A 56503-nucleotide genomic window follows, 5' to 3' on the forward strand; every position below is an offset into this window, starting at 1 on the left:
TGCACAACCACCCCACTCATTGATTTCGATCCCACAGGATCACGCTCAATCCCGTTAAAACACTGGGTAAATCAGCGTTTTTTGGCATTGCGTAGTGGGGACGGCTTTGGCAAATTGGGGGCGGTTGAAGGGATAGAAAACGGCTTTCCGCTCCCAGCAAACGATCCCCGTTTCTCCTCGACCGATCCCAGTTGCGGACAAGGAGGAACGCATGCCAGCCCTGACCGACACCACGATCCGACATGCGCTGAAGCGCGTCGATATCAGCCGCAAGCAGGAAAATCTGGCCGATGGCGAGGGGCGCGGCACCGGCCGACTCGTCCTCGTCCTCAAGCCAATGCCGAAGCGCGTCACCGCCGACTGGATGGCGCAGCAATGGCGTGACGGCAAACGCACCAAGAAGAAGATCGGCGCCTACCCCTCGATGTCGCTCGCGCAGGCTCGCGAGATTTTCAAGCGCGACTATGCCGACGTCATCCAGAAGGGCCGGAGCATCAAGATCGCATCCGACACTCGCCCCGGCACCGTCGCTGACCTCTTCGAGGGTTACGTTGCTTCGCTCAAAGCCGCTGGCAAGCCCTCCTGGAAGGAGACGGAGAAGGGCCTCAACAAGATCGCCAACACCCTCGGGCGCAACCGCCTCGCCCGCGAGATCGAGGCCGAGGAAATCGTCGAGCTGATCCGCCCGATCTATGAGCGCGGCGCCAAGTCGATGGCCGACCATGTGCGTTCCTATATGCACGCGGCCTTTGGCTGGGGCATGAAGTCGGACAACGACTATCGGCAGCAGTCGGCTCGCCGCTTTCGCATCCCCTTCAATCCGGCGACAGGCATTCCGACCGAACCGAAGGTCAAGGGCACCCGCTGGCTCGATGAAGACGAGTTCGTGCAGCTCTATCGTTGGCTGGAATGCCCCGACACGCCGGTTCACCCGCCCTATACCCGCGCCGTCAGGATCATCATGCTGACCGGCCAGCGCGTCCAGGAGATCGCGAGCCTTCACATCGACCAGTGGGACGCGAAGGAAAAGATCATCGACTGGTCCAAGACCAAGAACAATCAGCCCCATGCCGTTCCGGTGCCTGAGTTGGCCGCAGAGCTACTCGCGTCCATCAACGTCAACGAATATGGCTGGTTCTTCCCTTCGGCCACAGACCCGTCCAAGCCTGTTAGCCACGGCACGCTTTACTCGTTCATGTGGCGCCAGCGGGACCGCGGCGTGATCCCCTATGTGACGAACCGCGACCTGCGCCGAACCTTCAAGACGCTGACCGGCAAGGCGGGGATCTCGAAGGAAATCCGCGACCGCCTTCAGAACCATGCGTTGCAGGACGTCAGCTCCAAGCACTATGACCGCTGGCACTACATGGTGGAAAAGCGCGCGGGCATGGCGAAATGGGACAAGTTCGTCCGTGCCATGCTCGCCAAGAAGCGCCTGAAAGCGGCGGCATAAGCCTCCGGCGCACCATAAAAGGCGGAAGTGAAAAACGACTATGCGTATCGTAATAGGGCTGGCCGTGCTGGCGGCACTGACCACAGCGACGGCGGCCAAGGCCGATCCCTGCAAGGCCATTCCCGACCGCGGCCCGATGCCGTCCTATCTCCATCGCGGCGCGCACTTCTCCGGTCCCGTGGTCTATGTCGGTGACGGCGACTCCTTGTGCGTGGCCGTCGGTCAAGGGCCGGCCAACTGGGTGGAGATCCGGCTGGAGGATTTCTACGCGCCCGAACTTCACTCTCCCACCGGCCCCGCCGCCAAGGCCGCGCTGGAGAAGATCGCGATGGGTCGGAATGCGGAGTGCGTCGCCAACCACCAGTCCTACGACCGCGTGGTGGCCACCTGCCGGATCGGCGGGCGCTCCATCGGGGACTTGCTGAAGGCCGCCGGGAGCATCGAGGGCGGCAATGGATACGGCCAGGGCAAGCAATAGCCCGGCCCTCGACGGCGTTCAGATCCGGTCTGAAAACCGATCATACGCATCGATCCGCCGAACCGGGGGATCGACCTCATACCGATAGATTTCCGTTCTCAAGAACCGCAGCTCGGCCTCGCGTTGAGCTTCGGGAACGTCGATATACCATGCGCGCGGCTGCGGGCCGGGATCGCCGTTCCAACGGTATCCCCGTGCTTTGAGGACATCCTTGAGGTCGAAGGGCGAGTTCTCCGCCCAGATGCGCCAAGAAACGGCACGAGCGCCGTCCAGGAGGCGGCTAAGACCCGTAACGCCTGATCGGGGCAGCCCAATTGCCAGCAACTCGACCGTAGCAAGACAGTCGTGCATCGCGCGGTGGCGGTCGTAGAAGAAGTTGGCGGCTTGAGCGAGATAGGCGAGTTTCGTGCCCTCGAACCCCTCCGCTGCCCAATCGATCTGGCTGAGCGAGCAAGCCCACGGCTTCGTCGAAAACACGTCGCTGAATCGTTCAAGAAAGCGGCGGTCGAACGTCGCGTTGTGCGCGATGACGAGAGAAGCCGGCGCCGCGAATGTGGCGACCGCTGCGGGATCGATGATCTGGCCGGCCACCATCTCATTCGTGATGCCCGTGATCGCGGTGATTTCCGGGGCGATAGGTTCGCTCGGCTGACGCAGCCCTTGGAAGCTGTCGCCCACGCTGAAAACGGTGCCATCCAAGCCGTAGTTGAATGGCGTCATGGCGAGTTCGATGATCTCGTCTCGCTGAGGATCGAGCCCTGTCGTCTCCACATCGACTACCAGCCCAAGGCGCAACGGCGTGCCGGGAGGCGGAATGATGCGAGGGCGTGGCTTGAGACGCCGGATGACCCGGTAATCCCCCGTGGCCTCCAGTGTCTGCGCCAGGGTCTCCAGATGTTCAGAAGATGTCATCGCCCGGCGCTTCGTTTACCGCCATCGGCTCCCCTCCAGCCGCCGCAGCAGCGGCGTCGGCCGGCCGGGGCGCGAGGCGAATGTCAGCGGCTCGACCTTCTTCGTGGAACCACAGATCGACGACGGCGGTATCGTCGCTCCGCGGCCGCGGGAATGCCTCCCTGACCTTGAAGGTCGTCGGCAGATTCACCGACGTTCCAAACACCAGCGCGTGCTGCCGAGGCAATGACGGCAACCGCTTCAGGACCGACTCCGAGATGAACGGAGTCATCTGGCGAATCTGGGAGAGATCGTCGGGATTCTGGATGCGGTGAACCAGGAAGTTGGAGCACTGGCTGAGAACCGTCTTGGACAGCTCGCTCGGGCGCTGAGACGCCAGCAGCACGAACATTCCGTATTTGCGTCCTTCCTTGGCGATGCGCTCGAAAATCTTGGTGGCGTCGATGGAAAAGCGGGACGGCGTAGAGGCGACATATCTATGAGCCTCTTCGAGCAGTAGGTGTATCGGGAAGCGGTTTCTCGGTTCCGCATGGCGAAGAAACCGAAAAAGCATGCGTGCGATGACCGCACTGACCAGCTCAACGATTTCATCTTCGACGGAATTGAGATCAATAATAATGATCTGATTGCGTTTGGCGAACGATTCTCCGGCCGCCCTTTGCAGACCGACGATGTTGGTCAAAAACTCCAGATCGCTTACGGCCGCGTCAACGTCAGCTCCTTCGTGACGCAGAAAGGCATATTCTGTTCTCTCCTGGAGGGATCTGAGCCGCGTGACCATGGACGAGCAGTAGTCTCGGATTTGGCGATTGCCGTGAGCCTCCTCGTAGAGGATCGCGAAGTCGAGACACTCGTGCAGCTCATCAAAAGAGAATGGTGTCCGATTATAGGCTGGTAAGGGCGCGTCCTCCCGAAGCCTTTTTCTCACTTCGTCCAGAAACGCCGATTGGTTGTTTCCCGAAAAATTTCCATACTGAAAATTAGGATTAAAGCGGTTCAGAAGCGCCATATTCAGGTCGTTTGTCGGATACTTCTGGAGAAGGGAGACGACGCGCTGAAATTTCGATACGGGGGAGTCGCCATCTGCCCCTCGAAAACACTCGATGATGCAGGTGGCGACAAAGTGCTCGCGCAGCGCCAGAGCTTCTGGCGTATTGGCATGAAAGAGACTTGTCAGACCTAACGCCGTCCGAAGAACCGGCAGTTGTGTTCGCTCGCTGGCCTGCAAGAGCAGTTCCCATTCTGCCATCTCCAGGAACCAATGCGGCATACGGAAGCCAGCCGCCGTGCCGTCGAGGACGACGCGCTCGACCCCGATGGCTCCCTCCTTCGCGGAAGCGGCCAGAGCGGCGTGATACTCGCCATTGACGTCGAAGACAACGAAGGTCGCGCCGCGGGCGTGATGCTCCTCCGGCTTGCTGAAAAGGGACTGCAAGACCGAGGCGACCGTGCAGGACTTGCCGCTGCCGGTATTGCCCAGGACGGCGACATGACCGCCGAAGAACTCGTTCAGCCGGACCTTGATGTCGTAGTTCTCGAACACCACCGACTTGCCGATGGGCAGAACCCGATAGCGCGTGGCTCCTTCGGGTTCGCAGGCGCCACCATCCGGGCCGACTGACGGCTCGACGGCCGCCTCGGTCTCGAAGATGCGATCGAGTTCGCCGTCCAGTGCATAGAGTGCGTCCGCATACAGAGACGGGAAAACGGACACACCGAAACGGAACGCGCCGCCACGCATCGGCAACATGCCGACCGGCACCACGTCCAGATATTTTGATGAGCCAGCCCGATCGAAGTCGCCTCGCTCGGATGGAGTGCTCGCGTCGCGCTCTCGCAGACCGACAACCTCGACCACGACATATTCCGACTGCGATGGAATCATCAGGAACGATCCCAGCCGCGCCACATAATGCACGCCGTCGAAGCCAACGACCGTGAAGTTGTCGGTGCCGACGTGCATCTCCACGACAAAGCGGTCGGCCGCGACCGAGACCACCTTGCCGATCGCGCGTTTGCGATCGTCGTGGCTCATGCCTCGCCATCCTTCGTCTCGTCGTCCCTTTTCGGCGCCAGTTCGGACAACACCTTGCGAACGGCGTCATCGATCCTGTCGCTGGGACGCTGCGGCATGAAATGCTCGACGATCATGTCGAAGTAGTGCGCCCTCGTCCCCTCGGCAGGACCGTCGCCTCCAATGATCCAAATGCGCGGGTCGCGCAGCGCCCGCAGCTTGGCGATCTCGCCGGCCGTATCCGGCGCCGCGAAGATCACCAGACGGAACGTCGGGATCGTCAGCGCCTGGTAGATGATGTTGTTCAGGTGCTCATCGCCGAAGGCGTAGCCGGCCGTGATGAGAACGCTCTGCTCGCGCACGATCCGGGACTGAAATTCCCGGAACAGGTCCGCGTAGGGCGAGCCGAGTGAAGAGTTCTGCTTCGCCGGCGTCGGATAGATCAGCATCTGGTTCGTGGATTCCGGCGGCCAGACCTCCTTGATCGGGAACAGGCCGTGATCGTCCTCGGTCCAAGTGACCGAACCATGCAATTTGCAGAGATAGACGAAGGCGTCGACGGCGGTCCACTTGCGGCTGGCGACGTCGAGCTGCTCGGCCAAGGCATAGCGGAAGATCGCCGGGTTGAAGCGACGTTCCACCACGCCGGAAAAGCCGTTGGCATAGGGAATGCCCAGGCGATCCATCGCCAATTCGCTGAAATGATCGTAGTTGGTCGTGAACACCCACGGCCGGGGCAAGGACCGATCTCGCAGGACCAGCTTCTTGTAGAACCGCTCGTAGAGGTCGCGCACGGTGGTGTCGCCCTGCGTGGCGAAGGCCCCTTGGGTGACACGGGTCCATAGGAAGTCCTGGACCTTCTTGATGATGCCGTCGAGAACACCGCGGTAGGGGTGAAGATCGGGATTCTCGCTCTGGCGCAGCACGAACTGCTGCGCGAACAGCACCTCCATCAAGCGTTCCAGGTTCCGGCTGTAGTCCTTCGCCAGGTCGATCCCGAGCGCATCGAGATAGTCGAGTTCGCCCTTGGTCAGCCGCCACGGCGCCGGGGCAGCGCCGACGACCGGCGGATCACCGTAAAATCCCGCCGCCCGCGCCTCGAGGGTTTCCCCACAGAACTCCTTGGCCAGGGGCGCCATGGTCGCAATGCCGAGTTCCTTTTTGTCCCTCATCAGGGAGGAACATCCAGCGCCGAGCAAAAACGCGATATTCTTGGCGTTCATGGCCTCGGAAATCGCCTGGCGGGCGCTCTCGATCCCCTTGTTCCAGTCGAGTTCCGATGGATCGGCATCGCCGTTCCGCAGAAACTGGAATTTTCGTTCGTCTCCGACTTCGCTCATATACCCCCGATCCCCCCAGTTTCTTATTTGACCGCGCTGTTCGCGCGCGCGGCTATATCGGCGCACCGCGCCATGAGCGCCTCGAACGGCTCCGCGTCATCGAAGAGCAGTCCATCCTCGACCATGCGGGCATAGTCGTCCTCCAGCGCCTTCGCGCCATCGCCGGCCGGCACGAGCTGCAAGCCGCCGTTGACGGCCGCTGCATAGTCGATCGGCGTGCGGTCGGCGGCCTTCTCCGCGAAGAACATCGACTTGTGGCGGGCGACTGCGTTGGCCAGTTCGCGATCGGCGAAAGCGGCTTCCGCGAAGCCGGCTTCATCCAGCCGGACAACATCGTGCCAGTGTCGTGCGAAGCGGTCGCCGCGCAGCCGTTCCTGGAGGCAGAAAACATGGATGGCGGTCGCCTTCTCCCAGAAGGTCCGCTCCGCGTGCATGACGCGCGGCCGCGCCGTCGGGAATATCAGCCCGTCGATCAGGCCGGCCGCTTCGCATACGACGTCGCGCAGGCTCGCCGGTTCGCCCGTCGAGCGGGCGCCGAACTCCAGCATGACGCTGGGCGCGACATAGCCGGAGCCGGCCGCGGTCGCCTCATAGTCGATAAAGAGCTTGTCATCCTCGACGCGAATGGCCGCGGCCAGACCTTCGGCGGCCAGCGCGGTCGCGATCACGGGCTGCACGGCCTCCGCGACCCAGACCGGCAATCGCCGGCGGACCTCGCTGGACCAGCGCTTTTCCTCGCTCCGGGTTTTCGGCAGGCCCTCGCCATTGTCCCCGACCAGATCGGGCGCGATCGCCCGAATGTCGTAGGTCAGATCCACATCCTCCGAAAACCGGCGGATGACCTGATAGGCTTTCGACAGCGACGTGCCGCCCTTGAACACCAGATGTTCACCGAGCGGCGCGGCGTAGAGGGTCGCCAGCGCCCACACCACCCACACATCCTTTTCGAGAAGATGGGTAGGACGGCCCGAGCGGTCGGCAGCGACACCCAACACATCGCGCCGATCCTCGGCCGAAAGCTGGAGGAAGACGTCAGCCATACGCCGCCTTTCCGACGCTCTGTGCGAGCCATGTCGGAAGCTGCGGCGCGGCGGCGACCAGTTCGCCGAACACGCCGGGCGGCATCTTCCGCTTCAATGTCGTGAGCGCGGCCTCCACCCTTTCCGGGCCGAGCCAGGCAAGCGCCCGCACGGCCTCCCCCGCCGGGCGGTTGGCCAGGGCCAGTTGCCAGCGCGGCGCGTGCCGCAATTCCACGACCTGCTTGCCAAGGTACATCTTTCGACTGCGCCCGGAGGTCAGATAGACCGAGCGGACGGGCACCTGCGTCGTCAAGCCAAGGGCGTTCGCCGCGGCGGCGCCGTTCGAGACGATGATCTCCCCCTTTTGGGTCGCAAGGGCCTCGACAGCCTGCTCGACCGAAGGTGCGCGCGTGCCGAACCGGCTGGCGATGGGACGCAGATAGACGCCACGACCGGCGCGGATGAGCTGCCCGCGCTCCGACAGGCGCGACAATGCCTGATCCACGGCCGCCCGGTTTCCGAGGTGGAGCAGGCCCTTGGCGGACACGGGGGCGCCTTCGGGCAATCCCGCCGCATGGGCCAGAATCTGTTCGGTCAGCCGTGTCATCGTCTTTCTCCTGTCGGAAATATACGCGAGTTTCTGACAGTTTTCAAGGAAGCCCGGATAGGGGAAAGCCTTCCCCTGCGGCCGAGCCAGGGTCTCGGCCGACCCCTTCTGCGGGGAGACCCCCGCAACGCCCCCTGGAGAGTGAGAGTGCGGACGGGGTTTCCGTGACGGGTTGAGGGCTGGAGAAGAGGTCTCCGGCGCCCGTCGCGGAGAACCGCGATGTTCAGGAACGACCGCAACGGGCGTGCCGGCTCCGGCCGGACGAACCTTTACGACGACATCACTAGCAAGATCATCGCCGAGCTGGAGGCGGGCCGCTTCCCCTGGGTCCAGCCCTGGGGATCGGCCTCGGTCAAGGCGCCCCTCGCCATGCCGAGAAACGCCGCGACCGGGCGGCACTATTCGGGGATCAACGTGCTGATCCTCTGGGGCGCGGTGATCCAGCACGGCTTTCCCGGCCAGAGCTGGCTCACCTTCCGCCAGGCCCTGTCGCTTGGCGGCAATGTCCGCCGCGGCGAACACGGCACCACCGTCGTCTATGCCGACCGTTTCACGCCGGAGGACGAGAAGCGCCGCGCCCGCGAGACCGGCGAGGAAGCCGCCGCGATCCCGTTCCTCAAGCGCTTCACGGTGTTCAACGCGGCGCAATGCGACGAGCTGCCGGAGGATGTCGCCATTGTGGCCCCACCGCCTCCGCCCGGACTCATCGAACCGCAGGTCGAGGCCCTGATCCGGGCGACCGGCATCGACTTCCGCATCGGCGGCGACCGCGCTTTCTATGTCCCGTCGCATGACTATGTGCAGGTGCCGCCGCCGCAGGCGTATTTCGAGCCAATCAACTGGCACCGTACGGCCCTGCACGAGCTCGGGCACGCCACGGGCCACCCCTCGCGCCTGAACCGCGATTTCTCGGGTTCCTTCGGCTCGAAGAAATACGCCTTCGAGGAGCTGGTCGCCGAGATCAACGCGGCTTTCTGCTGCGCCTCGCTCGGCATCACGCCCACCGTCCGCCATGCCGACTATATCGGCTCCTGGCTCGAGGTGCTGCGCGAGGACAATCGCGCCATCGTCCGCGCCGCTTCCCAGGCTAGCAAGGCTGCCGATTGGCTGCTCGGCTTCTTGCCCGACACTCACGTCGGCATCGTCGAGGACGAACGACAGGCGGCGTGACGAACGCACATGGCAAGATCCCCCCTAAGGCTTAACAGTACATTGCTGATCTTGCTGTAGACTTCCCCTAGATTTTGCAGGCAACAGGACGCAGCAGGATTCAAATCGTGATGGAGAACACCTTGGGGCCAGACAATGCCATATGGGATGATGGCGAATGGGTGAGTTGGGACGAAATCAACCAGCAAATTCAATATAAAGAATGGCGTGCGCGTTATCCTAATGCTGACCTGTCGCTAGTGCCGGTCTTTGAATCCCTGATCGGCACCGCCGAGGAATATTACCTCCTGACCGGCAGGCACCTGCAAGTGTATGGGGACATTGGCGAACTGTATGGCGCAATCACCCACGGCATCAAGCTGCACCGCAACTACGCCAAGGGATCCGATGGCCGTCTCGGCAACGACTTTGTGGAAGTGAAAACCATCACGCCGTTCAAGAACTGCGATGTTGTCGAGATCAATCTTGAGCGCAATTTCAGCAAAGTCCTGATCGTGAAGATCAACGCGGATTTTGAGGTGCGGGGCAAGCTGGTCGACCGCAAGGCCCTCCCCAAAGGTAAGGTTCGGGGCCACCGGCTACGCATCGACTGGTCGGTTGTGGAAGCGTAGCCAGCAACAGCAAGCGGCAATTCCAACATAATGGATCGTGTGTGGCCCAACGAATGTGAGGGCCTCCACGGGACGTGACGATCCTGAAAACCGGAAAGGCGGAGAAGCGGGCTGCCGGCTTTACGCCTTTCCGCCCGCCTGGCGCTGCCCTCCGAGAGTGAGAGGGCGGCGCTTCGCTTCGTGACGGGTTGGAGGTCGAGAGAGAGGCTCCCGGCTGCCCGTCGCGGAGTAACGAACATGGCGACTGCCATTCAGAAGATCACCCTGTCGTCGGCGCGCGACATCCCCTTCAACAAGCTGGTGCTGAGCCAGTCCAATGTTCGGCGCGTCAAGGCCGGCGTCTCGATCGAGGAGCTGGCCGAGTCCATCGCCCGGCGCGGTCTCATCCAGAGCCTCCATGTCCGTCCCGTCCTCGACGCCGATGGCGCCGAGAGCGGCATGTTCGAGGTGCCCGCCGGTGGCCGCCGCTATCGTGCCCTCGAACTGCTCGCGAAGCAGAAGCGCCTGGCCAAGACTGCGCCGGTGCCCTGCGTCGTCGGCGACGCCAACAGCGACATCCTGGTCGACGAGGTCTCGCTGGTCGAGAACATGGAGCGCGCGCCGCTGCATCCACTCGACCAGTTCCGTGCCTTCCGGGCCATGCGCGACAAGGGTATGACCGAGGAAGCCATCGCCGCCGCCTTCTTCGTCGGCGTCAATGTCGTGAAGCAGCGCCTGCGCCTCGCCTCCGTCTCGCCGACTTTGCTCGAGATCTATGCCGAGGATGGCATGACGCTCGAACAGCTCATGGCCTTCACCGTCAGCTCCGACCATGCCCGTCAGGAACAGGTCTGGGAGGCAGTCAAGGATAGCTGGCAGAAGGAGCCCTATCAGATCCGTCGGATGCTGACCGAGACCTCAGTACGCGCCTCCGACAAAAGGGCCGTATTCATCGGCGTCGAGGCTTATGAGGCGGCCGGCGGTATCGTGCTGCGCGACCTGTTCCAGTCGGACGATGGTGGCTGGCTGCAAGATCCGGCCCTGCTCGACCGCATGGTGGCCGACAAGCTGAAGACCACCGCCGACGAGATCGCGAGCGAAGGCTGGAAATGGGTCGAGGCCGCCTTGAGCTTTCCCTACGGCCACCAGCATGGGCTTCGCGAACTGGCTGGTGTCACGGTCGACCTGACCGAGGAGGAGAGCGCCACCCGCGAAGCGCTGCGCGACGAATACGACCGACTCGAAGCCGAATATGCCGAAGCCGACGAGCTGCCGGACGAGATCGACGCACGTCTCGGCGAGATCGAACAGGCCCTCGACGCCTTCGAGCAGCGCCCGACGATATACGATCCGGCCGACATCGCCGTCGCCGGCGTCTTCATCAGCCTCGACGCCGACGGCTCGCTGTCGGTGGATCGCGGCTATGTCCGTCCCGAGGATGAACGTCCCGTCGAGACCGAAGGCAGCGATGTGCAGGAGGTTGACGGTGAAGCTGGCCAGCAGGCCGCGCCCGCCGTTCAACGCGCCGTCATCACCATCGGCGGCCAGCCCGCGGAGCCGGAGGACGATGAGGAGGACGGCGTCAAGCCGTTGCCCGAGCGCCTCGTCATCGAGCTGACCGCGCATCGCACCCTCGCTCTGCGCAACGCGGTTGCGGAACATCCCGACGTCGCCATGACCATGCTGCTGCACAAGCTGGTCAGCGACACCTTCCGGCGCACCGCGCCGGCCGGCTGCCTAGAGGCCCGCGTCAATCATATCTTCTTCTCGGCACAGTCCGAGGAGTTGAAGGACAGCACGCCCGCGCGCGCGGTCGCCGAGCGGCACGAGCGCTGGGGCGATCACGTTCCCGCCGACGATCAGGCGCTCTGGGACTGGCTCTCCCTGCTCGATCCCGGCACACGGCTCGATCTGCTCGCCCATTGCGTCAGCTTCGGCGTGAATGCTTTGTTCGAGCGGCCCAATCCCTACAGCGGATCGGGCGTCAGCCAGCATGGGCTGGACGTGCGGCTGTCACAGGCCGACCGGCTGGCGCGGGCCACCGGCCTCGACATGGTTGCGGCGGGCTGGAGGCCGACCGTCGGCAACTATCTCGGCCGCGTCACCAAGCCTCGCATCCTCGAAGCCGTGCGGGAGGGCGCGGGCGAACGGGCCGCCCAGCTCATCGACCATATGAAGAAAGGCGACATGGCCAAGGAGGCCGAGCGCCTTTTGGCCGACACCGGCTGGCTGCCGGAGCCGCTGCGCCTGGTCGACCTCGATGATGGGCAGACCATCGAACCTGGCACGAAGGCAGACGCCGGAGACGATGCCGCCTTGCCGGACTTCCTCAGCGAGGATGGCGACGACGAGGAAGCCGACGGGATCGAGGACGAGCACGCCCTGACGATCGCGGCCGAATGACCCTCACCGCGGGGGAGCGCCGAGAGTTCGCTTCCCCGCATCGTCGCAAGGAGACCCTCCATGATCGAACCCGACCCGTCCGCCACGCGCCGCGTCGTCTTCCAGTATCTCGTGCCCGTTCACGTCGAGGTCGAAGACGGTCTCGTCGTTTGCGTCACCGTCATCGACGAAACGCCGGTGCGCGACCCAACCCTGGTCGAAGGCGATACCGACTACCTGCCGGAAGCCGTCGCCGCCGCCGACGACGGCCAGCCCTGGCCATCCTGGCGGTTCGGCTACTGACCGCCTTCGCCCCCCAACTCAGCCCGGCCATCGCGCCGGGCTTTCTCGTTTCAGGAGCCTGTCATGGCCAACTATTTCACCCATTTCTCGTGCCTGCTCGATGTCGGCACGCCCGAGAACGCCGCCCGCGCGCTCGATCTCTACAACACGTTGTCCGCGGAAGGCGCGTCGGAGGAACCACCCTCCGAGGGCTTCCTTCTGTCGATCGAGCCGCAATACGGCGGCACCGAACTCTGGATGCGCGACGACGTGACCGGCGATCCCGAGCGCCTCATCCAGTTCGTGAAGCGTTGCGCCGCCGAGTTCGGCCTCACCGGCAGATGGGGCTTCCAATACGCCAACACCTGCTCGCGGCCGCGTCTCGACGGGTTCGGCGGCGGCGCCCATGTCCTCGACCTCGCCACCGGCGAGACCGTGGACTGGATCTACACCGATGGCTGGCTTGCCCAGACCCTCTCCGACGAGGGAGGTCCGCTATGAGCATCCCCTCCCATGCCCGGAGCAATTTCCAGACCCTGCTGCGGGCGGCGGGCGACGGCAATCTCGCCCTCATGGAGTGCCTCGACGCGGTGACGGGCAGCTCGCGCTACGTCATCTGCGCTGTCGGGCGGGACAACGGCGACTATGTCTTCACGCCCTTCGGCCATCTCGCCGACGGCAATCCCTACGATGCCTATCTGCCGCCCGATCCCGACGATCCCGAGGGCTTCGTGCGGCCCGATACGGGAGAGGCGCCATGACCGACATCGACGCCATCTTCGCGGCGGATCGCCAGCATCCGCCGCATGAACGGTCTCTACCCTGGCCGGAGACCAGAGGCGGCCTCACCGTCGTCGTCGAGCCCAAGCCTCACTGGGCCAGCGACATGCGGGCGTTTCGATCCGATGCTCGGGAATATTGCGCCTATGCCGACTGGACCGCGAACGGCGCTCGCGCGCGGTTCTTCGGCCATGTCGATACCTGCGGCGATGATCTGATCCGCAAGGCCCGCACGCTCGTCGCCTACGAGATCGCGGACGGGCTCTGGAACTGATCCCCTCGAAAAGCGCCCCACCTCACGGTCGGGCGCTTTTTCCGTTCGGGCGCCTTGAGAGTGAAAGGGCCGCCGGGACGGGTTTGAGCCGGTGCGGTCGAGAGAGAGCGCCGCGCGGGCTCGCCCTTTCCCGCTCTCCAAGAGGTTCCCACCATGACCATGATTTCCGCATCGGCGGCGGCGACCGCCGCCGCGCCGCTTCCGCTCGGCTCCAATCCCGAACCCGCCGCCGCCATCCTCGCGGCCGCCGGCCAGCTCCTGCCTCATCTCGAACGCGGCGAGCGCGTCGACGCCGCCGCCCTGCGTGCGGCGATGGAGACCGCCTTCGGCGCATCGGACGCCACCGGCGCCTGGGGCTGGAAGACGGCCTATGACGCCTGCGAGGCGGCGACCGTCCTGTTCCTCCGTAAATACGGACGTGCGCTTTTCCGTAAAGCCGGGTCTCCGGCGGCTCGCCTTTCCGCGCTGTCGAAAATCGCCAACCTGCTGCCGACGCATACGCGGCGTTCGGCGGAGAGCCAGACCTTCCAGCAGTTCTCGACGCCGATCCCGCTCGGCCTGGTCGCCGCCCACGCCGCCGCCATCACTCCGGCCGACCGGTTGCTCGAGCCGTCGGCGGGCACCGGCCTGCTCGCCATCCTCGCCGAGATCACGGGCGGCGCGCTCGTTCTCAACGAGCTGGCCGACACCCGCGCCAATCTGCTGTCGCTTCTCTTCCCGGCCATTTCCGTCACCCGTTTCGACGCGGCGCAGATCGACGATCATCTCGATCCCGCCGTGATGCCCAGCGTTGTGCTGATGAATCCGCCCTTTTCGGTCATGGCCAATGTCGAGGGCCGCATGGCGGACGCCGCTTACCGCCATGTCGCCTCGGCCCTGGCGCGTCTGGCCCCCGGCGGCCGGCTCGTGGCGATCACCAGCGCCAGCTTCGCACCTGACAATCCGGCCTGGCGGGACGCCTTCGTCCGGTTGCAGGCGCGCGGGCGCGTCGTCTTCTCCGCCGTCATCGACGGCTCCGTCTATGCCAAACACGGCACCACCATCGAGACGCGCCTGACTGTCATCGACAAGCGGCCGGCCGACGATCCCGCCGTGTTTCCGGCAGCGCCCGGCGTCGCGCCGGACGTCGCCACGCTGCTGGGCTGGATCGACGAGCAGGCGCCGAAACGGCTCGCCGTCGATCCCTCCGTCGTGGTCCCGGCCATCGCGCCTGCCACCCCTCGCAGCGTGCGCGGCTATATCAACCGCGCCGCCAAGGCAGTCCCGGCGACTGCACCGATGGCCGAACCGGAGGGCCTGCCGCTCGCCTACGAGACCCAGGACTGGCTCGCCGGCGAAGGCGGCCGTCTATCCGAGAGCATCTACGAGGAATACGGATTGCAGGCGATCCGTATCGCCGGCGCCCAGGCCCATCCGACCCGGCTGGTGCAGTCGGCCGCAATGGCTTCGGTCGCTCCGCCCAAGCCGAGCTATCAGCCAAGCCTGCCGCCCAACATCCATGAGCTGCTGTCGGACGCCCAGCTTGAGACCGTGATCTATGCGGGCGAAGCGCACGCGGACCATCTCGCCGGGTCGTGGACAGTGGACGCCACCTTCGACATCGTCACCGCCGCGCGCGAAGATGCGGAGAACGCCGCTCGCTTTCGGCGCGGCTTCATGATCGGCGACGGCACCGGCGTCGGCAAAGGCCGTCAGTCCGCGGCGATCATTCTCGACAACTGGCTCCAGGGCCGCCGCAAGGCGGTGTGGATCAGCAAGTCCGACAAGCTGATCGAGGACGCGCAGCGCGACTGGTCGGCGCTCGGCATGGAACGCCTGCTGGTCACGCCCCTGTCGCGCTTCCCGCAGGGGCGGCCGATCACGCTGCTGGAAGGCGTCCTGTTTACGACCTATGCCACGCTACGCTCCGATGACCGCGGCGAGAAGGTTTCGCGCGTCCGGCAGATCGTCGAATGGTTGGGCTCCGACTTCGACGGAGTCCTCATTTTCGACGAGGCGCACGCGATGCAGAATGCCGGTGGCGGCAAGGGAGAACGCGGCGACGTCGCCGCCTCGCAGCAGGGCCGCGCCGGCCTGCGCCTCCAGCACGCGCTGCCGAACGCCCGCGTCGTCTATGTCTCCGCGACCGGCGCCACCACGGTCCACAACCTCGCCTACGCCCAGCGGCTCGGCTTGTGGGGCGGCGAGGATTTTCCGTTCTCGACGAGGGCCGAGTTCATCGAGGCGATCGAGGCCGGCGGCGTCGCGGCGATGGAGGTGCTGGCCCGCGACCTGCGCGCTCTCGGCCTCTACACCGCCCGTTCGCTCTCGTTCGACGGCGTGGAATACGAGCTGGTCGAACACGCGCTCAGCCCTGAGCAGACCCGCATCTACGACGCCTATGCCGGGGCCTTCGCCGTCATCCATAACAATCTGGATGCGGCGATGGAGGCCGCCAACATCACCGGCGCGTCCGGCACGCTGAACCGGCAGGCCAAGTCCGCCGCCCGCTCGGCCTTCGAGAGCGCCAAGCAGCGCTTCTTCGGCCATCTGCTCACCAGCATGAAGACGCCGACCCTGATCCGGTCGATCAGCGGCGACCTGGAAGCCGGCCATGCCGCTGTCATCCAGATCGTCTCGACTGGCGAGGCGCTGATGGAACGCCGCCTGGCCGACCTGCCGACCGAGGAATGGAACGACGTTCGCGTCGACATCACGCCGAGGGAATATGTTCTCGACTACCTCGCCCATTCCTTCCCGGTGCAGCTCTACGAGCCCTTCACCGACAGCGAGGGCAACCTCTCGTCGCGGCCGGTCTATCGCGACGGCCAGCCCGTCGAAAGCCGCGAAGCCGTCGCGCGCCGCGACGAACTGATCGCGCAGCTCGCCTCGCTGCCGCCCGTGCCCGGCGCGCTCGACCAGATCGTCCAGCATTTCGGCACGGATCTGGTGGCCGAGGTGACGGGCCGCTCGCGGCGCATCGTCCGCAAGAGCACGCCTTCGGGCGGCGACCGACTCGTCGTCGAGAACCGCGCCGCAGCCGCCAATCTCGCCGAAACCCAGGCGTTCATGGACGACAGCAAGCGCATCCTGATCTTCTCGGACGCCGGCGGCACCGGCCGCAGCTATCATGCCGAGCTTTCGGCGCGGAACGCCCGGCTGCGCGTCCACTATCTGCTCGAACCCGGCTGGAAAGCGGACGCCGCCATCCAGGGACTCGGCCGCACGCACCGGACCAACCAGGCGCAGCCACCGCTGTTCCGGCCCGTCGCCACGGACGTCAAGGCGGAGAAGCGCTTCCTCTCCACCATCGCCCGGCGGCTCGACACGCTGGGCGCCATCACCCGCGGCCAGCGCCAGACCGGCGGCCAGGGCCTGTTCCGCCCCGAGGACAATCTGGAAAGCCCCTACGCCCGCGATGCGCTCCGCCAGCTCTATCTCCTGCTGGTGCGCGGCAAGGTCGAAGGCTGCTCGCTCGAACGCTTCGAGTCCGCCACCGGCCTGAAGCTGATGGACGCGAACGGCATCAAGGACGAACTGCCCCCGATCACCACCTTCCTCAATCGGCTGCTGGCCCTGACCATCGAGCTTCAGGGCATCCTGTTCACCGCCTTTGAGCAGCTTCTCACCGCCAAGATCGAGGGGGCCATAGCCGCGGGCATCTACGATGTCGGGCTGGAGACGCTGACGGCGGAGGGCTTCACCGTCACCGGCCGCCAGACCATCTATACGCATCCGGGCACGGGCGCCGAGACCCGGCTCCTCACCATCGCGCAGCGGACCCGAAACCGCCCGGTCACGCTGGACGACGCGCTCGCCCATCTCGGCGAGCCCGGCGCCCGGCTGCTGGTCAACGAACGGTCGGGCCGCGCCGCGGTGCAGATCCCCGCCACCTCGGTCATGCTCGACGATGGCGAGATCGAACGCCGCGTCCGGCTGATCCGGCCGATGGAATCACACACCGTTCCGGTGAAGATGATGGGCGAGACCCATTGGACCGAGGCGGAACGGAACGACTTCGCCTCGGCCTGGAACGCCGAGGTCGCGGACGTGCCGGCTTTCTCCGACAGCACGATCCATATCGTCGCCGGCCTGTTGCTGCCGATCTGGAAGCGGCTGCCGAACGAGTCCACCCGCGTCTATCGGCTCCAGACCGACGAGGGCGAGCGGATCGTCGGCCGCAAGGTCTCGCCCGCCTGGGCGGCCAATGCGACCACGACCGGCGCAGCCACGCTCGCGCCCGCCGACGCCTTCATGGCGCTGGTGGATGGCCACACCATCCTCGACCTCGCCGAGGGGCTTCAGCTTCGCCGCGTCCGTGTGATGGGCGCCAACCGCATCGAACTGTCGGGCTTCACCGACACGATGCGCGAGCGGCTCACCGCCTACGGACTGTTCCACGAGATCATCTCCTGGAAGCTCAGGATGTTCGTGCCGACCGATAGCGCCGGTCCCGCAGTGCTGGAGCGCGTGCTGGGCCGCTATCCGGTCCAGCGCATCGGCGAACGCGAGGCGGCGTGATGACCCGTCTCGACGCTTCGGATCTGGCGCAGCGTCTCGGCCGGGAAGCCGAGGCGGTGTGCCGCCATTATCTCGACGCCGGCCATCGTCAGGGCAATTACTGGCAGGTCGGCGATGCGCGCAACACGCCCGGCCGCTCGATGTTCGTCCGGCTCAAGGAGACGGCGAAGGGGCCGGCAGGCAAATGGACCGACGCCGCCACCGGAGAGCATGGCGATCTGCTCGACGTGATCCGGGAGAGTTGCGGCCTCGCCGACTTCGCCGATGTCGTCGAGGAAGCCCGCAGCTTTCTCAGCCTGCCGCGTCCGAAACCCGCGCCGGCGACGAAGAAGCGACCGGGCACGCCTGCCCCGTCGGGCTCGGCCGAAGCGGCAAGGCGATTGTTCGCCATGGCGCAGCCGATCAGCGGCACCCCCGTAGAGACATATCTTCGCCATCGCGGCATTACGGCTTTGCACGGAACCGGAAACCTTCGCTTCCATCCACGCTGCTATTATCGGCCCGATGACCACGGCCCGACCGAAACCTGGCCGGCGATGATCGCCGCCGTCACCGATCTCAGGGGCGCGATCACCGGCGCGCATCGCACTTGGCTCGCCCCTGACGGCTCCGACAAGGCGCCGATCGAAACGCAGCGCAAGGCGATGGGCGACTTGCTCGGCCATGCCGTTCGCTTCGGGATCGCCGGCGAGGCGATGGCGGCGGGCGAAGGCATCGAAAGCGTCCTGTCGGCGCGTCAAACGATACCACACATGGCGATGGCGGCGGCGCTGTCCGCAGCCCATCTGGCCGCCATCCTGTTCCCCGAGACGCTGCGCCGACTCTATATACTGCGCGACAACGACCCGGCAGGCGACGGCGCGCGGGACAACCTGGTCGAACGGGCGAACGCGGCCGGAATCGAGGCCATCGTGCTCTCGCCGGTGCTTGAGGACTTCAACGAAGATCTCCGGCGCCTCGGGCTCGATGCGCTCCGCGCCAGCCTGCGGGTGCAGCTCGCGCCGCAGGACGTCGCCCGCTTCATGGCTCAGGCGGCTTAGCCGCCCGCGACGGACGTCACGGCTGCCGTCATCATGCCCGCCGGCATGCGTCAACCATCGGAGAGGACCGCGCCTCGGCCTTCGAGAGGGCGATCGGCCCACAAACGGGCTAGGCCGGCAATGGCGGCGGCCGACTATTTTCCGGCGCGGCCCTGCGGGCCGCTTTCCATCGCGAGACAAAATAGCCGGCCTTGGCCATCAAGGCCCTCGCTTCGCTCGGACTGCCAGCCCGCCCCGCCCGTGGGCTTCGTCGCCATGAAGGCCGCGACGGTCGCGGTCCAACCGACGGAGCATCCCATGAGCGAGCACGACGACTACGAACCCGAACACGCCGCATCGCCGACCGACCAGATTGCGCAGGAGCTTCAGCTCTACGGCTACCGGCCCTCCGAAGACGAAGCCGATCCCAGGCCCGTGCCGGAAGACCGCATCATCGAAGGCGCCGTCGCCGACATCTTCGACGCCCTGATCTCCACCGTGGCGGATACGAGCCTCGATCCCGACCTCGACGATCTCCTCTGGTCCACCGTCAATACGTTCCACCGCGCCGTCGAGCGGGCCGACCGCAAACTCGACGATAACGAGCAGGCGCAAAAGCGCCTCCAGCGCGAACAGGATGGCTCGGAGGTCAAATCCGTCCAGCTCGAACGCCTGATCGACCTTGGGCAATCGCTGATCGAACGGCGCGACAGCCTGGAAGTCTTCCGCGACAGCGCCGCCGACCACTATCTTCGCACCACCGGCTCACCCTGGTCTCAGCGCACCGGCTCGCGCGTCAACCATCGCCGCCTCACCGCCGCGATGATCGACAGCCGCGACTTCCTTGCCGCCAAGCGCCGCAGTGAAACCGAAGTGCTCGTGCCCGCAGGCCCGAAGATCGCCTTCTCCGGCGGCGACACCACCGATCACAAGCCGATCTGGGCCAAGCTCGACCAGGTCCACGCCAAGCACCCCGACATGGTGCTGATGCACGGCGGCTCCCCGAAAGGCGCCGAGAAGATCGCCGCGCGTTGGGCGGAAACCCGCAAGGTGCCGCAGGTCGCCTTCAGACCCGACTGGACGAAACACGCCAAGGCCGCACCGTTCAAGCGCAACGACGCCATGCTGGCGGTCATGCCGATCGGCATCCTCATCTTCCCCGGCACCGGCATCCAGGACAATCTCGCCGATAAGGCCCGCAAGCTCGGCATCCCGGTCTATCGGTTCGGAACCGGCGGCGCGTGAGCGCCGCCGTCTCCACGGCAGAACACCGGCTCCTGCCGCAGAGCACTACCCCCGCTTCTTTGCGCTGATCCTTGGTCAGACTGATCGCCTGACGCCATCAACCCGTGAAGGGTCGGCTACGCCTGCGTGCCGCCGCTCCGGCTCCGCCTGCGCGGTGATTGCAGCTCTCAGTCCGACACGTCGGGCGCCTGTCAGCGGGGGGTGGTCCTCCGCTCGAAACAGGAGCCGGATCGATGTCCTTCAACGACGCCCACGCCTTCGCCTTCAGCCTCGCCACCAGCCTGATGGCGGTCATCGTCATCTTCCGCGCCGGCGACGGCACGCTCTCGGTCACGCCCGCCAGCGAATATGACGGCGACCTCTCGCAGATCGTCCGCGAAATCGACCCCTTCGCTCCATGAAGGGGCGAAGATCATCGCCCACGGGGCTGAAACCTTGTCGGTTTCGGCTCCCGTCCGCGTCGATATTTTGCTATGATCCCCGACGCGCCGTGGTGGTGGTGGAAGGCGCGACCGTCAGAATCATTCTTTCGGAGACACCGCCATGATCCTTCTCGGCATCATCCTTTCCATCGCTGCCATCGGCTTCTTCTGCTGGCTTCTGTTCACGCTCGCCGTCTTCGCGCTGCCCTTCTTCGCTGGCCTCACCACCGGCGGTTGGGCCTATCACACGGGCGCGGGCTGGATGGGCGCGATCCTGATCGGCGTGGTCGCGGCCGGGCTCACGCTCGGCCTTGGCCAGATCCTGCTCGGGATTGTTCGCCCGCTCTGGGCTCGGCTGCTGATCGCGCTCGCCTTTGTCGCGCCCGCCGCCCTCACCGGCTACCACGCCACGCACGGCATCGTGAAGCACACCATGCCGTCGGAAACCTGGCAGTTGGTGTTTTCCGTCATCGGTGCGGTCGCAGTCGGCGTCACCGCGTTCGCGCGCGTTACGGGCATGGCGGCCGCTGGCCCGGTCGGCCGGAGCCCCGCCGGAGCCTGACCATTCCGCAGCCGGCATCGGCGGGACAATAGGGGCGACACCACGCCGTCCGCGTCGGCTTGATGGGGCGGCGATGCGGGCGACGAACCCGGATCACGCTGATGGCCGCAGCGCGGTCATCCCATCGGAAGCGCCCGAACCGAACGCCGGTCGCGGCGCAGCCGACCAACACGGAAGGGCGGAGGGTTTCCGCCCGCGGCAGGCCCGGACAACGCAGGACCGCAAGGCCCGTCGGCAAGAGGGGCGATGCGGCGGCGAACATCCGGCAGGTCTTGGCGCCGGTTTCGAGAGGGCCGCCATCCTCTCCGCTTCTTCCCGTCACCAGCCCGCTCCAAACGGCCTCTTCAATGGCTTGATCTGGCCGAAGGCCGGCTGCACCTCGATCGCCTATGGCGCAACAGCGGCGTCACAACTTTCTTCCCCTGCCGGCTTCGCCGTCATTCCTCGCGAGACAAGAAAGCTCCTCCTTTGCTGTCAGGCCCCTGCGGGGTGCGCCGTCGATCGCCTCCGGCCTGTCGATCGCCATCGAGGCCGCAATGGTGCGGGCTCGATAACGGAAACGGAGATTTGAAATGGCGACCATCGGCACCTTCAAGAAGACCGGCAACGAGTTCACCGGCGAAATCGTCACCCTCAGCGTCCAGGCCAAGGGCGTGCGCATCGTCCCCGACCAGCGCGCCACCGGCGAAAACGCCCCCAGCCACCGGGTTCTGGTCGGCCGCGTCGAGATCGGCGCCGCCTGGTCCAAGCGCTCCAACGAGGGCCGCGACTATCTGGGCCTCAAGCTCGACGATCCGAGCTTCAACGCCCCCATCTACGCCAATCTCTTCGACGACGAGGACGGCGATGGCTACTCGCTGATCTGGTCCCGCCCGAACCGCCGGGCGGATTGACCCACCAAGGCCCCGGCCAACAAGCCGGGGCCTTTGCCACGCCCACACGCGAATCAGTGAAGCTGCCGAAGACCGGAACGAACAGGCGATCGGTCCTTCATCGGTCCTTACGGCACCAAGAACGACTAAAATAGTCGTAGTTCTGGCAAGTAGTTATTGGCCGGTGGGAGGTGGTCGTTCATGATCACCGCCCGACAATCACGGGCCGCACGCGCGTTGCTGGGATGGACACAGGAGACGCTCGCTGACGAGGCCCGGACATCGCTGACCGCGCTCAAGCGTCTCGAATCCGAAAACGACCTCGAGGTGTATGAGTCGACGCGCGATCTCGTTCGCCGGGCGCTGGAGGCGGCGGGGATTGTCCTTCTCTCGACCGATAAGGGCGAAGGCGTGCTGCTGCTTCACGACCGGAAAGACATGTCCACGAAGCGTTAAGCGCCGCCCTACGTCTGGCTTGGCCACGGAATTTCGCGCGATGCTGTTAACGAACCTCCATTGAACGATTATAGTCGCCCCATGGGACAGCAAACGCCGTCATTTCTCGACGAGCCACCGACCAGCCAGACGCTCACGGCCTACGATCGCGAGCATATGGTCCTTTATCTCCGCCTGCTCGACTCGGCACGCGACGGAGCAGATTGGCGCGAGGCCTTCCAGATCCTGTTCGGACTCGATCCCGCGCGCGAGCCGCAGCGTTGCCGGCAAATCCATGACACGCATCTCGCACGGGCGCGCTGGATGACCGAACACGGATATCGCGATCTGGTTCGCTCAGCCCAATAGTCACCGCGATGCCGTTTTGGCACCGCCCTCTGCCAGGGACCAAGCTTCCATCGAACAACCCAGCCGGGAATCCTGACCCTCCCACAAGCTCAAGAACGAAGGGAGGATCGCGATGACACCGGATGCTTCCGGCTGGCGCTCCGCGGCACGCTATGCGCATGTCGCTGACATGACCGCGTCCGACATCGCGTGGGAATGGCTGCGTCGCAACGAATCTTACGACCGCGATTTCCAGGCACTGAACAACAGCAAGGTCGATCCCCGCCCGCTGACCGACAACATCCGGCAGCGATGGGGATTGCGATTTCCCGGTGAACCCGTTGGTGCCCCCTCCCGATGCGCAGGTCTTTTGGCTCCCGGAAGACGATACGAGCGCCATCGCACTTGTGGAACCACCCGCGGTTCTTTCCGCAAACGCTGATCCGCAGCCGATAGCGGGCGCCGCCATTGCGGTGAACGGCGATGGCGATGCCAGCCTGCGATACGATCTCGGCAGCGGCCAACATCTTCAACTGGTTCGCCCCGCCGGCGCATCTCCCGACGTTACGCTCGGCGCGTTCGTGCCCCTCGGCATCGAGGGGTTCGACCGGCTTGAAGCTATTGGCCGCTTGCTCGCGGCCCTCCATGGACGCGCCGTTCCCCAGGACACGCGCATGACCCGCCAGCAACGGGCGCGATCCCGCCGAATGCTGCAAGCATTCGACGGTCATCGTGCCGGCGCCACCCAGCAGGAAATCGCGCAGGCTGTATTTCGTATTGACCCGCTCGAGCGGGACGACTGGCAGGCATCCTCCGCCCGCCATGCCATCAAATCCCTGCTCCGGGATGCCCGCGCCATGATCGCAGGAGGCTATCGCGCGCTGCTTCGTCATCGCCGGCAATCCTAGACGGTTCCCTTCGATTGGCGGTGGGCGAATTTAGCCCCCCCTGAATTCGCCCTGCATCTCGCCGGCAATGCTTCGCCATCGTGGCCTTCGTTACTCGCCGTTTCCCGGCGGCCCCAACGAACCCACGGAGGCCCGATCCATGCGACCCGAACTCGCCGTTTTGCCGCCGCGCTTCCTGCGCACCAAGGAAGCCGCTGAATTTCTCAGCCTCTCGGCCCGCACGCTCGAAAAGCACCGCACCTACGGCACCGGCCCCGCCTATCGAAAACTCGGTGGCCGCGTCGTGTATGCCGTCGACGACCTCCAGGCCTGGGCGGAGCGCGGCGCCGTCACTTCAACCTCCGATCCCCGAGGCAACGTCCTCCCGGCCAAGCGCCAGACGTCCGCGCCATCGGCTCACGCCGGCCGCTACGCACGCTGACCGGACCTCAGAATGGCGGCGCGCCCCCGGCAACTTTCGGAGCGTGAACAGCTCGATCTGTTTCGAGCGCTCCCCGGCGATTTCGCGCCAAGAGACGCGCAGGATCTCATGGCTTACCCGTTTTTTTCTCTCTCCAAGTCCCACCGCGTCGCCCCGATCGACTTCGTCGCAGGCAATATCTCGATCCGCGTCGAGGCTGTGCCCGACCACGGGATGGCGACCATTTGGGACGCCGACATCCTCATCTGGGCCGCGAGCCAGATCGTCGAGGCCCGTGATGCCGGTCTGCGCACCTCGCGGCTGATGGCGGCCACGCCCTACGAAATCCTCATGTTCGTCGGGCGCGGCACCGGCCTTCGCGACTATCAGCGCCTGAAGGCGGCGCTGGACCGTCTGCAATCGACAACCGTCTCCACCTCCATCCGTCAGCCCGCCGAAGGCCGGCGCCATCGCTTCTCCTGGATTAACGAATGGCAGGAACGGACAGATCGCAACGGCAAGCCGGCCGGGATCGAGCTGATTGTGCCGGACTGGTTCTATCGCGCGGTCCTCGACGACGCGCTCGTACTCACCATCGATCGCGCCTACTTCGATCTCACCGGCGGGCTCGATCGCTGGCTCTATCGGCTGGTCCGCAAGCATGGCGGCCGCCAGCGCGACGGCTGGCGTTTCGACTTCCGCCACCTTCACCAGAAATCCGGCAGCCTGTCGCCGTTCAAGCGCTTTGCCTTCGAGCTGCGCGACATCATCCGACGACAGCCCCTGCCGGGCTATACGCTGTTCCTCGAAACGGAGATCGGTGGCCGCGTCCTGCTGGCTTTCGAGCCTTCTCCCGCCTGTCGACAGGCTGTGGATAGCCTCGTGCTATCGGGAACCCGGACTATCGTGCCATCGGGAACCCCAGGCTCGTGCTATCAGGAACCGAAACAGGGTTTAACCCACGGAAATGAAAGCCGGAATCGCGCCCTTAACTTAGAGTCTAACCAAGAATCTAACTTTGAAGAGCGCGCGCGCGATGTGCAAAAGCTCATCCGCGCCACCGCCCGCAGCCTCAGCACGGCCGCCAGGAAGAGCGTCGGACCTGTCGCTCCTTCGGCGCCAGGATCTCCTGAAAGCACACCCGAACTGCCCCTTCGGCCGCGGTCGGGAGGTGCGCCATGATTGTTGCGCTCCTCAATCAGAAGGGCGGCGTCGGCAAGACGACGCTGGCGCTGCATCTCGCCGGCGAATGGGCCGGACGCGGTAAGCGCATCACGCTGCTTGACGCCGACCCGCAGGGCTCCGCGCTCGACTGGTCGCAACAGCGCAGCCGCGGTGGCCTTCCGCGCCTGTTCGGCGTCGTCGGCCTGGCGCGTGATACGCTGCATCGCGAGGCGCCCGAACTGGCCCGTGACGTCGATCATGTCGTCATCGACGGGCCGCCGCGTGTCGCCGGGCTGATGCGCTCGGCGCTTCTCGCCGCGGACCTCGTGCTGATCCCGGTGCAGCCGTCGCCGCTCGACGGCTGGGCCTCGGCCGAGATGCTGGTGCTCCTGTCGGAGGCTCGCATCTATCGGCCAGAACTGCGCGCCCGCTTCGTCCTCAATCGCTGCGGCGCGCGCACAGTCATCGCCCGCGAGACCGCCGAGACGCTCGCCGATCACGATCCGCCCGTGCTGCGCAACACGATCGGGCAGCGCGTCATCTACGCCGACGCGGCGCAATCCGGTCGCCTCGCCTTTGAGATCGACGATAGCGGCCCCGCCGCGCGCGAGGTCGCGGCCCTCGTCACCGAGATCGAAAGGATCGCACCATGAGCGAGCGATCCGAGCGGCGCGGCTTCGCAGCGCGCCCGACCAATGCCGATGCCTGGATCAAGGCCGTCGAGGTCCAGCCGGCGCCGAGCGTCGATGCCGCGAGCTTCACCGCTCGCCTGACCATCGACATCACGCCGGAGCTGCGGGGGCGGATCAAGATCATCGCCTTCCAGCGCGGTGTCACCGTCGCCGAGATGCTGCGTGAGCTGCTCGCGCGCGAATTCCCTTCAACTTCAGGAGACATACCATGACCGGCATCGCGGCCTCCCGCATGCGCGGCGGCCCGTCGCCGGCCGCGCTCCCGCACGACACGCTCACCCATGTCGAGCTGACATGGGTCGAGAAGAAGATCGAGAACTGGATTCGCTTCGGCACGCACGCCCACGAACAGATCCTCGACCGTCGGCGGCGCGTCCTATCCTTCCGCCCCGGCACGGTCTTCGCCTTCGCCCGCTGGGCGTCGAACGACTTCGGCACGATCATTTCGCGCATCGACATCGTGCGCGCCGTGGTGCGGGGCGAAGCTTACCAGACGCTGCCCTTCGTGCGCCCCGGCGGCGACATCCTGCTGAAGGTCGAGAGCTGGCCGAAGGCCGAGCGGGTGCTGCAGGCAATCGGTGCCATCGAGCGCCTCGGCATCGATCCCGAAGCGGTCTCGCCCGATCACTGGCGGCACATCCACAACCGGCTCGCCGCCGGCCACGAGCCACGCGCCTACACCCTCGAACATCACCGCGCCTTCCTGCTGCGCCATAGGGCCGAGCCGTGAGCCGCGCCGGACTGCTGCTCGCGACGACGCTCGCCGCGCTCGGTGTCGGCTATCCCGGCCTTACGCCTATGCCGATCAAGCTCGTGTGGAACGCTTCGGCCAGCGCGCCGATCGGCTTCTATTCGATCGAGTTCGACGGGCCATTCGACGTCACCGATCTCGTCGCGGTCGACGCGCCGGAGCCGCTCGCGACATTCCTCGCCGAGCGCGGCTACCTGCCCAAGGGCGTGCCGCTGATGAAGCGCCTTCTGGCCGTCTCCGGGCAGACTGTCTGCCGCTCGAACCTCACCATCACCGTTGACGGCGTCGAGGTCGGCGCGGCGCTTGAGCGTGATCGCGCCGGCCGCGATCTCCCCGTCTGGCAAGGCTGTCGCCGCGTCCAGACCGGCGAAGTCTTCCTGATGAACTGGCAGGTCCGCGACAGCCTCGACGGCCGCTACTTCGGTTTGATCTCGACCAACCAGATCATCGGCCGCGCCGTCCCGCTGTGGACCGACGAAGACGGAACCGGCCGCTTCGAATGGCGTGCGCCGACACGCTGACCGCTTCGCCATCGGCGGGAGCGGTGCTCGCCGATGGTTTTCTCAACCCCACCGCCAAGGAGACTGTCATGCCCCAGATTGGCGAATTCACGCGCGATGAGGCCGGTTTCATCGGCCACCTCGCGACACTCTCGCTCCAACAGGACATCATCATCGTCGCGGCAGAGCCGTCCGACGCGGAGAACGCGCCAGATTATCGCGTTCATCTCTTCGACGGCATGAGCAATGAAACAGGCCCGGAGATCGGCGCTGCCTGGAAACGCACCGGCGAGAAGGCTGGCGAATACGTCGCGCTGCTGATCGACGATCCGGCATTCCCGCATCCGATCCGCGCCAACCTGTTCCGTGACGACGATGCCGGAAAGGCCTGGTCGCTGCACTGGTCGCGTCCGCGCGATCGCTCCGAGAAGGATTGAGCGATGCGCCGCTCTCGTCAGCCGACGAGCCGTCCGCTTGCGTCCGGGCCGCGCTGCGCTGCCCGGCGCATGGCTCTCCTTCTCCTTTCCGGCCTTACCCTCGGGAGCGTCATGCCGGCGATCGCGATGGCGCAGGACACGCCGGTCGTTCGACCGTCACCGCGCGACGCCTATACCGATTACATCGCCCAGGCCTCGCGGCGCTTCGGCGTCCCCATCGCCTGGATCAGGGCGGTGATGCGCGCCGAAAGCGCCGGAGAACCGCGCGCGGTTTCCTCGGCTGGTGCCATGGGCCTGATGCAGATCATGCCCGCGACCTGGGCCGGTCTGCGCATCAAGCACGGCCTCGGCCGCGATCCCTACGACCCGGGCGACAACATCCTTGCGGGCGCGGCATACCTTCGCGAGCTGCACGATCGCTACGGCTCGCCGGGATTTCTTGCGGCCTACAATGCGGGACCGGGGCGCTATGAAGCGTCGCTCGCCGGCCGTGCGCTGCCGGCGGAAACCCGCGCCTACGTCGCCTTGCTCGCGCCGATCATCGACGGTTCGGGCGGCACGAATCCGACGGCGTTCGCCGCGATCGATCGATCGGCCTGGACACGCGCGCCGCTGTTCATCGCGCAGTCCGGCCGTGCTTCCGCCACCGCTTCCGTGTCGGCCGCGCGTCCTGCTGAAGACACCGCGGCAGCAACCATGGCGCGCGACGTTTCGGCCATTGTGCCGCAGTCGAACGGGCTGTTCGTCGCGCGGGCCTCTTCGGAGGAGCCGCGATGATGGCAGATGGCGGCAATCGCAGCATTTCGCACGCCAGCGCATTCGAGAGGGCGTGGAGGTGGGCGGCACGCACCACAACCGGACGATGGCAGGATAAAAGGCCGCGAGGTGCGGCGTCGGTCGGTTGTGGTTTTTCAATAGGTTATGAGGCGATTTCGCGAGGTGCGGGTTTTCCCCGCACCTCGCGGTCACGCCGATTTTCCTGCGATTTCCTGCGCTTGGTGCGATGTGCAGGGGCTCGGCCATGACCGGCGACAACGACATCCGCATCCGCCCAGGCCGCATCCGCTCGACGCGGGCGCAGGCGGCGCGTCCCTTCATCGCGCAGGCCCTCGCGGCGGCGAAGAAGGCCGGGGCCGGCGTCTCGCGCTCCGGCCGCATCGTATCCGGCAACCGCTCCCGCTTCGGGCGCGGCCAGCGCGCGAGTATCCAGGCAAACCGCCTGCTCACCGCCCGCTCGCGTGGTGCCGTCATCAAAGCGCGTGTTGTGCGGCATACGCCCCGCGCAGCGCCGCTGGCCACCCACCTCAATTATCTGCGCCGCGAGGGCGTGACCCGTGATGGAGAGAAGGCCCATTTGTTCGGCCCTGGCGGCGACGACGCAGACCCGAAGGCCTTCGCGGAGCGGTGCCAGGACGATCGCCACCATTTCCGGTTCATCGTCTCACCCGACGACGCGACCGACATGGCCGACCTTCGGTCCTTCGCCCGCGATCTGGTCTCCCAGATGGAAAAGGATCTCGACACCAGGCTCGACTGGGTGGCCGTCGATCACTGGAACACTGAGCATCCCCATGTCCACCTGATCGTGCGCGGTGTTCGCGACGACGGGCAGGACCTCGTCATCTCGCGCGACTACATCAAGGAGGGGATGCGGGATCGCGCGCGTGACCTCATCACACAGGAATTGGGACCGCGCACCGATCTCGACATCCAGCGCAGCCTGGAGCGTCAGGTCGACGCCGACCGCTTCACGCAGCTTGATCGCCAGCTTATCCGCGACGGCCGCGCTACGGGCGTCGTCGACATGGCGATTGATCCGAGCGTCCGACCCGACGACTATCACGCGCTGAAGGTCGGCCGGCTCCGCAAGCTGGAGACGCTCGGTCTCGCCGAACAGGTCGGCCCCGGTCAATGGTCTATCGATGCGGAGGCTGAGGCGACGCTGCGCGAACTCGGCAAGCGCGGTGACATCATCAAGCGAATGCACCGTGCTTTGACGGACCGCGGCATCGAGCGCGGTTCGGCGAGCTATGTGCTGGCGGCCGAGAGCCTCGATACCCCGATCATCGGCAGGCTGGTCGATCGCGGTCTTGATGACGAGCTGAAGGGCACGGCCTATGCCGTGGTCGACGGGGTCGATGGCCGCACCCATCACATCAAGCTGCCCGACCTGGATGCGGCCGGCGACAGCGCGCCCGGCTCGATCGTCGAACTGCGCAAGTTCGATGACGCTCAGGGGCAGCGCCGGGTCGCCATCGCCGTCCGGTCCGATCTAGACATTGATCGGCAGGTCACGGCGACCGGCGCAACCTGGCTCGATCGACAGAACATCGCGCGCGAACAGGCCGCGCTCTCGGAGGGCGGCTTCGGAGCAGCGGTTCGGGACGCCATGAATCGGCGCGCGGATCATCTGGTCGGACAGGGTCTCGGAGAGCGGCACGGCCAGCGTGTCACCTTCAATCGCGGGCTGATCGACACACTCCGACGTCGCGAGCTTGAGGCGGTAGGCGAACGGCTCGCCGCCGAGACCGGCCAGCCTTTCAATCGGGCGGGCAGCGGCGAGTATGTCGCCGGCACCTACCGGCAACGTATCGCGCTCGCCTCCGGCCGCTTCGCAATCCTGGACGACGGCCTCGGCTTCCAGCTCGTCCCCTGGTCGCCCTCTCTCGAAAAGCAGCTTGGCAAACACGTCTCCGGCGTCGCCCGCGACGACGGCGGGGTCGACTGGAGCTTCGGCCGCAAGCGGGGGCTCGGCCTCTAACTTCTCTCGGAAAGGACCGCCGTCATGTCGGCTACAAAAATCCTCTGGGGCCAGATCCTCACCGTTTTCATGATCGTCCTCGCCACCACCTGGGGCGCCACCGAATATGTGGCGTGGAAGCTCGGGTTTCAGGCGCAGCTCGGTCCGGCCTGGTTTTCCGTTTTGGGCTGGCCCTTCTACTATCCGCCTGCCTTTTACTGGTGGTGGTATTTCTACGACGCTTATGCCCCGTCGATCTTCGTCGAGGGCGCGTTCATCGCCGCGTCCGGCGGCTTCATCTCGATCGCCGTCGCCATCGGCATGTCGGTCTGGCGCGCGCGTGAAGCCAAGAAGGTTGAGACCTATGGTTCGGCTCGATGGGCCGAGAAGAAGGAGGTCGAGTCGGCCGGCCTTCTCGGTCCCGATGGCGTTGTGCTTGGCCGCTACGATCAGGCCTATCTGCGCCACGATGGACCGGAGCATGTTCTGTGCTTCGCACCGACCCGTTCCGGCAAGGGCGTCGGCCTTGTCGTGCCCTCGCTGCTGACCTGGCCGGGCTCGGCGATCGTCCATGACATCAAGGGCGAGAACTGGCAGCTCACCGCCGGCTTCCGCGCCAAACACGGCCGCGTGCTGTTGTTCGACCCGACCAACACGAAATCCGCGGCGTACAATCCGCTGCTCGAGGTGCGTCGCGGCGAGTGGGAAGTCCGCGACGTGCAGAACATCGCCGACATCCTGGTCGATCCCGAGGGCTCGCTGGAGAAACGGAACCACTGGGAAAAGACCAGTCATGCGTTGCTCGTCGGCGCGATCCTCCACGTCCTCTATGCAGAGGACGACAAGACGCTCGCCGGCGTCGCCGCCTTTCTGTCCGACCCGAAACGCCCGATCGAGTCGACCCTGGCCGCGATGATGAAGACCGCCCACTTGGGCGAGGCCGGGCCGCACCCGGTCATTGCCAGCGCCGCCCGCGAGTTGCTCAACAAGTCCGACAATGAGCGCTCCGGCGTGCTCTCGACCGCTATGTCATTCCTTGGTCTCTATCGTGATCCCGTCGTCGCCGAGGTGACGCGGCGCTGCGATTGGCGGATCATCGACATCGTGGGCGACAAGCGGCCGACGACGCTCTACCTCGTCGTGCCGCCCTCCGACATCAATCGCACCAAACCGCTGATCCGCCTGATCCTCAATCAGGTAGGGCGCCGCCTGACCGAGGATCTACAGGCAAAGGCGGGACGCCATCGGTTGCTGCTGATGCTCGACGAGTTTCCGGCGCTCGGCCGGCTCGACTTCTTCGAGTCCGCCCTGGCCTTCATGGCGGGCTATGGGTTGAAGAGCTTCCTGATCGCGCAATCCCTCAACCAGATCGAGAAGGCCTACGGCGCGAACAATTCGATCCTCGACAACTGCCATGTGCGCGTCAGCTTCGCGACGAACGATGAGCGCACGGCGAAGCGTGTGTCCGACGCGCTCGGCACCGCCACCGAGATGAAGGCCATGAAGAACTACGCCGGCCACCGGCTGTCGCCCTGGCTTGGCCATCTGATGGTGTCGCGTTCGGAGACAGCCAGGCCGCTCCTGACACCTGGCGAGATCATGCAGCTCCCGCCCGCGGACGAGATCGTCATGGTTGCGGGCACGCCGCCAATCCGCGCGAAGAAAGCGCGCTACTACGAGGACGCTCGCTTCAAGGAGCGTCTGCTGTCGCCACCGTCCCTTGCTATGCCGGCACACGGCCGGCCTGATGACTGGACGACTTTGCCGCGGCCCGCTCGGCCCGCGTTGCTCGAACCCGGGTCCGCGCCCGAGGCGGCCGACGAAGACCCGACCGAGTCTGAGCGCCGGCACCAGCCAGAACTCAACCGCGTGGCGCCGGTCGAGAAAAAGCCGCCCGTCGAGAACGAATTCGAGATCGATGTCGAGCGCGACGAGGATGAAGATGCTGCCGCGCGCAATCGACGCATGAACCGGATGATGCAGGGCGTGGCGCGCCAGGTCTCGCTCGACCCGAACGACGGCATGGATCTGTGAGGCGCTCATGTCGAAATCGCCCAGAAAGCGGCGCCTCTCGGTCTATCTCGATCCAGGTGTGATGGACCGCCTCGCCGAACACGCGGCACGCCGCGATCACTCGAAATCCTTGGTCGCGGAGGCAGCGATCGAGTCTTTTCTATCGCCAGATGCCGCTGAACGGCAGGAGGCGGCCGTCACGAAACGCATCGACCAGCTCGATCGCCGAATGGCGCGTCTGGAGCGCGATCTCGGCATTGCTGTCGAGACTCTCGCCGTGTTCATCCGCTTTTGGCTCTCCACGACCCCGGCACTGCCGGAGCCGGCCGCCCAAGCCGCGCGGGCCAAGACAGGTGAGCGCTATGAATCGTTCGTCTCCGCGCTTGGGCGTCGGCTGGCCAAGGGGCCGAGACTGCGCCAGGAGATTTCCGAGGATGTCAGTCCCCAAGGTGACGAGAGCTAGCCGGTCCGTTGGCGCTTCTCGAACAATTCGGAAAAGAGCAGCAGGCCAACCCTGCCGGTGAGGCTTTCCGGCCCATCTTGAGGGTCTTCCATCGCCCGAGCGAACTTCGCAGCGACGCTAGGCTTGTCAAGGATTTCCGGCATCCCCGTCGCCACGACGACTTTTCGCATGATGCGGGCAAATCTAAAGCGTCGTTCACTTGCCAAAAATGTGTTGATGACCTCGGTCAGGTTCCTTTGCGCGGAGCCGACAGGCTTACCGTCAACGAATGATAAAATCGCGTTGAGCAACGCTCCGACGTCGGCCTCCTCAAGCGCTGAGACATCAATCGATTCGTCGGCAAGTCTTTTGGCTAGTTCGGAAAGCAGTTCGCTTCGAGCCGGCCACGGTGTCCCGTGCACCGTCGTTGCAGTTAGCCAGCGGGAACGAAATTCAAGGTGCCATGGCGCAGGAGGAGCGACTGCATAAGGCAATCCAGATGAAGGCCACTCCAGACCAGGAAGCGTTGTAATCTTTGAGTTCCAACCAGAGCCGTGTTCCCAAAAGGCCCGAACCAGAAAGGCACCCTTCGTCCGACTTTCCGAAACCACTTCGTCGTCAAGCGAGAATAGATTCTTGTTGTGAGAGTAGAAGATATCCTCGAACGCCGTCAGCAGGTGAGCCCGCTCTACGGGCACGAAATTCCATGTTAGCCAAATGAGATGCCGCCCTTCGCGCCGATAGAAATCTTCGCGCGCGACAATGATTGGTATCTGTGTCGTCGCAAGTTGAATTTCGATGGCGATCGGCTTCCCATCGAAGATCGCCCGCACATCAGGGCGGCGTCGGCTTTCCTCGTAGACGACATATTCGTCAATCACGACCGACCCTGGTTCCGTGTGAGGGTCCGCAGCCAGCAGCTCAGCGACCAGATGCTTGACGCGCAAGTGCAGCGGACTTTCTTGCGCTCCTTGGAACTGTGAAGCACTCACGTCATCGGTTGAGCCGGGCTCTCCCGTCCACCACGGGCAACTCCGAGGCGCACCTTTATGGTGACGCCAAAATGGCAGCCGCGTTTTCGGTTCTCGTGGTGCGTATACGGCAAAGCCGCAATGATCGCAGACGAAGGCAGGCTGCCCTTCGTTCCGAGCCCGCGTAGCGGAACGTCTGATCGCCTGGTAGCCGTCTGCATCGATCCGAAGAAGATCATCGCTCGAAATCACGGTCATATCTTGGAGGCGAACGGCGCGCTTCAATGTCCGTTGCAATCGTGCCGTCATTCAGCTCTCCAATAACAGCGAATCAGTGTGCCTCCTGCGGGTGCTGTCAGATCATACCAAGAGTGTGATTTACGCTATCTCCTGTATTTGCACGCTACGCTACTACGCCGATAAATCCTTGTTGAATTGGCCCAAAATCAGGCCCTTTTAATCATCCCCGTCCGGGGAAGGTCTGTCTCAACCCCGTTTGAAGCGGGGTTTCATGGCGGCGTCTCACCAAAATTCAGAAGGCTTTGCGCGCGGCGCGCGGATGCTTCGCACCGCGCTCGGCCCCGCCATCGCGCGCTATCTCGACGACGCCAGCATCGTCGAAGTCATGCTCAATCCCGATGGGCGGTTGTGGATCGACCGTCTCTCCGAGGGACTATCCGATACGGGCGAGCGGCTGTCGGCGGCGGACGGCGAACGCATCGTTCGCCTGGTCGCCCATCATGTCGGCGCGGAGGTTCATGCCGGCGCGCCGCGTGTCTCGGCGGAGCTGCCCGAGACGGGAGAGCGGTTCGAGGGGCTTTTGCCCCCCGTCGTTGCGGCGCCCGCCTTCGCGATCCGCAAGCCGGCCGTCGCTGTGTTCACACTCGATGACTACGTCGCTGCCGGGATCATGTCGGCGGCTCAAGCCGATGCGCTCCGTCAGGGTGTCGCGGCACGGGCCAACATCCTTGTCGCCGGCGGCACATCGACCGGCAAGACCACCCTCACAAATGCACTCCTCGCCGAAGTCGCGAAGACTGCCGATCGCGTCGTCATCATCGAGGACACGCGCGAACTCCAATGCGCCGCACCGAACCTCGTCGCCATGCGAACGAAGGACGGCGTCGCCTCGCTCTCCGATCTCGTCCGCTCGTCTCTGCGTCTTCGCCCCGACCGCATTCCGGTCGGCGAGGTGCGCGGCGCGGAGGCGCTCGACCTGCTCAAGGCATGGGGCACCGGCCACCCCGGCGGCGTCGGAACGATCCACGCCGGCAGCGCCGTCGGCGCGCTACGCCGCCTTGAACAGCTCATCCAGGAAGCCGTCGTCACCGTCCCGCGCCCGCTGATCGCCGAGACGATCGATCTCGTCGCGGTCCTCTCTGGCCGCGGCTCGCAGCGCAGGCTCGCCGAGCTCGCCCGCGTCGAAGGTCTCGGCGCCGACGGCGACTACCGCGTCACCCCCATCACCCCGAAGCCCAATGAAGGAGAATCCGCATGATCTCGCATGCCCGCATATTGTCCCGCCGTCTGATGATGACCGCGTCGGTGCTCGTCGTCAGCGTCGCCACGGCGCCCGCCGCCCATGCCTCCGGCTCGTCCATGCCGTGGGAACAGCCCCTCCAGCAGATTCTCCAGTCGATCGAAGGTCCGGTCGCGAAAATCATCGCGGTGATCATCATCATCGTCACCGGCCTGACGCTCGCCTTCGGCGACACATCGGGTGGTTTCCGCCGACTCATCCAGATCGTGTTCGGCCTCTCGATCGCGTTTGCCGCGTCGAGCTTCTTCCTGTCCTTCTTCTCCTTCGGCGGCGGAGCGCTCATCTGATGGCGGGCGTCGTGGATCAGGCCAGCGAAGTGCCCGGTTTCACGGTCGCGGTCCACCGGGCGCTGACCGAGCCGATCCTGCTCGGCGGCGCCCCGCGCGCCATCGCGATCATGAACGGCACGCTCGCCGGCGCGGTGGGTCTCGGCCTGCGCCTTTGGCTGGTCGGCATCGCGATCTGGGCGATCGGCCATGTCGCGGCCGTCTGGGCAGCCAAGCGCGATCCGCTCTTCGTCGAAGTCGTGCGCCGTCACTTGCGCATCCCCGCGCATCTCGCGGTCTGAGGGAGCGCGACGCTATGATGAACCTCGCCGAGTATCGCAATCGCAACAGCCGGCTCGCCGACTTCCTGCCCTGGGTTGCGCTGGTGGGCGCCGGCATCGTTCTCAACAAGGACGGCACCTTCCAGCGCACCGCGCAATTCCGTGGCCCTGATCTGGATTCGGCTGTTCCTGCCGAGCTGGTCGCGGTCGCCGGCCGTCTCAACAACGCCTTCCGCCGTCTCGGCTCCGGCTGGGCGATTTTCGTCGAGGCACAGCGCCACCCGTCGAACCGCTATCCCGACAGCAAGTTTCCCGACGCCGCCTCCGCCCTGGTCGATGCCGAGCGCAAGGCCGATTTCGAGGAAGCCGGCGCACACTTCGAGTCCAGCTACTTCCTGACCTTCGCCTGGCTGCCGCCCGCCGAAGACGCCGCGCGTGCAGAAACCTGGCTCTACGAGGGCCGTGAGAAGTCGGGCATCGACCCGCGCGAAGCGCTGACCGGATTTGCCGATCGCACCGACCGCATTCTGCGCCTGGTCGAAGCCTTCATGCCGGAATGCCGCTGGCTCGATGATGCCGAGACCCTGACCTATCTCCACGGGTGCGTGTCGACCAAGCGCCATCGCGTCCGCGTCCCCGAAACGCCTATTTATCTCGATGCCTTGCTCGCCGATCAGCCACTCGCTGGCGGGCTCGAACCCCGGCTCGGCGATCAGCATGTCCGCGTCCTGACGATCACGGGATTTCCGACAGCGACCACGCCCGGCCTGCTCGACGAACTGAACCGGCTCGCCTTTCCCTATCGCTGGTCGACGCGCGCAATCCTGCTCGACAAGACCGACGCGACCAAGCTTCTGACCAAGATCCGGCGGCAATGGTTCGCCAAGCGCAAGTCGATCGCAGCGATCCTCAAGGAGGTGATGACCAACGAGGCATCCGTCCTCGTGGACACCGACGCCGCGAACAAGGCGGCCGACACCGACATGGCGCTGCAGGAACTCGGCGCCGACTATGCCGGCATGGCCTATGTCACCGCGACGGTGACAGTCTGGGACGCCGATCCGCGCGCGGCCGACGAGAAGCTGCGGCTGGTTGAGAAGGTCATCCAGGGCCGGGACTTCACCGCCATGGTGGAGACCGTCAACGCGGTCGACGCCTGGCTCGGCTCGCTGCCGGGCCATGTCTACGCCAATGTTCGGCAGCCGCCGATCTCCACGCTCAATCTCGCCCACATGATCCCGCTCTCGGCGGTATGGGCGGGACCGGAACGGGACGAGCACTTTGCAGCTCCCCCACTGCTCTTCGGCAAAACCGAAGGCTCGAACCCGTTCCGGCTTTCCATTCACGTCGGCGACGTCGGCCATACGCTGATTGTCGGCCCGACCGGCGCCGGCAAGTCGGTGCTGCTGGCGCTGATGGCGCTTCAGTTCCGCCGCTATCTGCGCTCGCAGGTCGTCGCCTTCGACTTCGGCGGCTCCATCCGCGCCGCGGCGTTAGCGATGGGCGGCGACTGGCACGATCTCGGCGGCGACCTCAGCGACGGCGCGGCCGACAGCGTCAGCCTTCAGCCGCTCTCGCGCATCCATGATGTGCCCGAGCGCGCCTGGGCCGCCGACTGGCTGGTGGCAATCCTCATCCGCGAAGGTGTCACCATCACGCCCGAGGTGAAGGAGCACCTCTGGACAGCGCTGACCTCGCTCGCCAGCGCGCCGGTCGAGGAGCGGACCCTGACGGGCCTCGCCGTGCTGCTCCAATCGAACGACCTGAAGCAAGCGCTCCGGCCGTATTGCGTCGGCGGTCCCTATGGCCGCCTGCTCGATGCGGAGCACGAGTTTCTCGGCACGGCATCGGTCCAGGCATTCGAGACCGAGGGATTGATCGGGACCGGCGCTGCGCCGGCCGTCCTCGCCTATCTCTTCCACCGCATCGAGGACCGGCTGGATGGATCGCCGACGCTGATCATCATCGATGAAGGTTGGCTTGCTCTCGACGACGAGGGCTTCGCCGGCCAGCTTCGCGAGTGGCTGAAGACGCTCAGAAAGAAGAACGCCAGCGTCATCTTCGCCACGCAATCGCTGTCAGACATCGATGGCTCGGCCATTGCGCCGGCCATTATCGAAAGCTGTCAGACCCGCCTCCTGCTGCCGAATGAGCGGGCGATCGAGCCGCAGATCACCGCAATCTATCGACGCTTCGGCCTCAACGATCGCCAGATCGAGATCATCGCGCGGGCGATGCCAAAACGCGACTACTACTGCCAGTCCAGACGCGGAAATCGCCTCTTCGAACTCGGCCTGTCCGCCGTCGCGCTGGCGCTCTGCGCCGCCTCCGCGAAGACGGATCAGGCGGCCATCGCCCGCATCGTCGCCGAGCATGGCCGCGACGGCTTTCTCATCGCCTGGCTGCACCACCGTGATGTCGGCTGGGCGGCGGATCTCGTTCCCACCCTCAATACCCAAGGAGAAATGACATGAAACTGCGCCATTCCCGCGCAGCGCGCTTTGCTGCCGCGTTGCTGACCGCTCCCGTCGCGCTCGCCCCAATGCTGGCGACGCCCGCGCACGCTATCATCGTCTACGACCCGACCAACTACGCGCAGAATGTCCTTCAGGCCGCGCGTGCGCTGGAGCAGATCACCAATCAGATCACCTCGCTCCAGAACGAAGCGCAGATGCTGATCAACCAGGCGCGCAACCTTGCGAACCTGCCATTCAACGCGCTGCAGCAGATTCAGCAGTCGGTTCAGAAGACCCAGCAGCTTCTCAACCAGGCGCAGAACATCGCCTATGACGTCCAGAAGATCGACCAGATGTTCCAGCAGAAATACGGGAACGTCTCGATGTCGGCGAGCGATCGCCAGCTCGTCTCCGACGCTCGCTCGCGCTGGCAGAACACCGTGGGCGGCTTGCAGGACGCCATGCGAGTGCAAGCCGGTGTCGTTGGCAACATCGACACCAATCGCGCGCAGATGTCGGCGTTGATCGGCCAGAGCCAGGGCGCGACCGGCGCATTGCAGGCCGCACAGGCCGGCAACCAGCTCCTTGCCCTTCAGACGCAGCAACTCGCTGATCTGACCGCAGTCGTCGCAGCGAACGGTCGGGCGCAGATGTTGACCGAAGCGGAGCGCGCGGCGGCGGCCGAACAGGGCCGTGAACAGCGCCGCCGTTTCCTGACTCCGGGCGCGGGCTACCAGCCTGGCAACGCCCAGATGTTCAATAATCGAAACTGAGCGGGGGCGAGCGCCATGGACGGCAAAATGTTCGCCCGGCTCGGGGCCGTCGTCTTCGTCGGCGTCGCCATCACCGCCACCGTCATCGAGCTGACCCGGAAAGAGGAAGAACCGGAGGTCCGCTCGCTGGCCCTCCGGCCGGGCGTCGATGTCGATGCCTTGCAGCGCCAGCTTCGTGGATGCAGGGAGATGGGCGAGGCCGCGATCCGTGACGCGGCCTGCCTCAAGCTCTGGGCGGCGAACCGGGACCGCTTCCTGGGTCACAGCCCGGAAGCGCCGCAGACGGCCGCTCCGCAGGCTCCGACCCCAACCGCGACTATCGAGCCCGCGCCCGCGACGGACCCGATCGCGAAAGAAAGCGCGCCGGCGATGCTGCCGGAGCCTGCGCGATCGGGGGCGCACTGATATGGGCGGCACCAGCGTCATCGACAATTTCCTGGGCGTCTTCACCCGCTACATCGATTCAGGCTTCGGCCTGCTCGGCGGAGAAGTCGCCTTCATCGCCACGACGCTCATCGTCATCGACGTAACGCTGGCCGCCCTGTTTTGGAGCTGGGGTGCCGATGACGACATCATCGCGCGCCTCGTCAAGAAGACGCTGTTCGTCGGCGTCTTCGCTTATCTGATCTCCAACTGGAACAATCTCGCCCGCATCGTCTTCGAGAGCTTCGCCGGCCTCGGGTTGAAAGCCTCGGGCACGGGTTTCTCCGTCACCGATCTCCTCCGCCCCGGAAAGGTTGCGCAGACCGGCCTCGATGCCGGTCGGCCGCTGCTGGAATCCATCTCCAACCTCATGGGCTGGGTCGCCTTCTTTGAAAACTTCATCCAGATCGCGTGCCTGTTGTTCGCCTGGGCGCTGATCCTGCTCGCTTTCTTCATTCTGGCGGTCCAGCTCTTCGTCACGTTGATCGAGTTCAAGCTGACGACGCTGGCCGGTTTCGTGCTGATCCCGTTCGGCCTCTTCGGGAAATCCGCCTTCATGGCCGAGCGTGTGCTCGGCAACGTCATCTCCTCCGGCATCAAGGTGCTGGTGCTCGCCGTGATCATCGGCATCGGCTCGACCTTGTTCTCGCAGTTCCCCCAAGGCTTCGGCGGTCAGACGCCGACCATCGACGATGCCATGGCGATCGTCCTAGCCGCACTCTCGCTGCTTGGGCTCGGCATCTTTGGTCCCGGAATCGCCAATGGTCTCGTCTCGGGTGGCCCGCAACTCGGCGCCGGCGCCGCCGTTGGCACGGGCCTCGCCGCTGGCGGCATGGTCGCGGCCGGTGCAGCCACAGTTGGCGCGGTCGCATCTGGCGGGGCCGCCCTCGCCAGCGGCGCCGGCGCCGCCGCTCGCGGTGGTGCTGCGGTCGCTGGTGGCGCATCCACCGCCTACAGTCTCGGCGCAGCCGGTCAGTCCGGCGCTTCGGGCGTCGCATCCGGGCTCGCGGGTGTCGCTAAGGCCGGCGGCCAGGCCGCTGCTTCGCCGCTCAAGCGCGCGGCCGATCGCGCCTCCGACAGCATGAAGCAAAGCTACCAGTCGGGTGCTCGCGCTGCCTTCGAAGCGACTGGCGGCGCGTCGACTGCGGGCACGATCGGCGGCGACGCATCCGAGGGCGCGTCCGCCTCCTCTTCATCCACCGCAGCCGCCGACGGTCCGCCTGCCTGGGCCAAGCGCATGAAGCGCTCCCAGCAGATCACCCACGGCGTCCAGGCGGCCGCTCATGCCGTGAAGTCGGGCGACAGCCACGGCGGCGGTTCCTCCGTCAATCTTTCTGAAAGCGACTGACCATGAATTTCTTCAAACGACCATCGACCCACTACGGAAAAGCACCCCAACCCGAAACGCCTTACCAGCGCGCCGCGCAGGTCTGGGACGACCGGATCGGTTCTGCGCGCATTCAGGCCCGCAACTGGCGCTATATGGCCTTCGGCTGCCTGGCCCTCTCGGCCGGACTGTCGGGCGGTCTCGTCTGGCAATCGGCCAGCGGCACCATTGTTCCGTGGGTCGTGCAGGTCGACAAGCTCGGCCAGGCGCAGGCGATCGCCCCCGCCGTCGCCGACTATCGGCCGTCCGATCCGCAGATCGCTTTCCATCTCGCCCGCTTCATCGAGCAGGTTCGCTCGATCCCGGCCGACGCGATCATCGTGCGACAGAACTGGCTGCGCGCCTACGAATTCACCACGCAAGGCGGTGCGCTCGCCCTCAATGACTACGCCCGCGCCAATGACCCGTTCACAAAGGTCGGCAAGCAGCAGGTCGCCGTCGAGGTGTCGAGCGTCATCCGTGCGTCGCCGGATTCCTTCCGCGTGGCCTGGACCGAGCGTCGCTATCAGGACGGCTCGCTCGCTGCGACCGAGCGCTGGTCCGCCATCCTCACCATCGTCGTGCAGACGCCGCGCGACGCCGAAAAGCTTCGAGCCAATCCGCTCGGAATCTATGTCAACGCCATCAACTGGTCGAAGGAGCTTGGACAATGACGCCTGCCTTCCGTACAGCCGGAAAGCCGGCTCTCCGTAACTCCTCATTTGTGCTTCTACTGGCTTGCACCTCTGCGCTGGCCGGCTGCGCAACCAATACGCCGCCGCCTGAGATCAGTTACGACAACGCCGCACCCGCCGTGCAGACGATCGACCCGCCGTCGCCGGTTCGCGTTGTCGAGTTGCCGAGACCCTTGCCACTCCCAGGCCAGATGAAGTCGGTGGACGGCGGACGCCAGCCGGCGGAGGCAGCCGATCCCGCCGCTCGCGTCAATCAGGCGAATGCGCAGGCCCGCGTGCAGCCGGTTCGCAACGGCTTCATCAACTCCATGCAGGTCTATCCATTCACCCAAGGGGCGCTCTATCAGGTCTATACCGCGGTCGGGCAGATCACGGACATCGCGCTCCAGCCCGGCGAGCAGCTCGTCGGAGCCGGCCCGGTCGCCGCTGGCGATACCGTGCGCTGGATCATCGGCGACACCGAAAGCGGCACGGGCGCTACGAAGCAGGTCCATATCCTGGTCAAGCCCACGCGGCCCGAGCTGATGACGAACCTCGTCATCAACACCAACCTGCGCACCTATTACATGGAGCTTCGCTCCACGTCTTCGACCTACATGGCGTCGGTGTCCTGGCAATATCCGCAGGACCAGCTCATCGCGTTGCGCCGGCAGAACGCGCAGGCCGAGGCCGCGCAGCCCGTGTCGACGGGCGTCGATCTCTCCCGCGTGAACTTCCGCTACGAGGTGACTGGCGACCGCGCACCCTGGCGGCCGCTGCGCGCCTTCGATGACGGCCGGCAGGTGTTCATCGAATTCCCGCGCGGCATCGGCCAGGGCGAGATGCCGCCGCTGTTCGTCGTCGGCGCCGAGGGCGCGACATCCGAACTCGTGAACTACCGCGTACGCGGCAACTACATGGTCGTCGACCGGCTGTTCGCGGCCGCCGAGCTGCGCTTCGGCGGCGACCGCAATCAGAAGCGTGTGCGGATCTCGCGCACCGACGGAAGGCCGGCGTCATGAGCGAGATTGGACCCGGAAAGGAGAAGGGGCCGGAGCCGTCCGGCGAGGACGGGGCCTTGCCGCTGACCGGCGAGCCGGCCGCGCCGATGCGCCTGCGCCCGGAGCCCCCGCGCGTGACGCGACTGTCGCGGAAGGTTCTGGCCGGTCTCGGCTTGGTTGCCAGCGTCGGGATCGGCGGCGCGTTGATTTACGCCCTGCAAATTCAGGGCGGACGCAAAGGCAACGAGGAGCTTTACGCGACCGACAACCGCGCAACCCCGGATGGCCTGAACAGCCTGCCTCGCGACTACACCGGGCCGGTGCTCGGCCCTCCGCTGCCGGGCGATCTCGGCCGACCTATCCTCAATGCGCAAAACGCCGTGCCGCCCCCGTCGATCGCCACGCCCAATCCCAGCATCAGCGCCGAGGAGCAACGTCGGCTTCAGGAGCTGGAGTCGGCGCGGACGGCGCGCCTGTTCGCCTCGACCGAGACGCGCAGCGTCTCGTCGCCGCCTGCGGCTACCGCTACGACAGCCTCCGTCCCCACGCCCGATCTGACGAATCTCGGCCTGGCGCCGCAGCCGGCGACGCCGACCGCCCAGGATCGCCAGCTCGCCTTCCTCAACCAGACGCCCGACAAGCGCACGGTCTCGCCTGATCGTGTGGCCGCACCGGCGTCGGCGAACGTGCTGCAGGCGGGCGCGGTGATCGCGGCGGCGCTCATCACCGGCATTCGCTCCGATCTTCCCGGCCAGATCACCGCCCAAGTGACGGAAAACATCTATGACAGTCCTACGGGCAAGATCCTGCTCGTTCCGCAGGGCACGCGCATCATCGGCCAGTACGACAACGGCGTCGGCTTCGGGCAGCGTCGCATCCTGCTGGTCTGGAACAGGCTGATTTTCCCGAACGGCCGCTCGATCGTCTTGGAGCGCCAGCCTGGTGCGGATGCGCAAGGTTATGCTGGCCTCGAGGATGGCGTCGATTATCACTGGGGCGAGTTGTTCAAGGCGGCTGCCCTCTCCACACTGCTCAGCATCGGTGCGCAGACCGGATCATCGGGTGATGAGGGCGACATCGTTCGGGCGCTACGCCAAGGTGCGGGTGACAGCATCAGCCAGACAGGCCAGCAGATCGTCAGCCGCCAGCTCAACATCGCACCGACACTGACGATCCGACCGGGCTTCCCCGTCCGCGTCATCGTCACGCGCGATCTCATGCTCGAACCCTACGGAGGCTGATATGGCAAAGCTGAAACTTGGCCCGCTTGCGGACGACAAGCCAGTGAAGGTGACGGTGGAGCTGCCGGCTGGCCTCCACCGCGACCTCGCCACCTATGCGGAGATCCTCGGGCGGGAGTCGGGCCGGCCGGCTGACCCCGTCCGCCTGATCGTTCCGATGCTAGAACGGTTCATAGCCACGGATCGGGGATTTGCAAAAGCGAAGAACTCAGGATCATCGCGGAAATTGTCTGAATGACGGTCGTGCCAGCCGATCGCGACATTGATCGCGCCAGGCTCAGCAATCGCCGACATGCCGGATTGTCGTTCCTGCGCGACCAGATCGCGCTGAACGGCAAGACCTCACCCATGATCAGGCGATAGACGATACCAGGGATCTGAGCCCCCGTGGTCGCCTCGCTGGTCAGCGTCAGGCCGCGCCCTATGGCTACCATCGACAGCAGGACATCCCGCCCAACATAGTGCGGGCGGATATTCGGATGATGGCCGAGGCCGGCCAGTCGCTGAATCAAATAGTCGTAGATTTCCGGTCCCGGCGCCGCATCGCTGACGATGAAGTTCTCGCCGGCGAGATCGTCCCAATTCAGGGCCAGCTTCGTCACCAGGCGGTGTTCCGTCGGCAGGACAGCGAACACCCTCTCCGACCAAAGCTGTTCGGTCTCGCAATCGGACCATTCGGTCGTGCCGGTGATGAACGCCACATCGAGCTGAAGCTGGCGGATCGCGGCCACATGGATCGACGGATTGCCCTCGATCAGCTCGACCATTACCCGTGGGTGCTTTGCGTCGAACGCCTTCATAAGGTCGAACAGAAAGCCCGACGCCAGCGATGAGAAGATGCCGACCTTGATGATGCCGTCCTCGGATCGGCCGATCGCGGCGACATCGTTGATGCCGACCTCGATCTGGTGAAGGGCGATACGGACGCGACGAAGGAAACGCTGACCCGCCACCGTGAGCGAAACCCCGCTGGGATGGCGGTGGAACAGGGAAGCGCCAAGCCGATCTTCAAGATCTCGGATGCGCCGGCTCACAGCAGACTCCTGAATATTCAGGAGTGTCGCCGCCTTGCGAAAGCTCCCCTGCTCGGCAGCCGTGACAAAGTATTGGATATGGCGCAACCTGATCATAATGGAGCCACCTTCCTCCAAGTCTGCCCGGCTGCAAATTACGCCATGACGGCTCCCTGTTCCTGAACAGCTATAGTTTCAGCCAACACGACCACTTCCAATGCCATTGCTAGACCTCATTCAACAGACTTCTCTATGAACCCGAGGGTATTGGCGTTCTCCACCAAGGTCCTCACCTTGGTGCGTTCCAGACCACCAGGCACATCCGCCTCGATCTCAAGCCTCAGCTTGACGCGACTGCCGGGAAGCGTGGTGAGCTGCTCGACGATCGCCTCGACAATCTGATGAATGTCCCGCGCCGGCCGCTCCGGTGAAATCATTACGGCGCCGGTGAATCGCGTCGGCTTCTTTTCCGTCGGCGGCGTAGCGGGGCCACCATCCACGACTGGCCTGCCAGGCGTCGGCGTCTCGCCATCAGGTCCGGCGGGAGCGCCGCCTGCCGCCGGTTGCGCTGGCGCCGGACGGTGCGCTTCAGCCACATCCGGTTTGATGATGATGCTGTCGCTGTCGATGACCACCGGCGCGTTGCCGGCCCGTTCAATCGCGAGCCCCAGATAGGTGTCCGTCTTCTCGTCCCACCGCTCGGCGTAGGCGAAGGGACCGGGCAACATGCCACTGATCGCCCCCTGCACGGCCTTGAGCAGGACATCCTGCCCTTTCAAGCGCGGCAGATAAATGTAGCGGTTGAGGTATTCCCGCAGATCCTTCAGCGACAGCCGCTGCTTGTCGTTCCAGATGTATTTCTGGAGATCGCGGTCGAGACGCGACGGACCCAGCTCGACGAGCAGGCCCTCTTCGGCCACCAGCTTCTTGCTGGCGCGAGCCAGCAACCCGTCCTGCGCCGGAATCTTGCCGGAGACCCACTCCCAATCCGCCTGGGCGCTTTCCTGGGCCGGATAGTGCAGATAGCACCACGCCTCCTTGAGGCGCGTCTTCATCGTCTCCCTCGCTTCGGCTAGCTTGGCCTCTGCGAGTTTTTGGTCGCTCGGCCGGAGTTCAAGGCGCTCCTTGTCGCGGACGATTTCGCCCCAGGCCAGGGACGCGCGAACAGCATCCCTCAGATGGTCGAGTTGCCGAGCTTCCGCGGCGATGAACACCAGCATGTTGCGGTAGACGCGTGGCGTGCTGCCGCGCTGCGTGAGGATGTCTTTCGCCTCGACCAGCGCTTCGGAGCCGTCGCGCCCATTATGCGGGTATTTGACGCCCAGCACGACGGCGCGCACACCGCCCGCTTCATCGGGGACTTCGGCCGACGAGGCCGGCGCGACCTGCACGGCGTCGAAATGCCCGCGATCCGCTAGGCCGTTCACATATTTCCCGAGTTCCGCGTCGATCGTCACGTCGACCAACGCCGCCTCGATCTGCGCGGCCTTGTCCGCCGCGATGCGGTTGAGGCTCGCGGACATCGAATACCAGTAACGGCCAAGGTCGGCGTGCATGAACTTGGCCTGGTTGGTCAGCCGCCGCAGGGCATCGCCGAAGATCGCCGGACGCTCGCCCGGCTGGACGACGCCGAGATTGATTTGCTTATCGTCGAGACCAGTGTTCTGCTGCTGGGCGGTGGGCGCGGTTCCCATGAAGATCGCGCGGGCGACGCGCCTGGTCGCCGAATAGCGGTTCAGGTTGGGCGCCGACTGATCGACTTTGTAGGGTGTGGACGTCGTGCCATCGACATCGCCGGCGATGATCGCCTGCCAGCTCACGTCGAGATAGTGGAGCAATTCCGGTTCCACGCGCGGCGAACTCACCGCCACGCTGCCGGGCATGATCATCACCGACGGATCGGCGTTCATCCAAAGCTCGTGAATGGCCTGCGCCATCAAACGCAGCACGCCGCGCGTGCGCTGGAATTTTTCGAGCGAGCCCCAGCTCGTATAGAGCTGGTCGAACAGCTCGGGATGGATCGGATAAGCCTTCTCCAGCTTGCGCCGGTAGTCCTCGTCTGCGCAGCCCTGCGGGAAATCGTTGGCGTTCTCCCGATAGAGCTTGGCGAACTGTTTCAGCGTGTTGTCGCGGTGATGGAACTTGTCGCCGGGGATGTCCTTGAAGAGCCGCCGCCGCACGATCTCATAGCTCTCTTCCTGGCTCGCCGGCCGCCACGAGGATTCCACGCGGCTGAAGGTCTGTTTGAGGCGGGCCAGCGCTTCCTGACCGCCTTCACCGCCCACCTCGATCTGCGAGGCCGGCAAGGAGGCGACCAGCAGCGTGCCGGGGCTGGCCTTGACCGCCTCGGTCAGCGACTGGACGAAGGATAGGTTTGCATCGAACGACCCCGACGGCAGCCCCTCGACTTTGTAGATCTGCCGCAGGTAGGCGACCCATTCGTCGATCAGGATCAGGCATGGTGCATACTTCTTGAAGAGCGCCTCCAGCAGATTCGAGCCTGGCGCGATGCCGGTGGCGTCATTCTCCGCCACCATTGCGAAGGCGTCGGCGCCGCCGAGTTGCCAGGCGAGTTCCCCCCAGGTCGTGCGGATTTTTCGGTCGCCCTCGGCATGGAGCACGTCCTGCGGCCCCCGCGATGTGCCGACGAGCACGGCCCGATTGATGCCCTGCGGCACGCTGAGTCCCTGCTTCTCAAGCAACTGGTCCAGGCCGGAGAGGTCCTGGACCGGCGTCGAGCCGGCCATGTGATAAAGGGCCAGCATCGAGTGCGTCTTGCCGCCGCCGAAGTTGGTTTGCAGTTCGACGACCGGATCGCCGCCGGTGCCGGATAGCCGCTTTGCGGCCCCGATCACCAGCGCGCTCAAGCCCTCCGTCAGATAGGTGCGGCTGAAGAACTGGCGCGGGTCGCGGTATTCCGGCGGTGCGCTGCCCGAATGCACCTTGGCGAGGTCGGCCGCGAACTCGGCCTGCTGGAACTCGCCGGTGGCGACATCCTGGTGCGGCTCGACCACCTCGCGCCACGGCAAGAGCCCCGCCACGGTTTCGACCGAGATTTCGAGGCGCTGGGTCTTCCGCCGCTCCTCATTGCGCTGAAGCTCGGTGAACTTGGTGCGCAGGATGGTGTCGCGCATCTTGCCGAGCTGCTCGGCCGTTTCCCCCGCGCTGATCGCCTCCATCAGCCGGCGCATGGAATCGAGCGCGCGCTCGGCGTCGTCGTAGGTGAAGGTCTCGTTGTGCGAGAGCTTGTTGCGGACATCGCCCAGCTCGTTGACCAGCGAGCGTTCGGCGCGGCCGAGGACTGCCTTGAACGCCTCGCTCCAGAAACGATCCATCGCATTGAACAGCGCGGCCTGGTCCCAGCCGACCTCGCCGTTGCTGTTGGGGCGCAGGCTCGGCAGCTTCTCCAGAACCTGGACTTGCCAGTGCCCCTTGAGCGAGGTTTCGAGCCGCTTTTCGACAAAGGGGATCAGCGCTGCCGGCAGCAGCTCCATCCCTTCAAACACATATTGGCGCGTGCTTTTTGCCACGTTCCGTTCCCCCTCAAATATCCAGCCGGATCTGACGATCGCCGCGCGTGTCGTGGATGGCCGCCGCTGCCTTCGTCAGCTCGGTCCAGTCGGCGATCAGGGCGTTGTAGGCCGTGGCCTCCTTCGCATCCTTCCGCTTGTTGGCGCTGATGTCGTAGAGGCAGTAGGCGAGATCCTTCACGGCCTCGGCCTGGGTGTTGATCTTCTTCAACAGGACGGCGGCGTCATGGGAGATGCCGTCCTTCTCATGCTGCCGGACCAAGTGCTGGAGGCACTCCCAGACCGTCAGGTGGCGGTCGTCTTCCGGGTCCCAATCGTCGTCGAGCTCATCGCGCGTGAGGATGCGGACCTTGCCGGCAGCGCTTTCGACGATACCGGCGTGCTTCACGCTATCGACAGAAATACCGCGCGCACGGGCAAGGTTGTCGGCGACACCGTAATCCCCCTTGCCGGTCCCGTTCTGCTCGAACCAGGTGATGGCGAACCGTGTGTCTGCGTCGAATTCACCTTGTATGCCACCGAGATATTCATCGAGTTCCCGGTTGATGAGCTGAAGCGCGGTCTTCACGCTCATCGGGCTGTCGTCGGATTCGAGCACAGCTTTATAGCGCGAGAAGACGCCCATGCCGGGGCCGATGGCCGATTGCGGCATATCCGCCGGCGCGATGTTCGCGGCCTGAAGCTCGGAGATCGCCGGTGGCAGTTCGCGTTTTAGGGCACGGATGAACTCAGCGCGGGTGACGACCTCGGCCGTGTTCTCCTTTTTCCGGCACACCAAGACGACCGAATTTGCGAGAGCATTGGTGCCAGTAGCGATTGTCCGGGCTGAGCGCTCTGTGCGAACAGGCCATGTTCCGACAATGGCATAACCCGCTTCAATCACGGCCTGAAGGAAGGTCGCCCACCCCGTCGAACTCAAGCCATCTTGTTCAACCTCGCTTTGCTTAAAAGCATAGTAGATCGTAGCTGGAAACGATGATGACGATTGACGTGCGAGACTCGAAATCGCCGATGTCATACCCGTGAGGAAGTGCTCTTCAGCTTTCGCTTTCCCACCGTGGCGATATGGTGTCGCCACTAATTCCTCTTCTTTGGGGACAGAAATGGTGCTTCCGAGATCGGGATATACATCTTTGATGTTGCGCCTGAGCCAGACATAGAAATAGTCAGACAGATCGGCGTAACCGATATTGTCGTAGTATGGCGGATCGGTTGAAACGACTGCCCCATCCGGCAAACGCACATTCTGCGCATCGTGCTGAATCTCAGTGCCGGCGGCGTTTGGCCCTAAACCCGAAAGGGCCTTCCAGACCCAATCGACGGCGCCAAGATAATTTCCGGTGCTATCGCTGAAGACATTACATTCAGCGAAATCCCAAGTCATCGGGATCGCCTGCCGAGCAAATGTGAAACGGATAAACTCCGATGACGACCATGTGGCTATAGAGCTGCCAGCATCGGCAAGCCGATCAATCGCAAACGACAAATACACGCTGACCGCTTCAGCATAGGCTTTGGCACCATTGCCTCCGTCACGTAACGGTGTGGGGTCCGAAGAGAGACTGTTGGCGAGTGCATCCGTCTCGATCTGCGATCGGACCTCATGCACCAGATCGCTAAAGGTATTCAGAGCGACCAACTGCCGGTCGGTGAACAAATCACCGAAAGTTTCCATTCCGTAGGCTGGGGGTGAAAACCAGCGAGGATTCTCTGGTTGACGTTGTTCAGGCTTCCATTGAGGCTCGGCAGAAAAAGCAACCGTTTCATGCTCCGCTGCCGGCGCGACATAAGCGCGACCACCCTTACCTTCGCCTACTATCGCTATGAGGGTTTGCTCCATCTTGCCGGCCTTTCCAGCCGACGTAATGTGTTTGGGCGTGATCGCCGTGCCAGATATGAGGCATCTGAAGTTCGCACCGCGACCAGCCTTCGTTCCATCCTTGGCAGCAGAGAGTTCGGCTTTTGTGCCTCCATGCCTGATGCGATAGGAGATGGTCCTGGCCTGTTTGTCGACAATCGGTTCTACCCACGTTTCCCTCCCGGCCTTAGTGCTAAGCAGGAAGCTCGACGCGATAGGAACCTGCACGTTGGAGAAAGCAGGATCGGGGCTGGGCACTGTTCGAGCCCAGATCCAGGCGATCACCGTCCCTTTGCCGCCGCCATGCTCCTTCGGCAGGTCCACCTGCGGGTAGAGATGCCCGATGCGCTCCCACGCCTTCTCGCGCATCCATTCGCCATAGTATTTGACGTCCTCTGCAAGCCCCTCGGCATTGCGGTAGAACTGCCGGTCCTTCATGCCGGGATGGATCGGTTCCTTGTCCTTGAACTTCGGCGGGATCTCGATCATCGCCTTGCCGATCATCACGGCGACCGGGTTCAGGTCTGAACCATAGGCGGGCAGCCCGAGGCGCTGCGCCTCCAGAGGAATCGACCCACCGCCCGAGAAGGGGTCATAGACCGGCGGCAGCTCGCCGCCGCAGCTCTTGCGGATTTCGACGCGGGCGCGCTCCAGCACCTCTTCGTTGGTCGAGTTCTCCCACTTCACCAGTTCCTCGATGATGCCGAACAGGCGCTTACGCTCGGCCTCCTGCGCTTCATGTGTGGGAAACTTCTCAAGGTCGCTCGACGGATCATCGACAAGCTGGGCGAACAGCACCGCCCGGCACGCCGCCAGCGGCCGGCGCGCCCACCACAGATGCAGCGTGGAGGGATGTCCGTGCCGGATCGACTTCTCCCGCGCCGACGCCGCATTGATCGCTTCGAGTGGAATTGCGACTTCGATGAGTTTCTTTTTGTATGTCATTGTGGCCCTACGAGATGTCGTTCTTGAGATGCCCTGGAAAATATCCGACGACAACGCGGCCGGTCTCGGCATCCCAGAAATAATATAGTCGAAAGCCTAGCCGCCCATCGCGGCTGTTGCTGCCTTTCAGATGCCAATCAAGCTCGCGCGTAGAGTCCTGATAGCGAACAAAGTATGCTCCTCCGAAATTCTTGGCCTTGTTTTCTTGGGAAAAGCACGGAGTATTTTCCAAGCCAAGCTCCGCGAGCTTTTGCTCGAAAGCGTTCTTGTGCTCGATACCGCCGATGCGACGCATGGGGACATAAAGATCCCGCATCATCAGAAGCGCGTTATAGACAAGTGCGACATCCTTGAAGTCCGAGCCTCGGGCGGCCTTGATCGCCTTGGGATGCAGTTCCACTTGGCCACTGAGATGAGCCTGCGCCCAGGTCTCGATTTCGTCCAAGCTGTCCGGCAAAATTGGCTCGGCGCTTTTGGGGCTCTCCGAAAGCACCGCATCGAGACGTGCCTGTAGCGCCATATAGCTCGCCTTGATCTGACGCAGCTCCGACAGGGCCAATTGCCGCTCGGCGTCAGCGTTCAACGCCAACTCGAGACTGGCCTCGGCCTCTTGCTTCGCCGCGCGCAACTCCTCGTCTGCCAGCCGCAAAAGTTCGGCGTCTCCCTGACCTTCGGCTGAGGCGCTTTCGCGAGCCCGTTGCGCCGCTATGCGCTTGACGTGCTGAAACGACGGCTGCTCCCGCTCGAGAACATCGCGTGGACGAGTGATCCGAAGCGCCTGCTCTACGAGGAAATCCGCAAAGGTTGAGCCGCCACTATCGCCCCAATCAGCGATGCGTGCGGCCGTCGCGACTGGATGGTCAGTCGGGAGATGCGCGCTCGGGCTAAAGCCGGGATTGTAGGTCCGAACTGCCTGGCGATAGACCGAGAACTCTCGCCCCACGCGATCCGTCAAAGAGAATGCCGCGGCAGATGTAATGACCACAGCATGCACAAATCCGACCGTCCTTCGGATGAAGGGGTCGACAGGAATTGCCGTCTCGTCAGCGTTTTCGCTTCCCTCTGGTGTGGCGAAGACGACAACGGGATGATGACGATGCGGCGCTTCCAGAAAGGCTACAAGCTCATCGACATCCTGCTCCGACTCCACGAGCCACGGATCAGCCGACGTCGGGCGGCCATCAAGGTAGGCGTCCTGCGTAAATGCGACGCCACGGACGAAATTAGGTATCGATCGCGGAATCGGCTCGGCGCTTCCCCGCTGGGCACAGATAAGACGAACTCCGAACACCGCTTCCGTCGCGCTTCGCTCCGCGAGACCCACCTCGGTAGTCCAGATACGTGACGAATCTTTGAGGCGCTCGCGCAGTCTGAACGCCCAATACCGAGGCTCATCCAGCTTGATCGCCTCGGCCTGTTCAGAATTGTCCTGATCAATCTCAAAGGAATCCCCATCCCAAGCGCCGGCGGGGATGTTTCTCAGGTTTCTGCCGGGATCGAATCCCCACCTCAAAACTCGCTTTTGCAGCTCACGGAAAATGTCGGGGCCGCGAACAACAAGCCCGACCTGCGACGCGATCTGCACGAAAATGCGCTGCTCGGCGTCATGCACGGAAATGTTCTCTGCGGTCTGCCTCATGTGATCCCCCTATGCCGGCTCTTGCGCCCGCTCGAGCAGGCGTCGGAGGTCAAACTGGATTGCGGTTTCGAGGAACGACGGTTCCCGTTCCACGAGCGGGCCGCGCACGTAGCGCGGTCCATGGGCAGAGCCGGCGGCGACCGGAACGATGGCGAGAATAAATTTCTCCGGCTCGTGCAGCGAGGTGATGACCTCCTGCCGCGTGACCATCACGCTGTCGGCGCCGTCGATGCGCCCCTTGACCTCGATGAAGCGCAGATGCCCCGACCTCGGATCGTGGGAAGCGATGTCGTAGCCGATCTTCTGGGCGGAGACGTCGGCCGGCTCATTACCCAACGCCCGCTCGGCCGCCATGACAGCTTCCATCGCCGCAAGCTCGATCACCCGGCGCGCAGCGGGGTCTTCCGCGAAATGGTTCGGAACGCTTGGCGCCTGCCGTGCTTCCAGCAGCCCACGCGGGATGACGACCATGCCGCCCCGCACGCGCGGCGGCTGCGATGAGATGAACCGCTCCCGTTCAAGCTGGTCCATGCGGCGCTTCTGCCGATCCGCCAGGTCTTCGGCCCGGCGCTGCGCGTTCTGCCAGTTCACCCGCGTCTTCTTGCCGGCGCGCTCCTCCTCCTTCAGCTCGAAGGCGCGCGAGTCCCAGTAGTTGATCTCCTTCTTGAGCCGGGCGCGCACTTCCTGCTCGACCTTTTCGATCTCGGGCAGGCGCCGCGCCTTGACCTCGGCGACATGGCCCTGGGCCAGCTCGACCGTCGCAAACCGGATCGCGGCCTTCTCCAGATCGATGGTCAGCCAGCTCTCATCCAGAAGGTCGCGCACGCTGGCGACCTCCTCTGGTGTGGCGGGCCGCAGATTCAAATGCGGCGCGATACCGGCGTTGACGGTGTTTCCGGCCTTGTCGATGGCGGCGAACTGGAGCCGCTGAGAAATCACATGCGGCTTGCCGGCGCTGGTGACACGTCCGTCCTGGACCGTATGCTCCAGCAGGAAAATCGCCGACAGCCCATCGCCGACGTCGGTGTCGTCCACCAGGATCGCGCCCTGCCGCATGATCTGCTCATACTGCTCGCGGATCAGGCTGATTACCGCTTCGAGCAGAGGATGGCCGGGGCAGACGAAGGCGGCGACCGGCTGCTGGTTGATCTTGTCCTTCTCGAAGCAGATCCGCTCATACTGCGTCTGGAGCGGCGCGCCGGTTCCGATCTGGCGATCCCGTTCGCGGATGCGCACCGGGACATGGGTGATTTCCCAACGCCCTTCCTCGCGGCGCTTGATTCGACCGCCCAGATGCTGGAACGCCTCGACGAAAAAGCTCTGGATGTGATGCGGCTGTAGGCGTAGCGCCTCGGCCCGCTCCATTTCCAGCCGCAGTTCCTCGACCTTCGCCTCCGGCATGGTGTCGTTGGTCAGCGCACGGCGGCGCAGCAATTCGAGCAGATGCGCTTGGTCGACGGCGCCATCGACCTGCTGGAAGAGGCGCGCCTTGACGTCCTCTTGCTCGCCATACTGGATCGCCTCGAACAGCAAATCCTTGAGCGCCACGCCGTCGAACAATTCGCCGAGCACGTCATAGACACGGCCACCCAGCGCCTCGCGCGCGGCCTCCAGCTTTTCGAGCAGCCGCGCGTAAACCTCGCCCTCGCGCGTATCGGCCGCGACGAGATTCCAGAGGTGGCAAACCTCGGTCTGGCCGATGCGATGGATACGGCCGAACCGCTGCTCGATTTTGTTGGGGTTCCACGGCAGGTCGTAGTTGACCATGAGGTGGCCGCGCTGAAGGTTCACACCCTCGCCAGCCGCGTCGTTGGCGATCAGGACCAGCATGTCCTTGTCCTGCATGAAGCGCTCGACGACCTTGCGCCGCTCTTCACGCGAAACACCGCCGTGGATCACTTCCACGGCCTCGGGATTGCCAAGCCGCGCCCGCACCTTGTCGAGCAGGTAGTGCAGCGTGTCCTTGGGCTCGGTGAAGATGATGAGCTTGCGGCGATTGCCGGCCGCATCGATCATCAGATCGTCGTCGAGGATTCGATTGAGCTGGCTCCACTTCGTATCGACGCCCGAGCGCAGCACACCGAGCGCCTTCGTCTCTAGGCCCTTCAGCGTCTCGACTTCCAGCGCGAGCTGCTCGACCGTCTCGGCCGTCGTCGCGCCGGTGGAGATCAGATCCTCAAGCTCGTCGATCTCCTCCTGGCCATATTCCTCGATGTTGCCCAGCATGTCGGCGTTGATCGTCGGTTCGCCCGCGCCGGCTCGTCGGCCCTTGGCGGCAAGGCGCGCTTCGCCCAGCTCGTTCTCCAGCCGCTCGCGGCGGCGCTTGAGGGACTGGTAGATAGCGGCCGGCGATGAGGCGAGGCGCCGCTGAAGAATCTGCAAGGCGAAGCCGACATTATTGCGCTTCTTCCCGTCACCTTCGGCGAAGCGCTGCACGCGGTTCATCTCGGTGCGAACATACTCGGTGACGGCGGTGTAGAGCGCAGCTTCCCCTTCCGAGAGCTGATACTTGACGGTGCGCGCCCGCCGCTCGGGGAAGAGCGGCCGGCCATCGAACTTGAGCAGTTCCTCCTTGGTCAGCCGCCGCATCATGTCTTCGGTGTCGGCATAATGGACACCATCGCGGAACCGGCCCTCGAACCGATCGCCGTCGAGCAAAGCCATGAAGAGCTGGAAATCCTCTTCCTTGCCGTTGTGCGGCGTCGCCGACATCAACAGCAGGTGCCGGCAGACCTGACCGAGCTTCTGGCCGACCTGATAGCGCCGCGTGTATTTGACCTCGCCGCCGAAATAGGTGGCCGACATGCGATGCGCTTCGTCGCAGATAATCAGATCCCATTCGCGCGCGCTCATGAGCTTCTCCTGAAGCTCCTCGTTGCGCGCCAGCACGTCGAGGCGAACGATCAGCCGATCCCGATCGCTGAACGGATTGCCCGACCGCGAGTTCTCGATCATGTCGCGGGAGAGGATGTCGAACTCGAGATTGAACTTTTGGCCGAGTTCGTCCTGCCATTGCTCGACCAGGCTGCCCGGTGCGACGACGAGGCAACGTTCGAGGTCGCTGCGGGCGATCAGTTCCTTCATCAGCAATCCGGCCATGATCGTCTTGCCGGCGCCGGGATCGTCGGCGAGGAGGAAGCGAAGCGGCTGCCGCGGCAACATCTCGCCATAGACCGCCGAAATCTGGTGGGGCAGCGGATCGACCAGACTCGTGTGGATGGCAAGATACGGGTCGAAATAGTGCGCCAGCTTGATGCGGTTGGCTTCCGTCACCAGACGCAGCAACGCGCCGTCGGCGTCGAACGACCATGGCCGTCCGCTCTGCTCGACCTCAAGCCGGTGCTCGTCGTCCCGATAAAGAACGGCCTCGGCCACCGTGCCATTGTGATCGCGAAAAACGACGCTGATCGCCTGATCGCCGATCCAGTCCACCGAGATCACATGCACGGCCTGCGCCGAAGCAATGCCCCGTACGGATGCGCCGTTCTTTATTTCCTCAAGCCTTGCCGCCATTAGCCGGCGCCCCCCGATTCTCTCATAGCTGAAACTCCGCCTTCTCAAGCGCAGCCTCAGTTTCTTTGCGGTTTATCGTTACGATATGCTGCGTATGGGCGCTCTGTTTCGCGGCGTCACCAAGCAAACCCAGGCGCTTCAAAACATAGAAGAGCATCGCGTAACGAACCGTGAGCACGCCGTTTCCCTGATCCAGCCCATAATCCTTGGCGACAACCTTCTTCTGGCTCGGCGTGAGTGCTGGATGCGGGCCGATAATGAC

At 64.7% G+C, this 56503-nt stretch carries 53 protein-coding genes (1 of these 53 cut by a window edge); 41 read left to right on the forward strand and 12 right to left on the reverse strand.

The window, feature by feature from the left end; translation table 11 throughout:
• Positions 1 to 211 precede the first annotated feature (211 nt).
• The gene (locus tag M9H71_RS19060) at positions 212 to 1453 is read left to right on the forward strand and encodes a tyrosine-type recombinase/integrase (RefSeq protein ID WP_455406503.1); all 1242 of its coding nucleotides are present in this window, start codon (positions 212 to 214) and stop codon (positions 1451 to 1453) included.
• A 40-nt stretch (positions 1454 to 1493) separates the two neighbouring features.
• The gene (locus tag M9H71_RS19065) at positions 1494 to 1931 is read left to right on the forward strand and encodes a thermonuclease family protein (protein WP_455406504.1); all 438 of its coding nucleotides are present in this window, start codon (positions 1494 to 1496) and stop codon (positions 1929 to 1931) included.
• Between the two features lie 18 nt (positions 1932 to 1949).
• On the opposite strand, the gene M9H71_RS19070 is transcribed toward M9H71_RS19065, so the two are convergent.
• The 5 genes from M9H71_RS19070 to M9H71_RS19090 are packed head-to-tail and all read right to left on the reverse strand — an operon-like array spanning position 1950 to position 7823.
• Positions 1950 to 2843, reverse strand: a complete 894-nt coding sequence (locus tag M9H71_RS19070) for a 3'-5' exonuclease (protein ID WP_455406505.1) — start codon at positions 2841 to 2843, stop codon at positions 1950 to 1952.
• Positions 2830 to 4878, reverse strand: coding sequence for an ATP-binding protein (locus tag M9H71_RS19075; RefSeq protein WP_455406506.1), 2049 nt, complete (start codon positions 4876 to 4878; stop codon positions 2830 to 2832). Before M9H71_RS19075 ends, M9H71_RS19070 begins: the two co-directional genes overlap by 14 nt.
• Complete coding sequence (locus tag M9H71_RS19080) at positions 4875 to 6263, reverse strand: SIR2 family protein (RefSeq protein ID WP_455406507.1); 1389 nt, start codon at positions 6261 to 6263, stop codon at positions 4875 to 4877. The genes M9H71_RS19075 and M9H71_RS19080 overlap by 4 nt, the downstream gene beginning before the upstream one ends.
• On the reverse strand, positions 6221 to 7237 hold the full coding sequence (locus M9H71_RS19085) for a nucleotidyl transferase AbiEii/AbiGii toxin family protein (protein ID WP_455406508.1): 1017 nt from the start codon (positions 7235 to 7237) through the stop codon (positions 6221 to 6223). Before M9H71_RS19085 ends, M9H71_RS19080 begins: the two co-directional genes overlap by 43 nt.
• On the reverse strand, positions 7230 to 7823 hold the full coding sequence (locus M9H71_RS19090) for a DUF6088 family protein (RefSeq protein WP_455406509.1): 594 nt from the start codon (positions 7821 to 7823) through the stop codon (positions 7230 to 7232). Before M9H71_RS19090 ends, M9H71_RS19085 begins: the two co-directional genes overlap by 8 nt.
• Before the next feature lie 219 nt (positions 7824 to 8042).
• Between M9H71_RS19090 and M9H71_RS19095 the strand changes: the two genes are divergently transcribed.
• The 28 genes from M9H71_RS19095 to M9H71_RS19230 all read left to right on the forward strand — a co-directional run bounded on the left by M9H71_RS19095 (position 8043) and on the right by M9H71_RS19230 (position 32772).
• Complete coding sequence (locus tag M9H71_RS19095) at positions 8043 to 8993, forward strand: ArdC family protein (protein WP_455406510.1); 951 nt, start codon at positions 8043 to 8045, stop codon at positions 8991 to 8993.
• Positions 8994 to 9103: 110 nt separating this feature from the next.
• The gene (locus M9H71_RS19100; protein ID WP_455406555.1) at positions 9104 to 9604 is read left to right on the forward strand and encodes a hypothetical protein; all 501 of its coding nucleotides are present in this window, start codon (positions 9104 to 9106) and stop codon (positions 9602 to 9604) included.
• A gap of 237 nt (positions 9605 to 9841) precedes the next feature.
• Positions 9842 to 11986 (forward strand): ParB/RepB/Spo0J family partition protein, encoded by a 2145-nt coding sequence (locus tag M9H71_RS19105; RefSeq protein ID WP_455406511.1) that lies wholly within the window; start codon positions 9842 to 9844, stop codon positions 11984 to 11986.
• Between the two features lie 60 nt (positions 11987 to 12046).
• The gene (locus M9H71_RS19110) at positions 12047 to 12268 is read left to right on the forward strand and encodes a hypothetical protein (protein WP_455406512.1); all 222 of its coding nucleotides are present in this window, start codon (positions 12047 to 12049) and stop codon (positions 12266 to 12268) included.
• Between the two features lie 63 nt (positions 12269 to 12331).
• Positions 12332 to 12748 (forward strand): hypothetical protein, encoded by a 417-nt coding sequence (locus M9H71_RS19115; protein ID WP_053553346.1) that lies wholly within the window; start codon positions 12332 to 12334, stop codon positions 12746 to 12748.
• Positions 12745 to 13008 carry a DUF6117 family protein gene (locus tag M9H71_RS19120; protein ID WP_455406513.1) on the forward strand — a complete coding sequence of 88 codons (264 nt, stop codon included), beginning with the start codon at positions 12745 to 12747 and terminating at the stop codon, positions 13006 to 13008. Before M9H71_RS19115 ends, M9H71_RS19120 begins: the two co-directional genes overlap by 4 nt.
• A complete protein-coding gene (locus tag M9H71_RS19125) occupies positions 13005 to 13301 on the forward strand; it encodes a hypothetical protein (RefSeq protein ID WP_455406514.1) in 297 nt (98 codons plus the stop codon). Before M9H71_RS19120 ends, M9H71_RS19125 begins: the two co-directional genes overlap by 4 nt.
• A gap of 153 nt (positions 13302 to 13454) precedes the next feature.
• A complete protein-coding gene (locus M9H71_RS19130; RefSeq protein WP_455406515.1) occupies positions 13455 to 17801 on the forward strand; it encodes a strawberry notch-like NTP hydrolase domain-containing protein in 4347 nt (1448 codons plus the stop codon).
• Entirely contained in the window at positions 17801 to 18841 is a 1041-nt protein-coding gene (locus tag M9H71_RS19135) for a DUF7146 domain-containing protein (protein ID WP_455406516.1), read from the forward strand. The genes M9H71_RS19130 and M9H71_RS19135 overlap by 1 nt, the downstream gene beginning before the upstream one ends.
• Positions 18842 to 19138: 297 nt before the next feature.
• A complete protein-coding gene (locus M9H71_RS19140; protein ID WP_455406556.1) occupies positions 19139 to 20065 on the forward strand; it encodes a DUF2493 domain-containing protein in 927 nt (308 codons plus the stop codon).
• A gap of 233 nt (positions 20066 to 20298) precedes the next feature.
• Entirely contained in the window at positions 20299 to 20466 is a 168-nt protein-coding gene (locus tag M9H71_RS19145) for a hypothetical protein (protein WP_165608585.1), read from the forward strand.
• A gap of 142 nt (positions 20467 to 20608) precedes the next feature.
• Positions 20609 to 21049 carry a hypothetical protein gene (locus M9H71_RS19150; RefSeq protein WP_455406517.1) on the forward strand — a complete coding sequence of 147 codons (441 nt, stop codon included), beginning with the start codon at positions 20609 to 20611 and terminating at the stop codon, positions 21047 to 21049.
• A gap of 572 nt (positions 21050 to 21621) precedes the next feature.
• Positions 21622 to 21942 (forward strand): DUF736 domain-containing protein, encoded by a 321-nt coding sequence (locus tag M9H71_RS19155; protein ID WP_053553340.1) that lies wholly within the window; start codon positions 21622 to 21624, stop codon positions 21940 to 21942.
• 180 nt (positions 21943 to 22122) lie between these two features.
• Positions 22123 to 22377 (forward strand): hypothetical protein, encoded by a 255-nt coding sequence (locus M9H71_RS19160; protein ID WP_455406518.1) that lies wholly within the window; start codon positions 22123 to 22125, stop codon positions 22375 to 22377.
• Between the two features lie 81 nt (positions 22378 to 22458).
• Positions 22459 to 22725, forward strand: a complete 267-nt coding sequence (locus M9H71_RS19165) for a DNA -binding domain-containing protein (protein ID WP_455406557.1) — start codon at positions 22459 to 22461, stop codon at positions 22723 to 22725.
• Between the two features lie 112 nt (positions 22726 to 22837).
• The gene (locus tag M9H71_RS19170) at positions 22838 to 23146 is read left to right on the forward strand and encodes a transcriptional regulator domain-containing protein (RefSeq protein WP_455406519.1); all 309 of its coding nucleotides are present in this window, start codon (positions 22838 to 22840) and stop codon (positions 23144 to 23146) included.
• Positions 23037 to 23612 carry a DUF2285 domain-containing protein gene (locus M9H71_RS19175; protein ID WP_455406520.1) on the forward strand — a complete coding sequence of 192 codons (576 nt, stop codon included), beginning with the start codon at positions 23037 to 23039 and terminating at the stop codon, positions 23610 to 23612. Before M9H71_RS19170 ends, M9H71_RS19175 begins: the two co-directional genes overlap by 110 nt.
• A 139-nt stretch (positions 23613 to 23751) precedes the next feature.
• Positions 23752 to 24033: a helix-turn-helix domain-containing protein gene (locus tag M9H71_RS19180; RefSeq protein WP_113420014.1), complete on the forward strand. Its 282-nt coding sequence runs from the start codon at positions 23752 to 23754 to the stop codon at positions 24031 to 24033.
• Positions 24034 to 24045: 12 nt separating this feature from the next.
• Positions 24046 to 25194 (forward strand): replication initiator protein A, encoded by a 1149-nt coding sequence (locus M9H71_RS19185; RefSeq protein ID WP_455406521.1) that lies wholly within the window; start codon positions 24046 to 24048, stop codon positions 25192 to 25194.
• Positions 25191 to 25829 (forward strand): ParA family partition ATPase, encoded by a 639-nt coding sequence (parA, locus tag M9H71_RS19190; RefSeq protein ID WP_455406522.1) that lies wholly within the window; start codon positions 25191 to 25193, stop codon positions 25827 to 25829. The genes M9H71_RS19185 and parA overlap by 4 nt, the downstream gene beginning before the upstream one ends.
• A complete protein-coding gene (locus M9H71_RS19195; RefSeq protein WP_455406523.1) occupies positions 25826 to 26080 on the forward strand; it encodes a hypothetical protein in 255 nt (84 codons plus the stop codon). Before parA ends, M9H71_RS19195 begins: the two co-directional genes overlap by 4 nt.
• Complete coding sequence (locus M9H71_RS19200) at positions 26077 to 26598, forward strand: DUF2840 domain-containing protein (protein ID WP_455406524.1); 522 nt, start codon at positions 26077 to 26079, stop codon at positions 26596 to 26598. The genes M9H71_RS19195 and M9H71_RS19200 overlap by 4 nt, the downstream gene beginning before the upstream one ends.
• On the forward strand, positions 26595 to 27140 hold the full coding sequence (locus M9H71_RS19205) for a S26 family signal peptidase (RefSeq protein ID WP_455406525.1): 546 nt from the start codon (positions 26595 to 26597) through the stop codon (positions 27138 to 27140). The genes M9H71_RS19200 and M9H71_RS19205 overlap by 4 nt, the downstream gene beginning before the upstream one ends.
• 68 nt (positions 27141 to 27208) lie before the next feature.
• Positions 27209 to 27556: a DUF736 domain-containing protein gene (locus M9H71_RS19210; protein ID WP_151576276.1), complete on the forward strand. Its 348-nt coding sequence runs from the start codon at positions 27209 to 27211 to the stop codon at positions 27554 to 27556.
• A 3-nt stretch (positions 27557 to 27559) separates the two neighbouring features.
• On the forward strand, positions 27560 to 28333 hold the full coding sequence (locus M9H71_RS19215; RefSeq protein ID WP_455406526.1) for a lytic transglycosylase domain-containing protein: 774 nt from the start codon (positions 27560 to 27562) through the stop codon (positions 28331 to 28333).
• Between the two features lie 244 nt (positions 28334 to 28577).
• Positions 28578 to 30317, forward strand: coding sequence for a relaxase/mobilization nuclease domain-containing protein (locus tag M9H71_RS19220; protein ID WP_455406527.1), 1740 nt, complete (start codon positions 28578 to 28580; stop codon positions 30315 to 30317).
• 24 nt (positions 30318 to 30341) lie between these two features.
• A complete protein-coding gene (locus M9H71_RS19225) occupies positions 30342 to 32330 on the forward strand; it encodes a conjugal transfer protein TraG (protein WP_455406528.1) in 1989 nt (662 codons plus the stop codon).
• Between the two features lie 7 nt (positions 32331 to 32337).
• Positions 32338 to 32772 carry a CopG family transcriptional regulator gene (locus M9H71_RS19230; RefSeq protein ID WP_455406529.1) on the forward strand — a complete coding sequence of 145 codons (435 nt, stop codon included), beginning with the start codon at positions 32338 to 32340 and terminating at the stop codon, positions 32770 to 32772.
• On the opposite strand, the gene M9H71_RS19235 is transcribed toward M9H71_RS19230, so the two are convergent.
• A complete protein-coding gene (locus tag M9H71_RS19235; protein WP_455406530.1) occupies positions 32769 to 34031 on the reverse strand; it encodes a DUF6035 family protein in 1263 nt (420 codons plus the stop codon). The two genes, M9H71_RS19230 and M9H71_RS19235, sit on opposite strands and share 4 nt — an antisense overlap.
• Positions 34032 to 34233: 202 nt before the next feature.
• On the opposite strand from M9H71_RS19235, the gene trbB reads away from it, so the two are divergent.
• Genes trbB through M9H71_RS19290 form a run of 11 tightly spaced genes read left to right on the forward strand, consistent with a single transcriptional unit; the run spans position 34234 to position 43981 of the window.
• Entirely contained in the window at positions 34234 to 35220 is a 987-nt protein-coding gene (trbB, locus tag M9H71_RS19240) for a P-type conjugative transfer ATPase TrbB (RefSeq protein WP_455406531.1), read from the forward strand.
• Positions 35217 to 35549 (forward strand): TrbC/VirB2 family protein, encoded by a 333-nt coding sequence (locus M9H71_RS19245; RefSeq protein ID WP_151576269.1) that lies wholly within the window; start codon positions 35217 to 35219, stop codon positions 35547 to 35549. Before trbB ends, M9H71_RS19245 begins: the two co-directional genes overlap by 4 nt.
• Complete coding sequence (locus M9H71_RS19250; protein ID WP_455406532.1) at positions 35549 to 35830, forward strand: VirB3 family type IV secretion system protein; 282 nt, start codon at positions 35549 to 35551, stop codon at positions 35828 to 35830. Before M9H71_RS19245 ends, M9H71_RS19250 begins: the two co-directional genes overlap by 1 nt.
• Positions 35831 to 35844: 14 nt before the next feature.
• Positions 35845 to 38283, forward strand: coding sequence for a conjugal transfer protein TrbE (gene trbE, locus M9H71_RS19255; protein ID WP_455406533.1), 2439 nt, complete (start codon positions 35845 to 35847; stop codon positions 38281 to 38283).
• The gene (trbJ, locus tag M9H71_RS19260; protein ID WP_455406534.1) at positions 38280 to 39038 is read left to right on the forward strand and encodes a P-type conjugative transfer protein TrbJ; all 759 of its coding nucleotides are present in this window, start codon (positions 38280 to 38282) and stop codon (positions 39036 to 39038) included. The genes trbE and trbJ overlap by 4 nt, the downstream gene beginning before the upstream one ends.
• A 15-nt stretch (positions 39039 to 39053) precedes the next feature.
• Entirely contained in the window at positions 39054 to 39443 is a 390-nt protein-coding gene (gene trbK-alt / locus M9H71_RS19265) for a putative entry exclusion protein TrbK-alt (RefSeq protein WP_455406535.1), read from the forward strand.
• 1 nt (position 39444) lies between these two features.
• Entirely contained in the window at positions 39445 to 40809 is a 1365-nt protein-coding gene (gene trbL / locus M9H71_RS19270) for a P-type conjugative transfer protein TrbL (protein ID WP_455406536.1), read from the forward strand.
• A gap of 2 nt (positions 40810 to 40811) precedes the next feature.
• Entirely contained in the window at positions 40812 to 41501 is a 690-nt protein-coding gene (gene trbF, locus M9H71_RS19275; protein WP_455406537.1) for a conjugal transfer protein TrbF, read from the forward strand.
• Positions 41498 to 42523, forward strand: a complete 1026-nt coding sequence (gene trbG, locus M9H71_RS19280; RefSeq protein ID WP_455406538.1) for a P-type conjugative transfer protein TrbG — start codon at positions 41498 to 41500, stop codon at positions 42521 to 42523. The genes trbF and trbG overlap by 4 nt, the downstream gene beginning before the upstream one ends.
• On the forward strand, positions 42520 to 43743 hold the full coding sequence (locus M9H71_RS19285) for a TrbI/VirB10 family protein (RefSeq protein ID WP_455406539.1): 1224 nt from the start codon (positions 42520 to 42522) through the stop codon (positions 43741 to 43743). The genes trbG and M9H71_RS19285 overlap by 4 nt, the downstream gene beginning before the upstream one ends.
• Before the next feature lies 1 nt (position 43744).
• Positions 43745 to 43981, forward strand: coding sequence for a DUF2274 domain-containing protein (locus M9H71_RS19290; RefSeq protein ID WP_455406540.1), 237 nt, complete (start codon positions 43745 to 43747; stop codon positions 43979 to 43981).
• Here the strand turns inward: M9H71_RS19290 and M9H71_RS19295 are convergent.
• The 6 genes from M9H71_RS19295 to M9H71_RS19320 form a co-directional block, all read right to left on the reverse strand.
• Entirely contained in the window at positions 43914 to 44873 is a 960-nt protein-coding gene (locus M9H71_RS19295; RefSeq protein WP_455406541.1) for a LysR family transcriptional regulator, read from the reverse strand. The genes M9H71_RS19290 and M9H71_RS19295 overlap by 68 nt on opposite strands.
• 116 nt (positions 44874 to 44989) lie before the next feature.
• Complete coding sequence (locus M9H71_RS19300; RefSeq protein ID WP_455406542.1) at positions 44990 to 48286, reverse strand: DUF499 domain-containing protein; 3297 nt, start codon at positions 48284 to 48286, stop codon at positions 44990 to 44992.
• 13 nt (positions 48287 to 48299) lie between these two features.
• Positions 48300 to 51089 (reverse strand): DUF1156 domain-containing protein, encoded by a 2790-nt coding sequence (locus tag M9H71_RS19305; protein ID WP_455406543.1) that lies wholly within the window; start codon positions 51087 to 51089, stop codon positions 48300 to 48302.
• A 7-nt stretch (positions 51090 to 51096) separates the two neighbouring features.
• Positions 51097 to 52728 carry a hypothetical protein gene (locus tag M9H71_RS19310; protein ID WP_455406544.1) on the reverse strand — a complete coding sequence of 544 codons (1632 nt, stop codon included), beginning with the start codon at positions 52726 to 52728 and terminating at the stop codon, positions 51097 to 51099.
• A 9-nt stretch (positions 52729 to 52737) separates the two neighbouring features.
• The gene (locus M9H71_RS19315; RefSeq protein ID WP_455406545.1) at positions 52738 to 56241 is read right to left on the reverse strand and encodes a protein NO VEIN domain-containing protein; all 3504 of its coding nucleotides are present in this window, start codon (positions 56239 to 56241) and stop codon (positions 52738 to 52740) included.
• Positions 56242 to 56263: 22 nt separating this feature from the next.
• Positions 56264 to 56503, reverse strand: partial view of a WYL domain-containing protein gene (locus M9H71_RS19320; RefSeq protein WP_455406546.1) — the 3' portion only. Its footprint extends 645 nt past the window's final position; the window shows 240 of its 885 coding nt (coding positions 646-885); its start codon lies beyond the right edge, outside the window; it ends in the stop codon at positions 56264 to 56266.

This window comes from Rhodopseudomonas parapalustris (assembly GCF_053772255.1).

What these genes read in the sequence shown, in the direction of transcription:
- M9H71_RS19060 (WP_455406503.1), top strand. Translation starts at nt 212, where the DNA reads ATGCCAGCCCTGACCGACACCACGATCCGACATGCGCTGAAGCGCGTC.
- M9H71_RS19065 (WP_455406504.1), top strand. Translation starts at nt 1,494, where the DNA reads ATGCGTATCGTAATAGGGCTGGCCGTGCTGGCGGCACTGACCACAGCG.
- M9H71_RS19070 (WP_455406505.1), bottom strand. Translation starts at nt 2,843, where the DNA reads ATGACATCTTCTGAACATCTGGAGACCCTGGCGCAGACACTGGAGGCC.
- M9H71_RS19075 (WP_455406506.1), bottom strand. Translation starts at nt 4,878, where the DNA reads ATGAGCCACGACGATCGCAAACGCGCGATCGGCAAGGTGGTCTCGGTC.
- M9H71_RS19085 (WP_455406508.1), bottom strand. Translation starts at nt 7,237, where the DNA reads ATGGCTGACGTCTTCCTCCAGCTTTCGGCCGAGGATCGGCGCGATGTG.
- M9H71_RS19090 (WP_455406509.1), bottom strand. Translation starts at nt 7,823, where the DNA reads ATGACACGGCTGACCGAACAGATTCTGGCCCATGCGGCGGGATTGCCC.
- M9H71_RS19095 (WP_455406510.1), top strand. Translation starts at nt 8,043, where the DNA reads ATGTTCAGGAACGACCGCAACGGGCGTGCCGGCTCCGGCCGGACGAAC.
- M9H71_RS19100 (WP_455406555.1), top strand. Translation starts at nt 9,104, where the DNA reads ATGGAGAACACCTTGGGGCCAGACAATGCCATATGGGATGATGGCGAA.
- M9H71_RS19105 (WP_455406511.1), top strand. Translation starts at nt 9,842, where the DNA reads ATGGCGACTGCCATTCAGAAGATCACCCTGTCGTCGGCGCGCGACATC.
- M9H71_RS19110 (WP_455406512.1), top strand. Translation starts at nt 12,047, where the DNA reads ATGATCGAACCCGACCCGTCCGCCACGCGCCGCGTCGTCTTCCAGTAT.
- M9H71_RS19115 (WP_053553346.1), top strand. Translation starts at nt 12,332, where the DNA reads ATGGCCAACTATTTCACCCATTTCTCGTGCCTGCTCGATGTCGGCACG.
- M9H71_RS19120 (WP_455406513.1), top strand. Translation starts at nt 12,745, where the DNA reads ATGAGCATCCCCTCCCATGCCCGGAGCAATTTCCAGACCCTGCTGCGG.
- M9H71_RS19125 (WP_455406514.1), top strand. Translation starts at nt 13,005, where the DNA reads ATGACCGACATCGACGCCATCTTCGCGGCGGATCGCCAGCATCCGCCG.
- M9H71_RS19130 (WP_455406515.1), top strand. Translation starts at nt 13,455, where the DNA reads ATGACCATGATTTCCGCATCGGCGGCGGCGACCGCCGCCGCGCCGCTT.
- M9H71_RS19135 (WP_455406516.1), top strand. Translation starts at nt 17,801, where the DNA reads ATGACCCGTCTCGACGCTTCGGATCTGGCGCAGCGTCTCGGCCGGGAA.
- M9H71_RS19140 (WP_455406556.1), top strand. Translation starts at nt 19,139, where the DNA reads ATGAGCGAGCACGACGACTACGAACCCGAACACGCCGCATCGCCGACC.
- M9H71_RS19145 (WP_165608585.1), top strand. Translation starts at nt 20,299, where the DNA reads ATGTCCTTCAACGACGCCCACGCCTTCGCCTTCAGCCTCGCCACCAGC.
- M9H71_RS19150 (WP_455406517.1), top strand. Translation starts at nt 20,609, where the DNA reads ATGATCCTTCTCGGCATCATCCTTTCCATCGCTGCCATCGGCTTCTTC.
- M9H71_RS19155 (WP_053553340.1), top strand. Translation starts at nt 21,622, where the DNA reads ATGGCGACCATCGGCACCTTCAAGAAGACCGGCAACGAGTTCACCGGC.
- M9H71_RS19160 (WP_455406518.1), top strand. Translation starts at nt 22,123, where the DNA reads ATGATCACCGCCCGACAATCACGGGCCGCACGCGCGTTGCTGGGATGG.
- M9H71_RS19165 (WP_455406557.1), top strand. Translation starts at nt 22,459, where the DNA reads ATGGGACAGCAAACGCCGTCATTTCTCGACGAGCCACCGACCAGCCAG.
- M9H71_RS19170 (WP_455406519.1), top strand. Translation starts at nt 22,838, where the DNA reads ATGACACCGGATGCTTCCGGCTGGCGCTCCGCGGCACGCTATGCGCAT.
- M9H71_RS19180 (WP_113420014.1), top strand. Translation starts at nt 23,752, where the DNA reads ATGCGACCCGAACTCGCCGTTTTGCCGCCGCGCTTCCTGCGCACCAAG.
- M9H71_RS19185 (WP_455406521.1), top strand. Translation starts at nt 24,046, where the DNA reads ATGGCGGCGCGCCCCCGGCAACTTTCGGAGCGTGAACAGCTCGATCTG.
- parA (WP_455406522.1), top strand. Translation starts at nt 25,191, where the DNA reads ATGATTGTTGCGCTCCTCAATCAGAAGGGCGGCGTCGGCAAGACGACG.
- M9H71_RS19195 (WP_455406523.1), top strand. Translation starts at nt 25,826, where the DNA reads ATGAGCGAGCGATCCGAGCGGCGCGGCTTCGCAGCGCGCCCGACCAAT.
- M9H71_RS19200 (WP_455406524.1), top strand. Translation starts at nt 26,077, where the DNA reads ATGACCGGCATCGCGGCCTCCCGCATGCGCGGCGGCCCGTCGCCGGCC.
- M9H71_RS19210 (WP_151576276.1), top strand. Translation starts at nt 27,209, where the DNA reads ATGCCCCAGATTGGCGAATTCACGCGCGATGAGGCCGGTTTCATCGGC.
- M9H71_RS19215 (WP_455406526.1), top strand. Translation starts at nt 27,560, where the DNA reads ATGCGCCGCTCTCGTCAGCCGACGAGCCGTCCGCTTGCGTCCGGGCCG.
- M9H71_RS19220 (WP_455406527.1), top strand. Translation starts at nt 28,578, where the DNA reads ATGACCGGCGACAACGACATCCGCATCCGCCCAGGCCGCATCCGCTCG.
- M9H71_RS19225 (WP_455406528.1), top strand. Translation starts at nt 30,342, where the DNA reads ATGTCGGCTACAAAAATCCTCTGGGGCCAGATCCTCACCGTTTTCATG.
- M9H71_RS19230 (WP_455406529.1), top strand. Translation starts at nt 32,338, where the DNA reads ATGTCGAAATCGCCCAGAAAGCGGCGCCTCTCGGTCTATCTCGATCCA.
- M9H71_RS19235 (WP_455406530.1), bottom strand. Translation starts at nt 34,031, where the DNA reads ATGACGGCACGATTGCAACGGACATTGAAGCGCGCCGTTCGCCTCCAA.
- trbB (WP_455406531.1), top strand. Translation starts at nt 34,234, where the DNA reads ATGGCGGCGTCTCACCAAAATTCAGAAGGCTTTGCGCGCGGCGCGCGG.
- M9H71_RS19245 (WP_151576269.1), top strand. Translation starts at nt 35,217, where the DNA reads ATGATCTCGCATGCCCGCATATTGTCCCGCCGTCTGATGATGACCGCG.
- M9H71_RS19250 (WP_455406532.1), top strand. Translation starts at nt 35,549, where the DNA reads ATGGCGGGCGTCGTGGATCAGGCCAGCGAAGTGCCCGGTTTCACGGTC.
- trbE (WP_455406533.1), top strand. Translation starts at nt 35,845, where the DNA reads ATGATGAACCTCGCCGAGTATCGCAATCGCAACAGCCGGCTCGCCGAC.
- trbJ (WP_455406534.1), top strand. Translation starts at nt 38,280, where the DNA reads ATGAAACTGCGCCATTCCCGCGCAGCGCGCTTTGCTGCCGCGTTGCTG.
- trbK-alt (WP_455406535.1), top strand. Translation starts at nt 39,054, where the DNA reads ATGGACGGCAAAATGTTCGCCCGGCTCGGGGCCGTCGTCTTCGTCGGC.
- trbL (WP_455406536.1), top strand. Translation starts at nt 39,445, where the DNA reads ATGGGCGGCACCAGCGTCATCGACAATTTCCTGGGCGTCTTCACCCGC.
- trbF (WP_455406537.1), top strand. Translation starts at nt 40,812, where the DNA reads ATGAATTTCTTCAAACGACCATCGACCCACTACGGAAAAGCACCCCAA.
- trbG (WP_455406538.1), top strand. Translation starts at nt 41,498, where the DNA reads ATGACGCCTGCCTTCCGTACAGCCGGAAAGCCGGCTCTCCGTAACTCC.
- M9H71_RS19285 (WP_455406539.1), top strand. Translation starts at nt 42,520, where the DNA reads ATGAGCGAGATTGGACCCGGAAAGGAGAAGGGGCCGGAGCCGTCCGGC.
- M9H71_RS19290 (WP_455406540.1), top strand. Translation starts at nt 43,745, where the DNA reads ATGGCAAAGCTGAAACTTGGCCCGCTTGCGGACGACAAGCCAGTGAAG.
- M9H71_RS19295 (WP_455406541.1), bottom strand. Translation starts at nt 44,873, where the DNA reads ATGATCAGGTTGCGCCATATCCAATACTTTGTCACGGCTGCCGAGCAG.
- M9H71_RS19305 (WP_455406543.1), bottom strand. Translation starts at nt 51,089, where the DNA reads ATGACATACAAAAAGAAACTCATCGAAGTCGCAATTCCACTCGAAGCG.
- M9H71_RS19310 (WP_455406544.1), bottom strand. Translation starts at nt 52,728, where the DNA reads ATGAGGCAGACCGCAGAGAACATTTCCGTGCATGACGCCGAGCAGCGC.
- M9H71_RS19315 (WP_455406545.1), bottom strand. Translation starts at nt 56,241, where the DNA reads ATGGCGGCAAGGCTTGAGGAAATAAAGAACGGCGCATCCGTACGGGGC.